Annotated in this window: 50 protein-coding genes and 4 tRNA genes (1 of these 54 running past the window's edge); 37 read left to right on the plus strand and 17 right to left on the minus strand. The window is 60.4% G+C overall.

From position 1 onward, the window contains the following. Window positions 1-64 precede the first annotated feature (64 nt). From murJ to ispH, 6 genes are all read left to right on the plus strand, one after another. A complete protein-coding gene (gene murJ, locus E8E75_RS15335; RefSeq protein WP_153921564.1) occupies window positions 65-1,600 on the plus strand; it encodes a murein biosynthesis integral membrane protein MurJ in 1,536 nt (511 codons plus the stop codon). A gap of 110 nt (window positions 1,601-1,710) precedes the next feature. Beyond that, complete coding sequence (ribF, locus tag E8E75_RS15340) at window positions 1,711-2,649, plus strand: bifunctional riboflavin kinase/FAD synthetase (protein ID WP_120652996.1); 939 nt, start codon at window positions 1,711-1,713, stop codon at window positions 2,647-2,649. A gap of 15 nt (window positions 2,650-2,664) precedes the next feature. Then, window positions 2,665-5,499, plus strand: a complete 2,835-nt coding sequence (gene ileS, locus E8E75_RS15345; protein WP_120652995.1) for an isoleucine--tRNA ligase — start codon at window positions 2,665-2,667, stop codon at window positions 5,497-5,499. Beyond that, window positions 5,492-5,995 (plus strand): signal peptidase II, encoded by a 504-nt coding sequence (lspA, locus tag E8E75_RS15350; protein WP_044872181.1) that lies wholly within the window; start codon window positions 5,492-5,494, stop codon window positions 5,993-5,995. Before ileS ends, lspA begins: the two co-directional genes overlap by 8 nt. Then, window positions 5,988-6,425, plus strand: a complete 438-nt coding sequence (gene fkpB / locus E8E75_RS15355) for an FKBP-type peptidyl-prolyl cis-trans isomerase (protein ID WP_120652994.1) — start codon at window positions 5,988-5,990, stop codon at window positions 6,423-6,425. Before lspA ends, fkpB begins: the two co-directional genes overlap by 8 nt. Window positions 6,426-6,453: 28 nt before the next feature. Beyond that, complete coding sequence (gene ispH / locus E8E75_RS15360) at window positions 6,454-7,401, plus strand: 4-hydroxy-3-methylbut-2-enyl diphosphate reductase (protein ID WP_120652993.1); 948 nt, start codon at window positions 6,454-6,456, stop codon at window positions 7,399-7,401. A gap of 72 nt (window positions 7,402-7,473) precedes the next feature. Here ispH and E8E75_RS15365 read toward each other — a convergent pair whose 3' ends face one another. Beyond that, window positions 7,474-7,989, minus strand: a complete 516-nt coding sequence (locus E8E75_RS15365) for a GspH/FimT family pseudopilin (protein ID WP_153921626.1) — start codon at window positions 7,987-7,989, stop codon at window positions 7,474-7,476. Window positions 7,990-8,411: 422 nt separating this feature from the next. Between E8E75_RS15365 and E8E75_RS15370 the strand changes: the two genes are divergently transcribed. From E8E75_RS15370 to E8E75_RS15430, 13 genes are all read left to right on the plus strand, one after another. After that, window positions 8,412-8,807 carry a type IV pilin protein gene (locus E8E75_RS15370; protein WP_280359367.1) on the plus strand — a complete coding sequence of 132 codons (396 nt, stop codon included), beginning with the start codon at window positions 8,412-8,414 and terminating at the stop codon, window positions 8,805-8,807. Beyond that, window positions 8,804-9,334, plus strand: coding sequence for a GspH/FimT family pseudopilin (locus tag E8E75_RS15375; protein ID WP_178123577.1), 531 nt, complete (start codon window positions 8,804-8,806; stop codon window positions 9,332-9,334). Before E8E75_RS15370 ends, E8E75_RS15375 begins: the two co-directional genes overlap by 4 nt. A 1-nt stretch (window position 9,335) precedes the next feature. After that, the gene (gene pilV, locus E8E75_RS15380; RefSeq protein WP_178123575.1) at window positions 9,336-9,899 is read left to right on the plus strand and encodes a type IV pilus modification protein PilV; all 564 of its coding nucleotides are present in this window, start codon (window positions 9,336-9,338) and stop codon (window positions 9,897-9,899) included. 2 nt (window positions 9,900-9,901) lie between these two features. Continuing rightward, window positions 9,902-10,843: a PilW family protein gene (locus E8E75_RS15385; protein ID WP_153921555.1), complete on the plus strand. Its 942-nt coding sequence runs from the start codon at window positions 9,902-9,904 to the stop codon at window positions 10,841-10,843. Further along, window positions 10,840-11,385 (plus strand): hypothetical protein, encoded by a 546-nt coding sequence (locus tag E8E75_RS15390; RefSeq protein ID WP_153921553.1) that lies wholly within the window; start codon window positions 10,840-10,842, stop codon window positions 11,383-11,385. The genes E8E75_RS15385 and E8E75_RS15390 overlap by 4 nt, the downstream gene beginning before the upstream one ends. Window positions 11,386-11,397: 12 nt before the next feature. Further along, a complete protein-coding gene (locus tag E8E75_RS15395) occupies window positions 11,398-14,754 on the plus strand; it encodes a PilC/PilY family type IV pilus protein (RefSeq protein WP_153921551.1) in 3,357 nt (1,118 codons plus the stop codon). A gap of 268 nt (window positions 14,755-15,022) precedes the next feature. Beyond that, on the plus strand, window positions 15,023-16,114 hold the full coding sequence (gene thiO / locus E8E75_RS15400) for a glycine oxidase ThiO (RefSeq protein WP_153921549.1): 1,092 nt from the start codon (window positions 15,023-15,025) through the stop codon (window positions 16,112-16,114). Window positions 16,115-16,374: 260 nt separating this feature from the next. Continuing rightward, window positions 16,375-16,842 carry a GspH/FimT family pseudopilin gene (locus E8E75_RS15405; RefSeq protein ID WP_256673257.1) on the plus strand — a complete coding sequence of 156 codons (468 nt, stop codon included), beginning with the start codon at window positions 16,375-16,377 and terminating at the stop codon, window positions 16,840-16,842. Beyond that, on the plus strand, window positions 16,839-17,276 hold the full coding sequence (gene pilV, locus E8E75_RS15410) for a type IV pilus modification protein PilV (RefSeq protein ID WP_153921546.1): 438 nt from the start codon (window positions 16,839-16,841) through the stop codon (window positions 17,274-17,276). The genes E8E75_RS15405 and pilV (E8E75_RS15410) overlap by 4 nt, the downstream gene beginning before the upstream one ends. A gap of 10 nt (window positions 17,277-17,286) precedes the next feature. Beyond that, complete coding sequence (locus E8E75_RS15415) at window positions 17,287-18,318, plus strand: PilW family protein (RefSeq protein WP_153921544.1); 1,032 nt, start codon at window positions 17,287-17,289, stop codon at window positions 18,316-18,318. A 16-nt stretch (window positions 18,319-18,334) separates the two neighbouring features. After that, window positions 18,335-18,847 carry a PilX N-terminal domain-containing pilus assembly protein gene (locus tag E8E75_RS15420; protein WP_280359372.1) on the plus strand — a complete coding sequence of 171 codons (513 nt, stop codon included), beginning with the start codon at window positions 18,335-18,337 and terminating at the stop codon, window positions 18,845-18,847. Window positions 18,848-18,863: 16 nt separating this feature from the next. Further along, window positions 18,864-22,316, plus strand: coding sequence for a PilC/PilY family type IV pilus protein (locus E8E75_RS15425; RefSeq protein ID WP_178123572.1), 3,453 nt, complete (start codon window positions 18,864-18,866; stop codon window positions 22,314-22,316). Further along, on the plus strand, window positions 22,313-22,729 hold the full coding sequence (locus E8E75_RS15430) for a type IV pilin protein (protein ID WP_153921538.1): 417 nt from the start codon (window positions 22,313-22,315) through the stop codon (window positions 22,727-22,729). Before E8E75_RS15425 ends, E8E75_RS15430 begins: the two co-directional genes overlap by 4 nt. Before the next feature lie 106 nt (window positions 22,730-22,835). On the opposite strand, the gene E8E75_RS15435 is transcribed toward E8E75_RS15430, so the two are convergent. From E8E75_RS15435 to E8E75_RS15445, 3 genes are read right to left on the minus strand one after another with little or no spacing between them, the layout of a single operon-like run. Beyond that, the gene (locus E8E75_RS15435; protein WP_153921535.1) at window positions 22,836-24,173 is read right to left on the minus strand and encodes a sigma-54 dependent transcriptional regulator; all 1,338 of its coding nucleotides are present in this window, start codon (window positions 24,171-24,173) and stop codon (window positions 22,836-22,838) included. Window positions 24,174-24,175: 2 nt separating this feature from the next. Then, window positions 24,176-25,777, minus strand: a complete 1,602-nt coding sequence (locus E8E75_RS15440; protein ID WP_280359374.1) for an ATP-binding protein — start codon at window positions 25,775-25,777, stop codon at window positions 24,176-24,178. After that, on the minus strand, window positions 25,767-26,003 hold the full coding sequence (locus E8E75_RS15445) for a PP0621 family protein (RefSeq protein WP_153921621.1): 237 nt from the start codon (window positions 26,001-26,003) through the stop codon (window positions 25,767-25,769). Before E8E75_RS15445 ends, E8E75_RS15440 begins: the two co-directional genes overlap by 11 nt. Before the next feature lie 172 nt (window positions 26,004-26,175). On the opposite strand from E8E75_RS15445, the gene E8E75_RS15450 reads away from it, so the two are divergent. After that, the gene (locus E8E75_RS15450; protein WP_120652977.1) at window positions 26,176-27,807 is read left to right on the plus strand and encodes an NAD+ synthase; all 1,632 of its coding nucleotides are present in this window, start codon (window positions 26,176-26,178) and stop codon (window positions 27,805-27,807) included. A gap of 61 nt (window positions 27,808-27,868) precedes the next feature. On the opposite strand, the gene E8E75_RS15455 is transcribed toward E8E75_RS15450, so the two are convergent. Then, window positions 27,869-28,888 carry an outer membrane protein assembly factor BamD gene (locus E8E75_RS15455; protein ID WP_153921531.1) on the minus strand — a complete coding sequence of 340 codons (1,020 nt, stop codon included), beginning with the start codon at window positions 28,886-28,888 and terminating at the stop codon, window positions 27,869-27,871. A 147-nt stretch (window positions 28,889-29,035) separates the two neighbouring features. Here E8E75_RS15455 and rluD point away from each other — a divergent pair, with 147 nt between their 5' ends. From rluD to clpB, 3 genes are all read left to right on the plus strand, one after another. Next, window positions 29,036-30,010 (plus strand): 23S rRNA pseudouridine(1911/1915/1917) synthase RluD, encoded by a 975-nt coding sequence (gene rluD, locus E8E75_RS15460; RefSeq protein ID WP_120652975.1) that lies wholly within the window; start codon window positions 29,036-29,038, stop codon window positions 30,008-30,010. Continuing rightward, the gene (gene pgeF / locus E8E75_RS15465; protein ID WP_153921529.1) at window positions 30,007-30,732 is read left to right on the plus strand and encodes a peptidoglycan editing factor PgeF; all 726 of its coding nucleotides are present in this window, start codon (window positions 30,007-30,009) and stop codon (window positions 30,730-30,732) included. The genes rluD and pgeF overlap by 4 nt, the downstream gene beginning before the upstream one ends. A gap of 203 nt (window positions 30,733-30,935) precedes the next feature. Beyond that, a complete protein-coding gene (gene clpB / locus E8E75_RS15470; RefSeq protein WP_153921526.1) occupies window positions 30,936-33,500 on the plus strand; it encodes an ATP-dependent chaperone ClpB in 2,565 nt (854 codons plus the stop codon). 57 nt (window positions 33,501-33,557) lie between these two features. On the opposite strand, the gene E8E75_RS15475 is transcribed toward clpB, so the two are convergent. Both E8E75_RS15475 and E8E75_RS15480 read right to left on the minus strand, forming a co-directional pair. Continuing rightward, the gene (locus tag E8E75_RS15475) at window positions 33,558-33,899 is read right to left on the minus strand and encodes a PilZ domain-containing protein (protein WP_120652972.1); all 342 of its coding nucleotides are present in this window, start codon (window positions 33,897-33,899) and stop codon (window positions 33,558-33,560) included. 19 nt (window positions 33,900-33,918) lie between these two features. Next, window positions 33,919-36,234, minus strand: a complete 2,316-nt coding sequence (locus E8E75_RS15480) for a DUF1631 domain-containing protein (RefSeq protein WP_153921524.1) — start codon at window positions 36,232-36,234, stop codon at window positions 33,919-33,921. Between the two features lie 205 nt (window positions 36,235-36,439). Here E8E75_RS15480 and E8E75_RS15485 point away from each other — a divergent pair. The 3 genes from E8E75_RS15485 to E8E75_RS15495 all read left to right on the plus strand — a co-directional run bounded on the left by E8E75_RS15485 (window position 36,440) and on the right by E8E75_RS15495 (window position 36,686). Continuing rightward, window positions 36,440-36,515 (plus strand) — tRNA-Asn (locus tag E8E75_RS15485). A gap of 8 nt (window positions 36,516-36,523) precedes the next feature. Continuing rightward, window positions 36,524-36,600 (plus strand) — tRNA-Pro (locus tag E8E75_RS15490). Between the two features lie 10 nt (window positions 36,601-36,610). Beyond that, window positions 36,611-36,686, plus strand: a tRNA-Lys gene (locus tag E8E75_RS15495). Window positions 36,687-36,840: 154 nt separating this feature from the next. Here E8E75_RS15495 and E8E75_RS15500 read toward each other — a convergent pair. The 3 genes from E8E75_RS15500 to E8E75_RS15510 form a co-directional block, all read right to left on the minus strand. Further along, a complete protein-coding gene (locus E8E75_RS15500; RefSeq protein ID WP_153921522.1) occupies window positions 36,841-38,139 on the minus strand; it encodes an NAD(P)/FAD-dependent oxidoreductase in 1,299 nt (432 codons plus the stop codon). Window positions 38,140-38,199: 60 nt separating this feature from the next. Then, entirely contained in the window at window positions 38,200-38,373 is a 174-nt protein-coding gene (locus E8E75_RS15505; RefSeq protein WP_120652969.1) for a DUF3094 family protein, read from the minus strand. An 88-nt stretch (window positions 38,374-38,461) separates the two neighbouring features. Beyond that, the gene (locus tag E8E75_RS15510; RefSeq protein WP_120652968.1) at window positions 38,462-39,088 is read right to left on the minus strand and encodes a DUF1780 domain-containing protein; all 627 of its coding nucleotides are present in this window, start codon (window positions 39,086-39,088) and stop codon (window positions 38,462-38,464) included. Between the two features lie 135 nt (window positions 39,089-39,223). On the opposite strand from E8E75_RS15510, the gene E8E75_RS15515 reads away from it, so the two are divergent. The 4 genes from E8E75_RS15515 (at window position 39,224) to E8E75_RS15530 (ending at window position 41,298) form a co-directional block, all read left to right on the plus strand. Then, window positions 39,224-39,646, plus strand: a complete 423-nt coding sequence (locus tag E8E75_RS15515; protein ID WP_120652967.1) for a GNAT family N-acetyltransferase — start codon at window positions 39,224-39,226, stop codon at window positions 39,644-39,646. Window positions 39,647-39,650: 4 nt separating this feature from the next. Further along, a complete protein-coding gene (locus E8E75_RS15520) occupies window positions 39,651-40,118 on the plus strand; it encodes an FAD/FMN-containing dehydrogenase (protein ID WP_153921520.1) in 468 nt (155 codons plus the stop codon). Next, on the plus strand, window positions 40,115-40,804 hold the full coding sequence (locus E8E75_RS15525; protein WP_280359378.1) for an energy-coupling factor ABC transporter permease: 690 nt from the start codon (window positions 40,115-40,117) through the stop codon (window positions 40,802-40,804). The genes E8E75_RS15520 and E8E75_RS15525 overlap by 4 nt, the downstream gene beginning before the upstream one ends. A gap of 278 nt (window positions 40,805-41,082) precedes the next feature. Further along, the gene (locus tag E8E75_RS15530) at window positions 41,083-41,298 is read left to right on the plus strand and encodes a hypothetical protein (protein WP_120652964.1); all 216 of its coding nucleotides are present in this window, start codon (window positions 41,083-41,085) and stop codon (window positions 41,296-41,298) included. Window positions 41,299-41,418: 120 nt separating this feature from the next. On the opposite strand, the gene yacG is transcribed toward E8E75_RS15530, so the two are convergent. From yacG to pilB, 5 genes are read right to left on the minus strand one after another with little or no spacing between them, the layout of a single operon-like run. Continuing rightward, entirely contained in the window at window positions 41,419-41,619 is a 201-nt protein-coding gene (gene yacG, locus E8E75_RS15535; protein WP_120652963.1) for a DNA gyrase inhibitor YacG, read from the minus strand. Next, window positions 41,616-42,227, minus strand: a complete 612-nt coding sequence (gene coaE / locus E8E75_RS15540; protein WP_120652962.1) for a dephospho-CoA kinase — start codon at window positions 42,225-42,227, stop codon at window positions 41,616-41,618. The genes yacG and coaE overlap by 4 nt, the downstream gene beginning before the upstream one ends. After that, entirely contained in the window at window positions 42,224-43,096 is an 873-nt protein-coding gene (locus E8E75_RS15545; protein WP_120652961.1) for an A24 family peptidase, read from the minus strand. Before E8E75_RS15545 ends, coaE begins: the two co-directional genes overlap by 4 nt. 3 nt (window positions 43,097-43,099) lie before the next feature. Further along, window positions 43,100-44,317, minus strand: coding sequence for a type II secretion system F family protein (locus E8E75_RS15550; protein ID WP_120652960.1), 1,218 nt, complete (start codon window positions 44,315-44,317; stop codon window positions 43,100-43,102). A 2-nt stretch (window positions 44,318-44,319) separates the two neighbouring features. Beyond that, entirely contained in the window at window positions 44,320-46,026 is a 1,707-nt protein-coding gene (gene pilB, locus E8E75_RS15555) for a type IV-A pilus assembly ATPase PilB (protein ID WP_120652959.1), read from the minus strand. Window positions 46,027-46,287: 261 nt separating this feature from the next. On the opposite strand from pilB, the gene E8E75_RS15560 reads away from it, so the two are divergent. The 3 genes from E8E75_RS15560 to E8E75_RS15570 all read left to right on the plus strand — a co-directional run bounded on the left by E8E75_RS15560 (window position 46,288) and on the right by E8E75_RS15570 (window position 48,614). Then, complete coding sequence (locus E8E75_RS15560; protein WP_120652958.1) at window positions 46,288-46,764, plus strand: pilin; 477 nt, start codon at window positions 46,288-46,290, stop codon at window positions 46,762-46,764. A 66-nt stretch (window positions 46,765-46,830) separates the two neighbouring features. Then, window positions 46,831-48,504, plus strand: coding sequence for an O-antigen ligase family protein (locus E8E75_RS15565; protein WP_120652957.1), 1,674 nt, complete (start codon window positions 46,831-46,833; stop codon window positions 48,502-48,504). A 34-nt stretch (window positions 48,505-48,538) separates the two neighbouring features. Beyond that, window positions 48,539-48,614 (plus strand) — tRNA-Thr (locus E8E75_RS15570). Window positions 48,615-48,701: 87 nt separating this feature from the next. Here E8E75_RS15570 and E8E75_RS15575 read toward each other — a convergent pair. Then, window positions 48,702-48,929, minus strand: coding sequence for a hypothetical protein (locus E8E75_RS15575; protein WP_120652956.1), 228 nt, complete (start codon window positions 48,927-48,929; stop codon window positions 48,702-48,704). A gap of 381 nt (window positions 48,930-49,310) precedes the next feature. After that, window positions 49,311-50,159, minus strand: coding sequence for a carboxylating nicotinate-nucleotide diphosphorylase (gene nadC, locus E8E75_RS15580; protein ID WP_120652954.1), 849 nt, complete (start codon window positions 50,157-50,159; stop codon window positions 49,311-49,313). Between the two features lie 316 nt (window positions 50,160-50,475). Here nadC and E8E75_RS15585 point away from each other — a divergent pair, with 316 nt between their 5' ends. From E8E75_RS15585 to E8E75_RS15600, 4 genes are all read left to right on the plus strand, one after another. Beyond that, window positions 50,476-52,752 carry a DUF1631 domain-containing protein gene (locus E8E75_RS15585; RefSeq protein ID WP_153921518.1) on the plus strand — a complete coding sequence of 759 codons (2,277 nt, stop codon included), beginning with the start codon at window positions 50,476-50,478 and terminating at the stop codon, window positions 52,750-52,752. Window positions 52,753-53,081: 329 nt separating this feature from the next. After that, entirely contained in the window at window positions 53,082-53,630 is a 549-nt protein-coding gene (gene ampD, locus E8E75_RS15590; protein WP_120652952.1) for a 1,6-anhydro-N-acetylmuramyl-L-alanine amidase AmpD, read from the plus strand. Window positions 53,631-53,645: 15 nt separating this feature from the next. Further along, window positions 53,646-54,482, plus strand: a complete 837-nt coding sequence (gene ampE / locus E8E75_RS15595; protein ID WP_120652951.1) for a regulatory signaling modulator protein AmpE — start codon at window positions 53,646-53,648, stop codon at window positions 54,480-54,482. A 250-nt stretch (window positions 54,483-54,732) separates the two neighbouring features. After that, window positions 54,733-56,761, plus strand: the 5' portion of a protein-coding gene (locus tag E8E75_RS15600; protein ID WP_280359385.1) for a methyl-accepting chemotaxis protein. The gene runs 2 nt beyond the window's last position; 2,029 of the gene's 2,031 nt are visible here — the first part of the coding sequence; its start codon is at window positions 54,733-54,735; only part of the stop codon is in view: it crosses the right edge, with 1 base visible at window position 56,761.

The following is a 56,761-nucleotide window of genomic DNA, read 5'->3' on the forward strand; positions in this document are numbered from 1 at the left end:
GCAGCCTTGACCGTCCCCTGGCAGCACTGCCTAAGGGCTGTGCAACACCTGTCCGGACCCCTGAATGAACCTGCTCAAGTCGCTGGCGGCCGTCAGCTCCATCACCATGCTTTCCCGCGTACTGGGTTTCGTCCGCGATACCATCGTCGCGCGCTATTTCGGCGCGGGAATGGCCACTGACGCGTTCTTCGTCGCCTTCAAGTTGCCCAACCTGCTGCGTCGCATCTTTGCCGAAGGGGCGTTCTCCCAGGCATTCGTCCCGATCCTGGCGGAGTACAAGACCCAGCAGGGCGAGGAGGCGACCCGTACGTTCATCGCCTACATCTCCGGTCTGCTGACGCTGGTGCTGGCGCTGGTGACCCTGCTGGGCATACTCGCGGCGCCGTGGGTGATCTGGGTGACCGCGCCGGGCTTCGCCGACACCCCCGAGAAGTTCGCGCTGACCACCGATCTGCTGCGGGTGACCTTTCCGTACATTTTCCTGATTTCGTTGTCTTCCCTGGCGGGGGCCATCCTCAACACCTGGAACCGGTATGCGGTTCCGGCTTTCGTGCCGACCCTGTTGAACGTCAGCATGATTGTCTTCGCGCTGTTCCTGACTCCCTATTTCGACCCGCCGATCATGGCTCTTGGCTGGGCGACGCTCGTAGGCGGCCTGGCACAACTGCTCTACCAGCTGCCGGCGCTCAAGCGCATCGGTATGCTCGTGTTGCCGCGCCTGAATCTGCGAGATACCGGCGTCTGGCGCGTACTCAAACAGATGGGGCCGGCGATCTTCGGGGTTTCCGTAGGACAGATCTCGCTGATCATCAACACCATCTTCGCCTCGTTCCTGGCGGCGGGGTCGGTGTCGTGGATGTACTACGCGGACCGTCTGATGGAGCTGCCGTCAGGCGTGCTTGGCGTGGCTTTGGGGACGATCCTGCTGCCTTCCCTGGCCAAGACGTACGCCAGCGACGACCGCCATGCCTACTCGCAGTTGCTCGACTGGGGCCTGCGTCTCTGCTTCCTGCTGGTATTGCCATGCACCCTGGCCTTGGCGTTGCTGGCCGAGCCGCTGACCGTGGCGCTGTTCCAGTATGGGAAATTCACCGCCATCGATGCGCTGATGACCCAGCGCGCGCTGATCGCCTATGCCGTGGGTCTGCTCGGGATCATCCTGGTCAAGGTTCTGGCACCCGGTTTCTATGCGCGCCAGAACATCCGTACGCCGGTGAAGATCGCCATCTTCACCCTGGTGGCGACCCAGTTGATGAACCTCGCCTTCGTCTTCCCCCTGAAACATGCCGGCCTGGCACTGGCCATCAGTCTCGCCGCCTGCATGAACGCCGGATTGCTCTACTGGCAGTTGCGCAAGCAGCAGCTGTTCCAGCCGCAGCCGGGCTGGGGGAAGTTCCTCGCAAAACTGTTGCTCGCGGTGCTGGCAATGTGTGCTGTTCTGCTCGGGGTGATGTACCTGCTGCCCGCCTGGGAGCAGGGGGGGATGGCCGAGCGCCTGCTGCGCCTGGCTGCCCTTGTGGGTGCGGGTGTGATCACTTATTTCGGCATGCTGGCACTGCTGGGCTTCCGTCTTCGGGACTTCGCACGACGGGCCGTGTGACTCTTCGGGTTGCGACTCGTCGCCGCTTGTCGCGGTGACGGGCCTGTAGCGCCTGTTGTCCAGCCTCGGCTGTGCGTATAATCGACCACTTTGTGAACAAGACTTGTGCTATGCAGCTGGTTCGAGGTTTACACAACCTGCGGCCCCATCATCGGGGCTGTGTCGCCACCATCGGCAATTTCGACGGCGTGCACCGCGGCCATCAGGCCATTCTCAAGCGGTTGCGCGAGCGTGCGGCTGAGCTGGGTTTACCCACTTGCGTGGTGATTTTCGAGCCGCAGCCACGCGAATACTTCGGCCCTGACACAGCTCCTGTCCGCCTCACACGATTGCGTGACAAGCTCGAGCTGCTTGCTCGTGAAGGGGTGGATCGGGTGCTCTGCCTGGCGTTCAACCACCGCCTGCGTGAGCTCAGTGCCGCCGAATTCGTGCATGCAGTACTGGTCGAGGGGCTGGGCGCCAAGCACTTGGAGATCGGCGACGATTTCCGTTTCGGCTGCGACCGCGCCGGTGATTTCGATTTCCTGCTGCAAGCCGGCGAAGCGGAAGGTTTCAGTGTCGAAGCCGCTGCAACTGTCGAGCTGGACGACTTGCGGGTCAGCAGCACCCGCGTGCGCCAAGCCTTGGCCGAGGGCGACTTCGTGCTTGCCGAGCGGCTGCTGGGGCGTCCATTCACCATTACCGGCCGTGTGCTGCACGGGCAGAAGCTCGGCCGCCAGCTGGGTACCCCGACTGCCAATGTGCAGCTCAAGCGCCGCCGCGTCCCGCTCAATGGTGTGTACCTGGTCAGTGTGGAGCTGGAAGGCAGGCAACTGCCTGGCGTTGCGAACATCGGCGTGCGCCCCAGCGTGAAGGGCGACGGACGCGCCCACCTAGAGGTCCATCTGCTGGACTATTCCGCCGACCTCTACGACCGGCGGATCAGCGTGACCTTCCACCACAAGCTGCGTGATGAGCAGCGTTTTGCCTCCCTGGAGGCGTTGAAGTCGGCGATCGATGCGGATGTCGCTGCCGCCCGTGCCTATTGGCAGGGTACTCAATCAAATTGAAGAGCCTGGACTGAAATGACCGATTACAAAGCGACCCTGAACCTGCCAGAGACGGCATTCCCGATGAAGGCCGGTCTGCCCCAGCGCGAACCGGAACTGCTGCAGCGCTGGAACAGCATCGACCTGTACGGAAAGCTGCGGCAGATCGGCGAAGGTCGCCCGAGGTTCGTCCTGCACGATGGCCCGCCTTACGCCAACGGCAGCATTCACATCGGTCACGCGGTCAACAAGATCCTCAAGGACATCATCGTCCGCTCCAAGACCCTGGCGGGCTATGACGCCCCTTATGTCCCGGGCTGGGACTGCCACGGTCTGCCCATCGAGCACAAGGTCGAAACCACCCACGGCAAGAACATGGCCGCGGACAAGACCCGTGAGCTGTGCCGTACCTACGCCGCCGAGCAGATCGAAGGTCAAAAGGCCGACTTCATCCGCCTCGGCGTGCTGGGCGACTGGAGCAATCCCTACAAGACCATGGCTTTCAGCAACGAGGCGGGCGAAATCCGCGCGCTGGCTGAAATGGTCAAGCAGGGCTTCGTGTTCAAGGGCCTGAAACCGGTGAACTGGTGCTTCGACTGCGGCTCGGCATTGGCCGAGGCGGAAGTCGAGTATGCCGACAAGAAGTCCGATGCGATCGACGTCGCCTTCCCCATCGAAGATGCCGATAAGCTGGCCGCCGCCTTTGGCCTGTCCAGCCTCGCCAAGCCTGCTGCCATCGTCATCTGGACCACCACCCCCTGGACCATTCCGGCCAACCAGGCGCTGAACGTCCACCCCGAGTTCGACTACGCGCTGGTCGATACCGGCGCGCGCCTGCTGGTGCTGGCCGAAGAACTGGTTGAATCCTGCCTGCAGCGCTACGGCCTGGAAGGTCAGGTCATCGCCACCACCAAGGGCGAGTCGCTGGACCAGGTCCGTTTCCGTCATCCGTTCTACGAGCGCCTGTCCCCCGTATACCTGGCCGAATACGTCGAGCTGGGTGCCGGCACTGGCATCGTTCACTCCGCGCCGGCCTACGGTGAGGATGACTTCCGTACCTGCAAGCAGTACGGCATGAGCAACGATGACATTCTCAGCCCTGTACAGAGCAATGGCGTCTATGTCCAGGACCTGCCGTTCTTCGGCGGCCAGTTCATCTGGAAAGCCAATCCGGCTATCGTCGCCAAACTGGAAGAAGTGGGTGCGTTGCTCAAGCACGAATCCATCAGCCACAGCTACATGCACTGCTGGCGCCACAAGACCCCGCTGATCTACCGCGCCACTGCACAGTGGTTCGTCGGCATGGACAAGCAGCCGGAGCAGGGCGCGACTCTGCGCGAGCGTGCGCTGACCGCCATCGAGCAGACCGAGTTCGTCCCCGGCTGGGGGCAGGCCCGCCTGCACGGCATGATCGCCGGCCGTCCGGACTGGTGCATCTCCCGTCAGCGCAACTGGGGCGTGCCGATCCCGTTCTTCCTGCACAAGGCCACCGGCGACCTGCATCCGCGCACCGTCGAGCTGATGGAGCAGGTTGCTCAACGCGTCGAGCAGGAAGGTATCGAAGCCTGGTTCAAGCTGGACGCTGCCGAGCTGCTCGGTGACGAGGCTGGCCAGTACGACAAGATCAGCGACACCCTGGACGTCTGGTTCGACTCGGGTACCACGCACTGGCACGTCCTGCGCGGATCCCACGCCGAACTGGGCCACGCCAGCGGCCCGGCTGCCGACCTCTACCTGGAAGGTTCCGACCAGCACCGTGGCTGGTTCCACTCGTCCTTGCTGACCGGCTGCGCCATCGACGGCCATGCCCCTTACCGCCAGCTTCTGACCCACGGCTTCACCGTGGACGAGAGCGGCCGCAAGATGTCCAAATCCCTCGGCAACGTCATCGCCCCGCAGCAGGTTACCGACAGCCTGGGTGCCGACATCCTGCGCCTGTGGGTATCGGCCACCGACTATTCCGGCGAGATGGCCGTTTCCCAGCAGATCCTCCAGCGCAGCGCCGATGCCTATCGCCGCATCCGTAACACCGCGCGCTTCCTGCTGGCCAACCTGAACGGCTTCGACCCGGTCAAGGACCTGCTGCCTGCCAAAGACATGCTGGCCCTCGACCGCTGGGCCGTGGACCGCGCCCTGCTGCTGCAGCGCGAGCTGGAAGAAGCCTACGGCGAGTACCGTTTCTGGAACGTCTACTCGAAAGTGCACAACTTCTGCGTGCAAGAGCTGGGCGGCTTCTACCTCGACATCATCAAGGACCGTCAGTACACCACAGCCTCTGACAGCATACCGCGCCGCTCCTGCCAGACTGCGCTGTTCCACATCGCCGAGGCGCTCGTGCGCTGGATTGCGCCGATCCTGGCCTTCACCGCCGAGGAAATCTGGCAGTTCCTGCCGGGCGAGCGTAACGAGTCCGTCATGCTCAATACCTGGTACCAGGGCCTGTCCGAACTGCCCGAAGGCACTGAGCTGGACCGCGAGTTCTGGGAGCAGGTCATGGCCGTCAAGGCCTCGGTCAACAAGGAGCTGGAAAACCTGCGTAGCAACAAGGCGATTGGCGGCAACCTGCAGGCCGAAGTCACCCTGTTCGCCGAGGACGCCCTGGTGGCGAGCCTGGCCAAGCTGGGCAATGAACTGCGCTTCGTGCTGATAACCTCGGCTGCTGACGTCCAGCCCCTGGCCAGCGCGCCGGCCGATGCCGTGGAGACCGAAGTTGCCGGTCTCAAGCTGAAGATCCACAAGTCAGCCCACACCAAGTGCGGTCGTTGCTGGCACCACCGAGCCGATGTCGGCCAGTTCGTGAAGCATCCGGATCTGTGCGGTCGTTGCGTCGAGAATATCGATGGAGCCGGCGAGGTTCGTCACTATGCCTAAGGCATACGGCCGACTCGGCTGGCTCTGGCTGACTGCCCTGGTATTCGTGCTGGACCAGGCGAGCAAATGGTTCTTCGAAACCGAACTCAACCTCTACCAGCAGATCGTGGTCATTCCGGACTACTTCAGCTGGACTCTGGCCTACAACACTGGTGCGGCCTTCAGTTTCCTCGCCGACAGCTCCGGCTGGCAGCGCTGGCTGTTCGCCGTGATCGCACTGGTGGTCAGCGGTGTGCTGGTGGTCTGGTTGAAGCGCCTGAAACCCGAGGAAACCTGGCTGGCTGTCGCGCTGGCCCTGGTCCTTGGCGGCGCGCTAGGCAACCTATATGACCGCGTAGTGCTTGGCCACGTGGTCGATTTCATCCTGGTGCATTGGCAGAACCGCTGGTATTTCCCAGCGTTCAATCTCGCCGATAGCGCCATCACCGTCGGCGCCGTGATGTTGGCGCTGGACATGTTCAAAGCGAAGAAGTCCGGAGAGCCTGCCCATGACTGAACATCGCATAGGGCCGGACATGGAAGTCACCCTGCATTTCGCCATCAAGCTGGATAACGGCGACGTGGTGGACAGCACCTTCGAGAAGAAACCAGCCACCTTCAAAGTGGGCGATGGCAATCTGCTGCCAGGTTTCGAGAGCGTGCTTTTCGGCCTCAAGAGCGGCGACAAACGCGTCCTGGCCATCGAGCCCGAGCAGGGATTCGGTCAACCTAATCCGCAGAACGTGCAAGTGATGCCCCGAGGCAACTTCCAGGACATGGAGCTTTCCGAAGGCCTGCTGATCATCTTCAATGACGCGGCCAATGCCGAGTTGCCTGGGGTGGTCAAGCTGATCGACGACACGCATGTGACCATCGATTTCAATCACCCATTGGCCGGCAAGCCACTCGCATTTGAGGTAGAGATCCTGTCGGTCAAGCCGGCCTGATCTCCTGCGGCCGGACGAGGTAACTGCCATGCAAATCAAACTCGCCAATCCGCGCGGCTTCTGCGCCGGCGTCGATCGCGCCATCGAGATCGTCAACCGCGCCCTGGAAGTCTTCGGCCCGCCGATTTACGTGCGCCATGAAGTGGTGCACAACAAGTTCGTGGTCGAGGACCTGCGCGCCCGTGGTGCCGTATTCGTCGAAGAACTGGACCAGGTGCCAGACAACGTCATCGTCATCTTCAGCGCCCACGGCGTTTCCCAGGCCGTGCGCCAGGAAGCCACCCGCCGTGGCCTGAGGGTGTTCGACGCCACTTGTCCGCTGGTGACCAAAGTGCACATGGAAGTCGCGCGCTATAGTCGCGACGGCCGCGAATGCATCCTGATCGGCCACGCCGGCCACCCCGAAGTGGAAGGCACCATGGGGCAGTACGATGCCAGCAATGGCGGCGCAATCTACCTCGTTGAAGACGAGGCCGACGTGGAGCGCTTGCAGGTCCGCAATCCGGAAGCATTGTCCTTCGTAACCCAGACCACCCTGTCCATGGATGACACCAGTCGCGTCATCGACGCGTTGCGCGCGAAGTTCCCCAGCATCGGTGGGCCGCGCAAGGACGACATCTGCTACGCCACCCAGAACCGCCAGGATGCGGTCAAGCAACTGGCCAACGAGAGCGACATCGTCCTGGTGGTCGGTAGCCCCAACAGCTCCAACTCAAACCGCTTGCGCGAGCTGGCTGAGCGCATGGACACCCCCGCCTACCTGATCGACGGCGCCGAGGACCTCAAACGCGAATGGTTCGACAAGGCACAGCGTGTCGGCATCACCGCCGGCGCTTCCGCGCCGGAAGTGCTGGTGCAAGGCGTGATTGACCAGCTCCGGGAGTGGGGCGCCGAGGTTGCGGTTGAGTTGGACGGTCGGCCAGAGAACGTGACCTTCTCCATGCCGAAGGAGTTGCGGGTGGTCAACGTCGGGTAGGGCCCGCGCTCAAGGTCTGGCCAAAAATGCTTGCGAGTGTCATGCGATTTATTTCGCAGGCATGTTGGCGTTTCAGCAAGGGCCCGGCGGTTGCTTGGCCCTGCGCACCCTTCCCGCTGCGTTGATCACCAACTTCCTGACATGGGACTTGCCTTCGCTATGGCAGAGCGTGAGCGTCCCGGCCTGAAAAGCGCCTCCCAGCATGGTTGCCCGGCCAGTCGGTGTGTAACGGATGTAGCGCCTGACGGGCGAGTTACCCTTGATGATGACTCCCGCCGGCTGCGGACCGATTTGTCTGATCAAAGGGTCGCTCTTGTCCCACCGCCCATTTCCATTCTGATCGGCATAGACCCACCAGCCGGTCGACCAGTCTCCGTCCTGGTTGTCCACCAGGACCGCAATGCCTCTCATGACTGATTCATGCCTTGCTAAGACGAGGCTCATTGTCAGTTCTTGGCTGGCGGAGTGTAGTTGCTGGGAGCGGACAAGCTCCGAAAACGCGGGTAATCCGAAACTGAAGCAGATCCCGATGATGGCCAGGGTAAACAGCGTCTCAATGAGCGTGAAAGCGCGAGAGGTGGAGGTCATGGCGTCCTTGCCTTTTTGCCCGAACTGAAGGGGCCAACCTGTCGTCCGCGGTCTTGGTCCGCTTGTCGCCGACAAAAGGACTATGACCGGCCCGCTCTATACGCTCCGGTAAACGAAGGATTTTCTCCACGGCCCTAAGTTGATGTTGTAGGGGGGAATTCTCGGGAATTTGGCTGCAGATCACTTTGTCCGTTGTAGGAAAGGTGCATGCTTTCTGTAAGAGTCCGCTGGAGCTGTAGGTTGAGCAACGAGGGGCCGGCGATGGCGCATCCGCGTTTTGATCTACGACGCTATGCCAGAACGCATGGCTTTGACATGAAGTGGGGGATGGATAATGGACGGGCGCTCTCCTGCGTGAAGGCACCAGAAGACATTAGTCCGAGCCAGGTTTCCTCCTGTCATTCGACTGAGAAGGTATTTCAGTGAAAACAAAGAACGTGAGCGGTTTTACTCTTATAGAGTTGATGATCACGGTTGCGATAGTTGGGATTCTGGCTGCTGTGGCATATCCCTCCTATACCAGTTATGTAAAACGTTCCAATCGCGGGGAAGCGCAAGCCTATCTCATGGCTCTTGCGCAGAAGCAGCAGCAACTTCTCATGGACTCCAGAGCCTACACATCCATCGTTACTAATCTTGAAGTTGATGAGCCTTCCAGCGTTTCTCGTAACTATACCGTGACTGTCAGCTCCATCGGTACTACGCCTCCAACCTTTACTATTACTGCAGCGCCAAAAGCAGGTACTGTTCAAGCTGGAGATGGTAATCTTTCGATCGACCAGAGCGGCGATAAAGTATGGGCGGGTGGCTCTTGGTGAGTACTGTAAAATCAGAATCTTCTGCACATTGTCTCTCTTCGGGACCTGTCCAGAGAGTACTTTGTGAGGCTCGTGCTGAGAAAGGATTTACTCTTGTTGAGTTAATGCTCGCGCTAGTGGTTCTGGCTATTCTTATCGGTATTGCAGTGCCCTCTTATCAGAACATAATTGCCTCGCAGCGTCTCCGTGCAGCTGTTAGCGATCTGCACAGTGCACTGGTCTTTGCTCGCTCGGAGGCTATTAAACGCAACCGCTCCATTACTCTAAGTCCTTCAGAAGATGACTGGGGGGCGGGTTGGAGGATTCCCAGTCCGGTAACTGGGCAGGATGATATTCTTGTTCGTGGGAAAATATCTGGAGTTTCAATCGATAGCTCACAAGATGAGGTTGAGTTTAGTGCTTCCGGGCGCGTTACCAATGCGGTCGAATTTGAAATTACCGTTTCAGTCAACGCTGATGAAGACAAAACCAGTTGTCTGAAACTGGGATTGGATGGACGCGCATCTTCCACCAGCGGAGAATGCTGATATGGAATTCAAGTACAGCGGGCGCCAGTCGGGATTCACCCTTATAGAGATTCTTGTGACGCTTTTGATCCTCGCGGTAGGCCTGTTAGGAATGGCTGGACTGAATGCGCGAGTTATCAATGGGCAGTTTGAAGCGTATCAGCGGTCCCAAGCTCTTAGGCTGGTCGAGGATATGGCCAGTCGTATTCGTAATAATCCAAAGGCTGCGCGAAATGGAGAGTATGGCGGAACTACGATATACGGAGTTACCGCCCAGGATTGTGGGGCGGGGTATTCTGTTGATTATGACCGTTGTACCTGGAGTGAGGCATTGCGAGGTATCGGTGTCAGTTCAGAGGGCGGTACCCAACAATTGGGCAGCATAATCGGCGCCCGGGGATGCATTGAGAATATTTCTGGTGCGGTAACGAATAAGCAAGCTGTTGTCCGGGTAACGGTTGCGTGGCAAGGAGTGAGTCCATCTGTGGCACCGTCATCAAGTTGTGGCGCTGGGGCATATGGTGCTGATGATAGTTTTCGTCGAACCGTAAGTGTCGATGTAGTACTGGCGTTTTTGGGAGATTGAAAATGTTGTCCAAAATCCTGGAGTCAGGTCGGCAGCGCGGCTTTTCCCTAGTTGAGATGATGATTGCCATGGTACTTGGCCTCGTGATTCTCCTAGCGGTATCCAACATCTTTCTCAAGGACAGTCGAGTCCGGGGCGAAATCGAGAAAACCAGTCGTCAGATTGAAAATGGAAATTATGCGTTGCGGTTGCTCGAAAGCGAGTTTGAAAATGCCGGATATTGGGGGGAGGCGGGTGCACAAGATATTGCCGGTACGCCTCCACCCTTATGCCCAACAAGCAAGGCGGACATAATCGTCAGCCTGGGTTACCCGGTTCAAGGCGAACTTGTTTCAGGTGTAAGTTGCGCTGACGAGAAATCGGGGACCGACTTCATAGCCATTCGCAGGGCTAGTACATGTGCAGTTGGAGATGATGGCTGTGCTGCTGCAAGTTCGAATTATCATCTTCAAGTTTCAGCTTGTCAGACTTCATCGGCTGGTGTGGTGGGCTTGAGTACGAATGTTGAAGAGTTGACGGCGACGCAGCGTGACTGTGCTACTTTGGCTCCGCGATATCGGTTTTTAAGCAGAGTCTACTATGTTAGTGATGCGGATATATTGATGCGAGCGGAGTTGTCGGGCGGGAATTACTCCGCGGTGACATCGCTGGTGGACGGAATTGAGAGTATCCACTACGAGTACGGATTGGACGATTCCGGAGATGGAATCATAGATGAATTCAAGAGCAATCCGTCTGGCGTTGAGTGGTCAGATGTCATAGCGGTAAAGGTTTACCTGATTGCAAGGAACTCCGAACCAACTGCCGGTTTTGTTGATGGCAACTCATATATCCTTGGCGATGTTGAGTATGACGTCCCTGATGCACTGAAGGGCTACAAGCGGCAGCTTTATTCTACAACTGTCAATTTGCGCAATGTTGCCGGAAGAAGAGAGCTGCCATGACGCGGATTAATATGAAAGGTAGCCAGCGAGGAGCCGTTTTGCTTGTTGCGCTTATCATGCTGTTGCTGGTGACTTTGCTGGCTGTTAGCGGCTTCAATATTACGCAGACAAACCTCAAGGTAGTGCAGAATATGGAGAGCCGGAATCTTGCGAAGTATGCGGCGAATGCTGCAATAGAAGAGGCAATAAGCTCTGTCCAGTTTTTGAGTTCGCCTGGTTCTATGTTTCAGGAGAGCTGCGAAGAGAGCAATAGAAAGTGTTACGACTTTGATGGAGATGGAAGGAAGGATGTCGCTGTAAAAATGGATACTCCATCTTGCGTCATCGTGCTGCCAATAAAAAATTCGGAATTGGATGCGGATAATGCGTCAGATGCTAGCTGCTTCATACAAGGGCAGTTGAACTCAATGTGCGTCAATACTGTGTGGGAAATGCGTGCCACGGCTACGGATGCTGTGACCGGTGCCGAGGTAACTGTACTACAAGGCGTTGCTGTCCGGGCAACCAGCAATAATGTTGCGACTGCTTGTCCTGACGAATGAGAGGTTGCGTCAATGAAAAGAATAGTCAAATGGATTGATCTAGCGCTGCTTTCACTCTTATTCGTAGCGGGCTCCGCGGCCGCCGAGGATATCGATTTATTCGTCGGTAGCGCCGGCTCAGACTCTGCTCTGCCAAATGTCATTTTTGTCTTGGACAATACATCCAACTGGTCAAGGCAGGCTCAGAAGTGGCCGGGTGGATTGACGCAGGGGCAGTCGGAGGTGCGAGCCATCAAGAACACCCTGCCCAATCTTGTGGATAAAGTGAACATTGGGGTGATTGAGTATACTACTCAGGGTAATGCGAATCAGGATGGTGGCTACGTAAGGTTCAATTTGCAGAAATTGACTGAAGAAAGTAAGACTCAACTGAGTAATACCCTGACGACCATTGAGAATAATATTGAAAATCCCACGGAGAAGAGGAACTCGAATACTCCGTACGGCGATTTGATGTATGACACCTACAATTACCTCGCCGGCCTTCAGCAAAGTGACAGTGGTGCAGGTACCCCGAGCCTGGCGGACGCCAACGCTTATACGACTGCCTATTCGCAGTTCAAGTCGCCTATTACCACGAGCAATCTGTGCACCAACACCTACCTGATATTCATTGGGAACCCGGACCAGAGCGGGCCGGTGACGGATACCAGCAGTAATACCAATGCGCTGAAGGCCCTATACGATGCCGTAGGCGGGGTTCCTGACGGCCTGGCGGGTACCTCGACACCGGCACCACTGCCAATTCCGGGTTTTTCCGTTACGACTGTTACCGAGCCAAGCACCTCGTTGGGTTTTTCCACGCAGTGCTACAAGGACTCCGAAGTCGCTAGCTGTACGGCTGCACAGGCGCTTACGGGGGGGTTGTGTGCAGGCAAGACGGAGTGCGCTTGCAGCACTTCGTCAAAAAGCTCCAACACGACTGGCTGCGTGACCAGCGGTAATCAGGCGAACCGTACGGCGCGCCTCGCTGTTATTCAGGGAGGAGGTACAAGCACCAAAGTAACCCCCAATGGCACTTCGAATACGACGTCTGGTCGTGCTTGGAACTTTGACGATTGGGCAAAGTTTTTGAGTGATTATGGCGTGCCGGTTGGTGAGCCGGATGAGAATGGTAAAAAGCAGCGGATATCCGTTACCACATACGCTATCGATGTTTTCAATAAACAGCAGAATGCCGACCAGACAGGGCTAATGTTAAGTGCCTCCGAAGGGGTTGGCGGTGGTCGATATTTTGCGGCAAAAAATGAGGATGATATTTCAGGTGCTATCAACAGCATCATGTCGGATATTATCTCTGTAAGTTCTACTTTTGCGGCGGTCACGCTTCCGCTCAGTGCTACCAACCGCGCCCAGCAAGAGAATCAGGTCTACATCGGCATGTTCCGCCCCGACAAGCAGGCGGCGCCTCGCTGGTTCGGTAACCTCAAGCGATACCAGATTGTTCTTTTCGATGGTGTCCCGCAGTTGGCGGATGCCACTCGGGATGTCGCTATCAACTCCAACACTGGTTTTGCCACGGAATGCGCTGAGAGTTTCTGGAGTACGGACTCCGGAGATTATTGGTCCGGCCTTGGCATTACTCCTCCACCTCGGAGCCAGTGCACGGAGGCAGGAAACACGCATAGTGTGTGGTCTGACCTCCCGGATGGTCCATTTGTGGAGAAGGGTGGAGTTGCCCAGGTCACTCGCGAAAGCAATTTGAGCAACCGGAATATCCTGACCACCTCCTCGGCAGCTGACAGCCTAGTGGCTATGAACAAGGCTACGGAGGTCGGGGGGCAGACGATCCTTGATTATCTGTTTGGCAAAGCAGCTGGAGTGGACGAGACGGCTGATAGCCAAGGTGTGCGGCCAAGCCTTCATGGGGATGTTATCCACTCCCGACCTTTGACCATCAACTATGGCAACAGCAATGGCGTATACGTCTATTACGGTTCCAACGATGGTCTGCTGCGCTCCGTAAGGGCAACGGATGGGGCAGAGGAGTGGTCGTTCATTGCGCCTGAGCATTACGACAAGATAAAGCGCTTGTACGATAACTCCCCGGTGATCGCATTCCCCAATCAGGACTTCACGGAGACGCCCGCACCGCAGCCCAAGGGGTATTTCTTTGATGGGTCCATCGGGCAGATAGTTCGCTACAACGCTGAGAGTCAGGTTGATCTCGCCTATATATTCCCCACGATGCGGCGTGGCGGTCGAATGGTTTATGGGTTCAATGTGACCGATCCGACTGACCCTGAACTGCTCTGGCGTTTCGGATGTCCGAGCCTGACCAGTGATGGTTCCTGCATTGGTGGGAGCAGTGAAATTGGCCAGACCTGGTCTGCACCGCAAGGCGGTTATGTGGCAGGTTATGCGGCGGAGACAGGCGAAATGAAACCTGTCGTCATGTTCGGTGGTGGATACGATAATTGCCTGGATAGCGACGTGGCGAACTACCCCTGCACGTCTAGTGCAAAAGGGAAGCGAATTTTCGTCCTCGATGCGGAAACCGGCACATCACTGGGCGACGCCGCGAAGCTTTCAACTGATGCACCGATTGTCGCGGACTTGTCGACGGTGGATATCGACTTCAATGGTTCAATTGACTTCGCTTATGCAGCTGATGCCGACGGTGGGCTCTGGCGAGTGAACTTTGCCACTGTCGACTCCAATGGGAATGTAACTTCTCTGGCTCCAGCGAACTGGTCAGTCACGAAGATTGCCAATACGCTCGATCCAACTCGACGCTTTCTGAACCAGCCAAGTGTCGCAGTATTCAAGAATTCGGTTTACGTGGCAATTGGTTCAGGGAATCGTGAGCGCCCGTTGGTAAGCAACTACCCCTACGTTAGTAGCGTACAGGACCGCTTCTATACCTTTGTGGACTTCCCGGCCGTGGCTTCGACTACCGCGGTGGACCTCGACGGTAGCCTGCTCGGAAACGTCACGCAGGTTACTGGCACGACCGGTGGCGCATGTACCGGAAAAGGTCAGCGTGGTTGGTACATCAATCTGGCTGACAGAGGTGAGCAGGTGGTAAACCCGGCATCTATCGCGGGTGGCCAGGTTCTGTTCAATACTTATCGCCCATCAGTCGAGAACGCCAATGCGTGTTCGCTGCGGCTGGGAGCTGCTACGGGGTATCACATGAGCTTGTTCAACCCGACCTCTTGCGACGTCGACAGAACCACGGATATCAAGGGTGAAGGCATGCCGATTCCACCGATCATCACGGTGGTTCCGGTTACCGATAAGGATGGCAACAACGGGAAAACCGTTACTGTCTGCATCGGTTGTGAAGGGCTGGACCCCAATGAAATCGTGCCTGATACCGACCAATCCAGGCGCAGGGTTTACTGGAAGAGCGATGTAGATCGCTGATCCCTATGAAGTCATGAGGTAAAGGGCCGGTCCAGCGACCGGCCTTTTTTTACCAATCGTTGACTGTGTGTCGCCCTGATTGCGCCTTCCGATGACCTCCATGTTGAATTTCTCTGCACGAATGCGCGACGGCGTCTTTCCGATTGCCATCGGTATCCTGAGCATGCCGGATTAGTCTTGTCTTAAAATCCGCATCCCTGATGCCTGGCGCTGACTCCGCATCGGGGTAGGGCGAGATTCCGGTTGATTGCATTGTTCTGGAGGTTCCATGCGCGTGTTGCTGGTCGGAGGAGGGGCTATCGGGTTGCTGTCTGCATACTCGCTGGCGCAGGCGGGGCTCGAAGTCTGCTTGCTGGACAAAGGCGAGTGTGGACGCGAGTCCTCCTGGGCGGGCGGTGGCATCGTTTCCCCTCTCTATCCCTGGCGTTATTCCCCAGCTGTAACGGCCTTGGCGCATTGGTCCCAGGACTACTACCCCGGTCTGGGCCAGCGTCTGTTCGCTGAAACCGGGATAGACCCCGAAGTCCATGAGACGGGCCTGTACTGGCTGGACCTGGATGATGAGGAAGAGGCGTTGGCCTGGGCCGCGCGGGAGGGGCGGCCGTTGGCGCCGGTTGCGATGGACCGGGTGCACGCTGCTGTATCGCCGTTGGGGCCGGGGTATGCGCGGGCCATCTATATGGCTGGCGTGGCCAACGTGCGTAATCCACGTCTGACTCGAGCCTTGCGCGCCGCCTTGCTGCAAATGCCCAATGTATCGCTGCGCGAGGGTTGCGAAGTGCAGGGATTTATCCGGCAGGGGGAGCGTGTGGTTGGCGTGAATACCGCCGAGGGTGATGTCCTGGCCGATCGCGTGGTCTTGGCGGTCGGCGCCTGGAGCGGTGAGTTGCTGGCCAGCCTCGGGCTGGTGCTGCCAGTGGAGCCGGTCAAGGGGCAGATGATTCTTTTCAAATGCGCGCCAGATTTCCTCCCCGCCATTGTGCTGGCAAAGGGGCGTTACGCGATTCCGCGTCGGGATGGCCATATTCTCGTGGGCAGCACTCTGGAACACGCCGGCTTCGACAAGACACCCACGGACGAAGCCCTGGAAAGCTTGAAGGCTTCTGCTTTCGAGCTGCTGCCGCAACTGGCGGACGCCGAGTTGGTAGGGCACTGGGCAGGGCTGCGTCCTGGGTCACCGGAGGGGATTCCCTTCATCGGGCCGGTGCCCGGAGTGGACGGTCTCTGGCTCAACTGCGGCCACTACCGCAACGGGTTGGTGCTGGCGCCTGCCTCCTGCCAATTGCTGGCGGACCTTATTCTTGGCCGGGAGCCCGTCATCGACCCGCAGCCCTATGCTCCCAAGGGCCGCTTGGGCTGACCACCGCCTTTTGCCCAGGGGCTGGGCATCGAATGCTTTGTGCCCCATCTGAGCTTGCCCATTCTTGTGGGCAAGCTCGCAGTTCACAAAACCCAATTTAAAACGAACGTCCCACTCAGCTACTATTCGCCCACAATTTGCCACTGGTCGTTAAATTCGACCGCTTGTCATGGATGTCTGGCAAAGCCGGAGCAGGAAGCTTCGTTGCGCGGGCACTCGCCCGCTCGAGTTCGCACCGTTCAGTTGGGGAGGGGCAGGGAATGTCGCAACGAGGTTTTACGTTGATCGAACTGCTGGTCACGCTAGCCGTGCTCGTGGTTCTGATCGGCCTGGCAGCACCGAATCTCTCCCAATTGCTTCTCAACAGTCGTGCCTCAGCGGAATTGAGCGCGTTTTCCGACATGCTCAACTATGCGCGGCGCGAAGCTGTGCAAGGAGCGCAGACGATCAGGGTGAGCGGGCCGCTGGCCGCCGATGGCGCATGGCAGGTGCTGCGTGAGCGTGATAGTCAGGAATTGCGTCGGTTCGCGCCGCTGTCTTTGTTCGCAGTCGAGCCCGAAGGGTTGCAGAGTGTCCTCTTCGACTCTCAGGGACGCCTGTTGAGTGCCTCCAGGGTGAGTCTCGATCTGGCAGTGAAGGACTCCAGCCTCGATTGCGCTGCCTTTAATCGCACGATCTCTATCGAACTGTCCGGGTCGATCTCCCAGCAGAAGGGGGATTGCCAATGAAGTTCGAATTTCAGCGTGGGGCCTCTCTGATAGAGGTCCTGGTCGCGCTAGTGCTTTTCTCAATAGGTGTTCTGGGGCTCGCGGCCATGCAACTCACCGCGCTGAAGGCCAATCAGACGGCATCCGTGCGCACTCATGCAATCTTCCTGGCCTATGAGATGGCAGACCGGATGCGTGCAGCGCGGGGGGACGCGCAGGCCGGGTTTTACAACTTGGCAATCGATGCCGAGTTGCCTTGTGACCCAGCGAATGAGACTTGCCTGCCGTTCCAGCGAGACCTGGCGGAGTGGCGGGCCAACCTGGCGCAGCAACTGCCCGACGGGAATGGCGGAGTCGTGCAGAACGGTGACCGCTTCACGGTCGTCGTGCAATGGAACGAGGAGCGGGTAGGTGGAAGCAACGCCCAGCAATTCTCCTTCGTCACGCAGATTTGACGGGGTGCGCATGCGCAAGCAACACGGTTTGAGTCTGGTGGAGCTGATGGTGGCCATGGCACTTGGCCTGGTTATCAGCCTGGCAGTGCTCCAAGTATTCATCAGCAACAAGAATACCTTTCTGCTCCAAGGGGCTGTCGGCCACTTGCAGGAGAATGGTCGTTTCGCTCTTCAGTACCTGGCTGCTGAGCTGCGTCCCGCAGGCGTGGGGGTGGGAACCCGGTTGGATGAAGAGGACATCTGCGTGGTGGCCAGTAACGGAACAGCAGCGGAATGGAGTTCGATGAATCGCCCGATCTGGGGCAAGCGTAACGTCGCGGCTGGCGTATTGGGTGCGCTAGGTACCGACGAGCTGTCTATCTTCGCCAACGACGGCTGCGAGTCCTTCCTCACTGCCGGCGAGCTTCTCAAGCCCGCGCAGAACGCAAATCTCAAGGTCACGGCCTATTGCCCGAGCATGCAGAAAGATCATGCGGTGATGGTGTTGGACATGGAAAAGGCGGTGGTCGTCCGCATAACCAACAAGCCGAATTCATCCGGCTCCGGTCAAGTGACCCTCACCCATGCCGCTGGCAACAATGACAAGAACGCCAATTGCGGTGGCTTCAAGTTCTCCGATATCCAGTTCACCAGTCCGGCGCGGGTTGTGGGATTCGCTCATAAAACCTTCTATGTCGCGGATACTGGCCGCACCTCGGTGACCGGGCAACCGGTCCGTGCCCTGTTCGTCCGCGACACGGCGCAGGTCCCAGTGCAGACCAATGAGATCATCGAAGGCGTGGAGTCCCTGCGCACCAGCTTTGGTGTCGCAGCGGGCAACAATGTGGGCGTTCAGGCCTACCTGAGTGCTGCAGAGATTGAGGCGGCCAACCGCTGGCGCGACGTCCGTACGGTGAAGATCGATCTGCTGCTGGTGAGCGAGGAACGGGTTACGGGGGCGCAGGACCAGGCCATTCAATTCGGTGGCGCGACAGTGGCGGCCGATGGGCGACTGCGCCAGGTATTCAGCACCGTAGTCGCCCTGCGCAATCGGATTGACTGACAAGACAAGGATGAATATGCAAGAGCAAAAAGGGGCGGTGCTGCTGGTCTGCCTGATTGCAATCCTGGCCTTGACCGTGCTCGGGGTGACGGCGATGTCCAGTAGCACCCTGCAAGAACGCATGGCCGGTGGTGCCCGGGATTACAACGTGGCGTTCCAGGCGGCGGAAAGTGCATTGCGGGTCGGCGAAGCCCACGTGAGGAAGCAGGTGGAGGCTAGTGTCGACCCGACCCAATTGTTCCTGGCAAGCACTGATTGTCCGGCCGTGACAGAGGCACAGTGGTCGCCTCCCGCCGAACTCAATGCCAAGCCTCGGCAGCCGGTCTGCCGGGTGCGCAGTTTCTACGGCGCCTCGGGTGGAGCGAACTCCTTCATTTGCGAAACCGATGGTTCGATCGCCGAGAACCGCGCCTTCGACTGCCTGAGCCGGACGTATCTGTTCAACGTCGAAGCCACCGGATACGGCAGTGGGGATGCTGAAGTACACCTGCGCTCCACCGTGGCCATTGCCATTCGCAGCCAGAACTGATCGAAGGGAGACGCAAATGATCAGGTCGAGAATCCTATTTGCGGTACGGGTAATGGTCGCCGGTCTGCTAACTGCTGGCATTAGCCATAGCGCCCTGGCGGCCTTCGTACCGTCGCAGGTTCCTTTGAACCTGGGCGGGCAGGTCGAGCCAAACCTCATGTTTATCCTGGACGATTCCGGGTCGATGCGCTGGGGCTTTCTGCCGGACGATCTGAAGCCTTCCTACCTCGAGCGCACAGGCGATTGGTACGAGCGCAAGGAATGCACGGGGCGGGGTCTGTACGCCGGCAACAATCTGCATTTCTGCCCCAAGAGCGGTCATCGCTACCTGGCCTCCAGCCACCTGAACAAGTCCTACTACAACCCGTCCGTGCAGTACCTGCCGCCAATCAAGAACGACGGGCAGCGCTATGCCAATGCGAGCTTCTCGGCCGCATACGTGGATGGTTATGCAGGAGGACAGACGGTCAACCTCGGCAGCGACTACATGGCGATCATGGACGATTATTTTTCGCCCAGCAGCTATGAGTGCCTCAACAGACGCTGCAGCAACGTGGAGTACTACAACGGTTTCGCCGTAGGGGCGGCAACTGGCGGGGTTGCTGCGTTCTATTACGACTACGTTGGCGGGGGCTCCTGCTCCAGCAATCCGCGTCAGGACGCCTGCTACACCGAGCGCAGTGTGGGGGCGGCCGAGCAGCAGAACTTTGCCAACTGGTTCTCCTATTACCGCAGCCGCATGATGTCGGCCAAGGCCGGTGTAAGCCAGGCGTTTTCGGGGCTGTCCGGCGACGTCCGGGTAGGCTACGGCGCGATCAACGTGACAGGTCAGCGTGTCGACGCGGGCTCCACCGACACCTTGGTGCGAGGTGTAAGGCGTTTCGAGGGTAGCGGTCGCTCCGAGTTCTACAACTGGCTGTTCGCTGCCTCGGCTTCTGGGGGCACGCCATTGCGCCGGGCCCTGGGGGATGCCGGTGAGTACTTCTCCCGCACTGATGCCTCCGGACCTTGGAGTTCGACTCCCGGCCAGTCGGGAGGCAAGGAGTATTCCTGCCGCCAGAGCTACACGATTCTGACCACCGACGGCTACTGGAACAACGATGCCGCCTCCAAAAACGCTGCGCGTGCCAACGTGGACAACAGCAACGGCCCGGTGATCAGTGGGCCGGATGGGGAGTCCTACCGTTACGTGCCAAAGTCACCATTCAGCGACAGTCAGAAAGATACCCTGGCTGACGTGGCCATGTATTACTGGAGCCGCGACCTGCATTCCAGCTTGGACAACCGGGTGCCGACCGATCCGTCCGATCCCGCTTTCTGGCAGCACATGGTGACCTTTGGCGTGGGTCTGGGGATGAGTGGGACCATCGATCCGAAAACAGCTTTCGCTGCAATTGGCACCGGCGCTTCTGTGACCTGGCCCGACCCGGCCAGTAGCGAGCCGGCCAAGCTGGATGATCTGTTGCACGCAGCAGTGAACGGCCGGGGTGGTTTTTTCAGTGCCCAGGACCCGCAGCAGTTCGCCACAGCGCTGGGCGATACCCTGGCGTCGATTGCCGACCGCACCGGGTCGAATACCTCGGCAGTACCCAACGCTCGTCGCCTGGACAGCAATACCCTAGTCTATGAGGCGTTCTATAGCAGCGCAGACTGGTCCGGCAAGTTGCTGGCCAAACGACCGACGCAGACCAGTGCCGGGGTGGTATTCAAGGAAGTATGGGAGGCAGGGCAGAAGTTGGGCATAGGTACACGTAGCCTGTTCACCCATGACGGCGCCACAGGTAGGGACCATGGCGTAGCCCTGCGCTGGGGTGACCTTTCGAGTGACCTCAAGGCTCGCTTCGACAACAATGAGGCGCTGTTCAACTACCTGATGGGCAGCCGCGCCAACGAGGCGCCGGCCGGGCTGAAGTACCGCAAGCGCTCGACCTTGCTCGGCGATATCGTCAACTCCACCTTGGTGCTTGCCAACAAGCAGGACTGGGGCTTCCATGGCCGCGTGCCAGTGCCGAGCGATGGGCAGAGCTATGCGCAGTTCGTTGCTGCCAAGGCAAGCAAGGCGCCGGTGCTGTTCGTCGGCGCCAACGACGGATTCCTGCATGCTTTCAACGCCAACAACGGCAACGAGCTCTTCGGCTATATGCCCAGTGGCGTGCTGGATAACGTCAAGCTCCTGGCTAACAGCGATTACAAGCACCGCTACTTTGTGGATGGCAAGCTGCATATCCGTGATGCCCGTCTGAACGACGAGTGGCGAACCGTGCTGCTCGGCAGCCTGGGAGCAGGTGGGAAGACTGTCTTCGCCCTCGACGTTACCGATGTCTCCACCAGTGGTTTTGGAGCCAGCAAGGTGCTCTGGGAGATCAAGGACGACGCTGACCTGGGCTATAACTTCGGCGAACCGCTGGTTGGGCGCATGAAGGATGGCAGCTGGGCGGCCATCTTCGGCAATGGCTACGGCAGTACCATTGATGACTCCGTACTGTTCATCGTCGATCTTGCTACTGGCGCGGTGAACAAGGTCCGAGCAGGAACCTCCACCGGCGGTCTTTCCAGCCCGTCGTTCGTGTACGCCACAGACGACGCCGGCAATATCTATGTGCAGGACGTTTATGCCGGTGACCTCAACGGTAACCTTTGGAAATTCAACCTGAAGAGCAATGGTTCCGGCGTTGGCGATTTCGAGGTCAACCTGAAGTCAGGCAACAAGCCGCAGCCGCTCTATGTGGCGGCCAATGCCCAAGGCGCGCGCCAACCTATCACCGTCAAGCCGGAGATCGCCTACCATCCGGACGGCGAGGCCAAAGGTGCGGTGGTCTACTTCGGAACCGGGCGCCTGTATAGCTCGGGGGATGTCGTGGATCTGGGCACGCATACCATCTATGGAATCTGGGACAAGAAGGCCAGCAATGGTTCCTCCATCGCCTTCACTGGTCGCTCGGCGCTCGAATCGCGATCAATCCTTCTTGAGGGTAAAGCGTTCTCGCGTGATGTCAGGGTCGTGGATGCGCCAGTCAATGGCCTGGATTGGACCACCAAGCGGGGCTGGTACCTCGACTTGACGTCACCATCTCTGGGGGCCCAGGGCGAGCGGATGATCTTCTCCCCGCGCATTCTGCTCAATCGTCTGGTCGTCGAGACTGCCATCCCGTCCTCCGATCCCTGCCAGGCCGGCGGCTCCGGCTGGACCATGGTGCTCGACATGGCATCCGGCGGGCGGCTCAACTACGTCTTGCTGGATCTGAACAAGGACGGCAAGTTCACCGAAGCAGATATGGTCGACGTCGATGGGCAGAAGCTCCCGCCGTCTGGTATCGGCTCCACAGGCAGCATACCCACCGGTTCGTTCGACTTGATCGACCCGCAGAAATATTGGCTTTGCCGCGGTACCGGGGTGGACGATTGCATTCCTGCAGCCAATACCTTGAATGTGCTGGAAGGCCGCCAGTCCTGGAACCAGATTCGATGAAGAGCAGCAAGGCGTTCACTCTGATTGAACTGATGATCGTGGTGGCTGTGATCGGCATACTCGCCGCAATTGCCTATCCCAGCTACACGGAGCACGTGCGACGCGGGAAGCGGGCCGAAGCCAAGGCCGCCCTGATGGAGGGTGCGCAGGCATTGGAGCGCTATTACTCCACCCACAGCTCCTACCTGGATACCAACGGGAATTTCGCTGCCGTTTTCGCCACACAGACGCCCGCTTCGGGCGCGGCCAACTTCACCCTTGCTGCTCAAGGGGCGGCGACCGCAACCACCTTCCAGCTGCGGGCCACCCGAACCGGCAGCATGGCGGGTGACCCGTGCGGCGACTTCCAGATCAGCCACACCGGTGCGCGCACGCTGGCCAATGCGACGCGCACCGTGGCCGAGTGCTGGTAGGCAGTAGCAGGTAAGTTCGTTGTGGGTTCGCCATCCAGCGCCTGCTGCACTCCGGAGGCATTTGTAGGAGCCAGCTCGTTGGTGAGCTGGCTCTTGAGGGCCGGTGTCAGTCGATGCCCAGCTTCTTCAGGCGATAGCGCATGGAGCGGAACGTCAGGCCCAGGCGTTGCGCCGCCGCCGTGCGGTTCCAGCGGGTTTCTTCGAGTGCCTGCATGATCAGCTTGCGCTCGATGTCTTCCAGGTAGTCTTCCAGGTTGTCGATCTGTGCCAGGCTGGCCTCGCCCCCCTCGGCTGGGCCGGTGGCGTCGGCCAGGCGCAGGTCGCGTGCCTGGATCTGGTCGTCTTCGCAGAGCGTGTAGGCACGCTCGAGCATGTTCTCCAATTCGCGGACGTTACCGGGAAAGCGATAGCACTTGAGCTTGTCCAGGGCCTCCGGAGCGAGGCTCGCGGCGGGTAGGCCGCTCTGCTGGGCCAGGCGCTTGAGCATGGTTTCCGCCAGTAGCGGAATGTCCTCGCGGCGCTCACGCAGCGGCGGCACGCTGAGCTCGATGACGTTCAGACGGTAATAGAGGTCCTGGCGGAAACGGCCCGCAGCCACTTCTGCGGCGAGGTCCTTGTGGGTGGCGCTGAGGATGCGCACGTCCACGACTACTTCCTGCTGCCCCCCCACGGCGCGTACGGCCTTTTCCTGGATGGCCCGTAGAAGCTTGACCTGCATGGCCAGCGGCAGGTCGGCTACTTCGTCCAGGAACAGGGTGCCACCATTGGCTGCCTGGAACAGGCCCTGCTTGTCTTCCACCGCACCGGTGAAGCTGCCCTTCTTATGGCCGAAGAATTCGCTTTCCATCAGCTCGGATGGAATGGCGCCGCAGTTGACCGGCACGAAGGGACGCTCGGTACGCGGACCCTGTTCGTGGATCAGTCGCGCGACCAACTCCTTGCCGCTACCCGATTCGCCGCTGATGTACACGGGGGCCTGGCTGCGGGCGAGCTTCTGGATCTGTTTGCGCAGGGAATTCATGGGTGGCGACGTGCCCAGCAGGCGGCCATCCACGGGGGCTTCGCAGTCATCCGGGGTGCTCAGGCGCAGAGCGGTGTTGACCAGTTCGCGCAGGCGGCCGAGGTCCACCGGCTTGGTGACGAAATCGAACGCGCCGGCCTTCAGGGCATTCACCGCAGTGTCGAGGCTGCCGTAGGCGGTGATCATCGCCACCGGAACCATGGGGTGGCGCTGCTGGATGTACTGCACCAGTTCCAGGCCGGTGCCGTCGGGCAGGCGCATGTCGGTGAGACACAGGTCGAAAGGTTCGCGTGCCAGCCAATCGCGGGCTTCCTTGAGGTTGCGGGCGCTACGCGTGTCGAGCTTCATCCGCCCGAGGGTGATCTCCAGCAATTCGCGGATATCGGGCTCGTCGTCGACGATCAGGGCTCTCTGTCGGGTCATGGTCAGCTCAGTTTGCGCGGGTGGGCGAAGGTGATGCGGAAGCAGCTGCCACCGTGTTCGCGCGGTTTGTAGTCGAGGCGGGCCTGGTTGCTCTCGCAGAGTTCACGGGAGATGTACAGGCCGAGTCCGGTGCCCTTGCTTTCAGTGGTGAAGAAGGGCTCGAAGATATTGTGCACCTGCTCGGGCGGGACGCCGTCCCCGTCGTCTTCTACTTCCAGTACAGGCAGGTCGCTTTCGGGGTCGCGGAAGAGTTTGAGCCAGACCTGGCCCCGGGCGTTCTTCTGGGTGCTGTAGCGCAGGCCGTTCTGGACCAGGTTGGTCAGTACCTGGGTTAGCTGGTGCGGGTCCATGCGGGTCTGCAAGGTGCTGCCGAGGGTTGCCAGGTGCAGGGTCTGGTCGGGGCCGCAAGATGTGCGGAACTCGCTGGCGAAACGGGTCAGCCAGTACTTGAGGTCCAGCAGCTGTGGCTCGGACTTGCGGCGGCGGGACAGCTGCAACACGTTCTCGATCACCAGGTTCATGCGCCGCGAATGATCCTGGATGATGTGAGCCAGTCGCCGATCAGGTCCCTGGAGCTCTTCCGACTCCTGCAGGAGCTGGGCTGCATGGCTGATGGCGCCCAGGGGATTGCGGATCTCGTGGGCAATGCCAGCGGTCAGACGGCCGAGGGAGGCAAGCTTCAGCTGCTGGGCCTGCTGGGTGATTTGCGAGATGTCTTCGAGGAAGACCAGAACGTTCTGCTGATTGCCGCGCTGCAGGTTGACGAAGCTGGGTTGCAACATTGGGCCGTTGACGAACGCCTGGAGGCTCTGTGGGCGTAACGTGGGGTTGGCCAACCACTGTTGCAGGCTTTCCAGCAACACCGGGCACTCGGCGTCCAGGGGGCGTCCGGCCAGCGACTCCTTGCCCAGGAAAGACTGCGCGCCATTGTTGGCAAGAAGAATCATGTTCTGCGGGTCGAGCACCAGGATGCCAGTGCGCATGCGCTCGAGAATCTGCGCGTTCAGGGCCTCCAGGTTGGCTACGTCCGCCGCGCGCTGCTCCGCGAGGGTTTCGCTGAGTTGCAGGCGTCGGCTTAGTCCCTGGATGAACAGCGCCGCGGCGAAGCACAGGGCGCCAAAGCCACCGGCCTGGACGAACTGGCTGGCGGCCTGCGGATGGCTGATGCTCAGATAGAAGGTCAGGTAGATCAGCCCTATCGTCGCCACCGCCGCCACCAGCAGGCCAATGCGTCCGCGCAGGAGGATATTGGAGATGGCCACCGAAACCACTATGAGGTTGGCGATACCGCTGGGTGTGCCGCCCGCCGCAAGGAACAGGCAGCACAGCAGCAACACGTCCACCACTGCCAGGCTGAAGACCTGCACCATGCTCCGTGGCCGAGGCACCAGAGCGGCGATCAAGGCATTGAGGATCAGGTAGAACCAGCTGGCATTGCGGAACAGCTCCGGTCGCGTCAGATCCAGGAGGTTGTCGTCCAGCTCGCTGGAGATCAGGAGGACCAGCGCAAGGCCGATCAGCAGTCGATACAGGCTGTACAGGCGGAAGATGCGCCGCCCCTGGGCGCTGAGTACGGCGGGGGCGGGGAGGGTATCAGTGCTCACCAGTACTCTGGTCCTGTTCCAGGTGGGCCCGGCTGCAGTACCAGCGATTGTCCTGGGACAGGGCGTGGCTACGGGGGACGTGCACGCCGCATTGTGCGCAGCGGACCATGGGCTTGTTGTCGTCCTGCTGGCGCGGCTCGGGGCGGGGCTTCGAAGGGGTCTTGAAGCGGCGCCACAGCCAGATGGCGGCGAAGATCACGACTATCCAGAACAGCAGGCGAAACATGCCGAAGGTGCTCTCTTCTTGATGGAAAGCTGGCAGTTTAGCCAAGCCGGTTGTCCGCGCACAGAGACCGGTCGCACGCTGTCGCGACTTGCGTGGTTTTCGCTACAGGCGCTGCGGAGTATGTTGGCGTTGATACGTATTCGGTGTCTTGATCAACGCCCGGGAGGCGGCCATGCGCCAGAGCCTGCGAATCGTGATGGCCCAGCTCAATCTCCGAGTCGGTGATGTCCAGGGCAATGTCGAGCGGATGATCGAGGAAGCGAACGCGGCGCGTGGGGCCTGGGAAGCGGATGTCATCGTCTTCCCCGAGTTGTCCCTGTGCGGATATCCGCCGGAAGACCTTTTGCTGCGCTCCAGCATGCAGCGGCGTATCGAGCAGGGGCTTCGGCAGTTGCGCGACGAGGTTCGTGGCATCTACCTGGTTGTGGGGTATCCCTGGTTGGAAGAAGAGCTGCGCTACAACGCTTGCGCGGTGATTGCCGATGGCCAGCTGCTGGCTAGCTACTACAAGCAATGTCTGCCCAACTACCGAGTGTTTGACGAGAAGCGCTATTTCGAGCCCGGGCAACAGCCTTGCATAGTGGATATCAAGGGTGTGCCGGTGGCGCTGTCGATCTGCGAGGACATCTGGTTCCCCGAGCCCATGGCCCAGGCCCGCACTGCCGGGGCGAAGCTGATGCTCAGCTTGAACGCTTCGCCCTTCCACCTGGACAAGCAACTGGAGCGTGAGGAAGTACTGGCCGAACGGGTTGCCGAGGGCGAGATGCCGGTGATCTACGTGAACCAGGTCGGCGGCCAGGATGAGCTGGTGTTCGACGGTGGAAGCTGTGTCATGGACGCCAGCGGGATGATTTGCCAACGCGCGCCGGCCTTCGTCGAAGGCCTGTATCCGGTGGATCTGCAGCTGCTGGAAGGGCGCTGGCTGCCGCGCCTGACCCACTGCGCCGAGCTGCCCGACGTGGAAGCGAGCGTTTACCAGGCGCTGGTGGTGGGGGTTCGCGACTATGTGCAAAAAAATGGCTTCAAGGGCGTGGTGCTGGGGCTTTCCGGTGGTATCGACTCGGCTCTGACCCTCGCGGTGGCCGTGGATGCCTTGGGCGCCGAACGAGTGGAAGCGGTGATGATGCCCTACCACTACACGTCGCAGATCAGTCTGGAGGATGCCGAGACCGAGGCGCGTCTACTCGGCGTGGCCTATCGCGTACTCCCCATCGCCCCGGCCCTGGATGCTTTCCAGCAGATTCTCGCGCCGGTGTTCGATGGTCATTCGCGCGATGCCAGCGAGGAAAACCTGCAGGCACGCTGTCGCGGCTCGATCCTGATGGCAATTTCCAACAAGAAGGGCAGCCTGGTTCTGACCACTGGCAACAAGAGCGAACTGGCCGTGGGCTACGCGACTTTGTATGGCGACATGGCTGGCGGCTTCGATGTGCTAAAGGATGTGCCCAAGACCTTGGTGTTCCGTCTTGCCGAGTACCGCAATAGTCTTGGGCCGGTGATTCCGCCGCGGGTGATCGAAAGGCCGCCGTCTGCGGAACTGGCACCTGGGCAGCAGGATGAGGATTCGCTACCGCCCTACCCAGTGCTGGACGAGATTCTCAAGCTCTACATTGAGCACGACCTGTCAGCCAACGCCATCATTGCCGAGGGATTCGACGAGGATACGGTGAATCGGGTGCTGGGTATGGTGGATCGTAACGAGCACAAGCGGCGCCAGGCAGCGATCGGCATCCGGGTGACCCAGCGGGGATTCGGCAGGGATCGGCGTTATCCGGTTACTTCCGGATGGCGGCTGGGAGACTGATGCAGACTAAAACGAAGAAGGGAGGCCATTGGCCTCCCTTCTTTATTGCATATGGCGTTGCTCAATCGAACAAGCCGAAAGTCATGTAGCTGAACCAGGAACGGTCGTTCTGGTTGGCTTCGGACTCGTGCTCTTCTTCCTGCACTTCATCCTGATTCTCCGGCAGCAGTTCTGCCGGAATTTCTTCCTTGGCGTTTTCGTACTGCTTGATCACGTCCTGGGCAGCGCGGGTTTCGCCCGGGGGCAGCGGCGCGTCGCTCTCGATCAGGCCCAAGGTAGCCTTGGCCAGCCAGGAGCGGTTGTCGGCTTCTTCTTCGCGAGCCACGAACTGCCCGTCTACCAGTTGCGGGTGCTCCGGGTAGTTCAGTTTCAGGGTTTCCAGGCTGGAAGCAGCCAGGTCGTTCAGGCCCAGGCGTTGGTAAGACTCAACCATCACAGCCAGACCGTCGCCGACAGCGGGGGTTTCCTGGAAGTTTTCCACTACGTAGCGGCCGCGGTTGGCAGCGGCGACATAGGCCTGACGGGTCAGGTAGTAGTCGGCAACGTGGATTTCGTAGGCGGCCAGCAGGTTGCGCAGGTAGATCATGCGCTGCTTGGCATCCGGGGCATAACGGCTGTTCGGGTAGCGGCTGGTGAGTTGCGCGAACTCGTTGTAGGAGTCGCGGGCGGCACCCGGGTCACGCTTGGTCATGTCCAGCGGGAGGAAGCGCGCCAGCAGGCCGCGGTCTTGCTCGAAGGACGCCAGACCTTTCAGGTAGTAGGCGTAGTCGGCGTTCGGATGTTGCGGGTGCAGGCGGATGAAACGCTCCGCAGCGGACTTGGCGGCCTCCGGCTCGACGTTCTTGTAATAGGCGTAGATCAGCTCGAGCTGGGCCTGTTCGGCATAGCGGCCGAACGGATAGCGGGATTCGAGGGCCTTGAGCTTGGCGATGGCGGGGGTGTAGCTGCTGTTGTCCAGATCGGCCTGGGCCTGCTGATACAGCTCGGCTTCGCTCAGGTTCTCGTCCACCACTTCTTTGTTGGAGGAACAGGCGGCGGTGAGGGCGAGAGTGGCGATCAGCAGCAGGTGTTTCACTTGCATGGCGGCTTGCGTCCCTGTGACGGCTGGCTGTCTTGGCTGGAGCCGTCCTGTTATGATGGGCGCCCCGGAACCCCCGGGACAAAGACGCAGTATTTAACCACAAGCGCGCAACTGAAACCAAAGGCTGCGCCCCCTCCGTTCCCGAGCATGCCTTCCAATACCAAGCACGTCATTCAACTCAGCGCCGAAGTGCCTTCCGAACTGGGCGGGCAACGTCTCGACCAGATCGCTGCGCAACTCTTTTCCGAGCACTCCCGCTCCCGCCTTTCCGGCTGGATCAAGGACGGGCTCCTCACCGTTGACGGCAGCGTGCTGCGTCCGCGCGACATCGTGCACGGCGGCGCTCTGCTGGAGCTGAATGCCGAGCAGGAGTCGCAGGGCGAGTGGATAGCCCAGGACATCGAGCTGGATATCGTCTTCGAGGACGATCACCTGCTGGTGCTGGACAAGCCCGCCGGACTGGTGGTGCATCCAGCTGCTGGGCATGCCGATGGCACACTGCTCAACGCCCTGCTGCACCATGTGCCGGGGCTCGAGAACGTGCCGCGTGCCGGTATCGTCCATCGCCTGGACAAGGACACCACCGGTCTGATGGTGGTCGCCAAGACCCTCGAGGCTCATACCAGCCTGGTCGCACAGCTGCAGGCGCGTAGCGTGAGTCGCGTGTACGAGGCTGTAGTGGTCGGGGTGATCACGTCCGGTGGCAAGGTAGATGCGCCTATCGGCCGTCATGGCCAGCAGCGTCAGCGCATGGCCGTCGTCGCCGGGGGCAAGCCCGCCGTCAGCCATTACCGGGTGCTGGAGCGCTTCCGTTCCCATACGCACACACGCGTGAAGCTGGAAACCGGCCGTACCCACCAGATTCGTGTGCACATGGCTTATGTGAACTTCCCGCTGGTGGGTGATCCGGTCTACGGCGGTCGCTTCCGCATTCCTCCGGCCGCGAGTCCGACGCTGGTCCAGACCCTCAAGGAGTTTCCGCGCCAGGCTCTGCATGCGCGGTTCCTCGAACTGGACCACCCTGTGAGCGGCGTGCGCATGAAGTGGGAGTCCCCGTTGCCTGACGACTTCGTCTGGCTGCTGAGCCTCCTGCGCCAGGATCGCGAGTCCTTCGAGCAATGAACACCTGGCTGACGCCTGACTGGCCCGCCTCGGCGCGGGTGAACGCGTGCGTCACCACTCGCGAGGGCGGATTCAGCCAGTCGCCGTATGAAGGCCTGAACCTCGGCAGCCATGTCGGCGATGATCCGCAGGCCGTGGAACAGAACCGTCTTCTATTGATGTCCAGCCTGGGCTGCCGTCCTGCATGGCTTAGCCAGGTGCATGGCGTTCAGGTTTCCAGGGCCGACCCGGCCCGAGTGGACGAAGCGGATGCCAGTTGGACCGACGAGCCGGGCGTTGCCAGCGCTGTTTTGACCGCAGACTGCCTGCCCGCGCTGTTTTGCGATCGCGCCGGTACCAGGGTTGCCGCTGCCCATGCCGGCTGGCGTGGACTGGCCAACGGTGTGCTGGAGGCCACCCTGGATGCGCTGGCCTTGCCGCCTGAAGAGGTGCTGGTCTGGCTAGGCCCGGCCATTGGCCCCGCTGCATTCGAAGTCGGCCCCGAAGTGCGTGAAGCTTTCGTGGCTAACCATCAGGAGGCTGGACAGGCCTTCCGGCCCAGTGCCAATGCTGGCAAGTTCATGGCCGATATCTACCAACTTGCGCGCATTCGCTTGGCCGCGCGGGGCGTGCATGCCGTTTATGGCGGAGGCTTTTGCACCGTCAGTGATCCCCGCTTCTATTCCTATCGTCGCGCCTCTCGCACCGGCCGTTTCGCCAGCCTGGTCTGGCTGACCGACTGACAGATTTCGCGCCCTGGCCGGAGCGAATCGAATTACGGGCGATTTCCCTCCAGTCTGGAAGCCCGCCGCAACGTCTCTTGATTCCGGTCAATCGCACAAAGGTTGAATCACACAGAATCGTCCCTATCTAAGCTTCATCCCGGCGGGTTTTCGTATCTGGCGCCTTCATCGTGCCGCCCGCTATCTGAAGGAAGGACGAACCCATGCGAATTGACCGTTTGACCAGCAAGCTGCAACTGGCGCTTTCTGATGCGCAGTCCCTGGCGGTTGGCCACGACCACCCCGCTATAGAACCCGTACACCTGGTACTGGCCCTGCTCGATCAGCAGGGCGGTTCCATCAGGCCTCTGCTGATGCAGGTGGGCTTCGACGTGGCGGCCCTGCGCCAGGGCCTGACCCGTGAGCTTGACCATCTGCCGAAGATCCAGAACCCCACTGGCGATGTGAACCTGTCCCAGGACCTGGCGCGCCTGCTCAACCAGGCCGATCGGCTGTCCCAGCAAAAGGGCGACCAGTTCATCTCCAGTGAGCTGGTGCTGCTCGCTTCCATGGACGAGAACACCCGTCTCGGCAAGCTCCTGCTCGGCCAGAGCGTGACCCGCAAGGCGCTGGAGAATGCCATCGCCAACCTGCGTGGTGGCCAGGCCGTGAATGATCCCAATGTCGAGGAGTCCCGCCAGGCGCTGGACAAGTTCACCGTCGATCTGACCAAGCGCGCCGAAGAAGGCAAGCTGGACCCGGTTATAGGTCGTGATGACGAAATCCGCCGCACTATCCAGGTCCTGCAGCGCCGCACCAAGAACAACCCCGTGCTGATTGGCGAGCCCGGCGTCGGCAAAACGGCCATCGCCGAAGGCCTGGCCCAGCGCATCGTTAATGGCGAGGTGCCGGATGGACTCAAGGACAAGCGCCTGCTGGCCCTGGACATGGGGTCGCTGATCGCCGGCGCCAAGTTCCGCGGCGAGTTCGAGGAGCGCCTGAAGGGCGTACTCAACGAGCTCTCCAAGCAGGAAGGTCGGGTCATTCTCTTCATCGACGAACTGCACACCATGGTTGGTGCCGGCAAGGCTGAGGGCGCCATGGATGCAGGCAACATGCTCAAGCCGGCTCTTGCCAGAGGCGAGCTGCATTGCGTTGGCGCGACCACCCTGGACGAGTACCGCCAGTACATCGAGAAGGATGCGGCGCTGGAACGTCGTTTCCAGAAAGTACTGGTGGACGAGCCGAGCGAGGAGGACACCATCGCCATCCTGCGGGGCCTGAAGGAGCGCTATGAGGTGCACCACGGTGTGACCATCACCGATGGCGCCATCATCGCCGCCGCCAAGCTGTCGCACCGCTATATCACTGACCGCCAATTGCCGGACAAGGCCATCGACCTGATCGACGAAGCCGCCAGCCGCATCCGCATGGAAATCGACTCCAAGCCGGAAGCCCTTGATCGGCTCGATCGCCGCCTGATCCAGCTGAAAATCGAGCGCGAGGCCCTGAAGAAGGAAGAGGACGAAGCCACCAGGAAGCGTCTGGCCAAGCTGGAAGAGGACATCCAGAAGCTCGAGCGCGAATACGCCGATCTGGAGGAAATCTGGAAGTCCGAGAAGGCCGAGGTGCAAGGTTCGGCGCAGATCCAGCAGAAGATCGAGCAGGCTCGCCAGGATATGGACGCCGCGCGGCGCAAGGGCGATCTGCAGCGCATGGCTGAGTTGCAGTACGGCGTGATCCCGGACCTGGAACGCAGCCTGCAAATGGTTGATCAGCACGGTAAGACCGAGAACCAGCTGCTGCGCAACAAGGTCACTGACGAAGAAATCGCCGAGGTCGTCTCCAAATGGACCGGTATCCCGGTTGCCAAGATGATGGAGGGCGAGCGCGAGAAGCTGCTGCATATGGAAGAAGGGCTGCACAAGCGCGTCATCGGCCAGCACGAGGCGGTCGTCGCCGTGGCCAACGCCGTGCGCCGCTCCCGCGCCGGCCTGGCCGATCCGAATCGCCCCAGCGGTTCCTTCCTGTTCCTGGGGCCGACCGGGGTGGGCAAGACCGAACTGTGCAAGGCCCTCGCTGAGTTCCTCTTCGATACCGAAGAGGCGATGGTGCGCATCGATATGTCCGAGTTCATGGAGAAACATTCCGTGGCTCGCCTGATCGGTGCGCCGCCGGGCTATGTCGGCTACGAGGAAGGCGGCTACCTGACCGAAGCCGTTCGCCGCAAACCGTACTCTGTCGTGCTGATGGACGAAGTGGAAAAGGCTCACCCAGACGTGTTCAACGTGTTGCTCCAGGTGCTGGAGGATGGCCGTCTGACTGACAGTCACGGTCGCACCGTGGATTTCCGCAATACGGTGGTGGTGATGACCTCCAACCTGGGCTCCTCGCAGATTCAGGAGCTGGTGGGGGATCGGGAAGCTCAGCGTGCGGCGGTGATGGACGCGGTGAGTGCGCACTTCCGTCCCGAGTTCATCAACCGTATCGACGAAGTGGTGGTGTTTGAGCCCCTGGGCCGTGACCAGATCGGTGGTATCGCCGAGATCCAGCTGCAGCGACTGCGCAAACGCCTGGCCGAGCGCGAGCTGAGCCTGGAGCTGAGTCCAGAGTCCTTGGACAAGCTGATTGCCGTGGGTTACGACCCGGTCTACGGCGCCCGCCCGCTGAAGCGGGCAATCCAGCGCTGGATCGAGAACCCGCTGGCCCAGCAGATCCTTGCCGGCCAGTTCGCGCCTGGCAGCAGCATCTCCGCCAAGGTGGAAGGCGACGAGATCGTTTTCAGCTAATCTCCGGCGACACAAAAAAGCCCCGCTATGCGGGGCTTTTTTGTGGTTCTTGTGTAGTCAGGGCGTGCGAATGGACTGCAGCAGGTCTTCAAGAACGGTTGCCTGGTCTTCTGCCAGGTCGATGATATGGAAGCCTGCCCAGCAGTTGTGCTGATCTTCGCCCTTGCGCGTCCACAGGCAATCGGCGCCCAGTCGGATTTCCTCCAGGCCTTCCACCCAAGTCAGTGGGACGAGCCTGCACTCCCACACCGAGTCGGCGACCAGTGGCAGCTCGCTCAGCAGCATGAAGCCATCCATCGACAAGTCGACGATGCGTCCCAGGCGCTGTCCCGAATGCAGATCGAATACTTCCAGCTGTAGCTCTGTGGCATGACGACTGTGCTGGCGACGTTCTTCCATGGCGAACTCCTACGGCGGGCTAGGTGGTGCGGCCGGTAAAGCGCTGCAGTACCCGGTAGATAGCGCCCAGGGCGCGGTCCACCAGTGGGGCGCTGCGTTCCGGCGGAACCAGGCGGGCCAGCCCTTGCTCCATGTCCATGGCCAGCTGGGTAATGGGCACGATCGCCACTCGCTGGCCGCTGTGGTCGACGAACATATAGTTGCGCGTGGTAGGGCTGTACCAGGACAGCTTGAGAGCTCGGGTGTCGGGGCCGTCGATGAATTCGAACCAGGTACCGAACTCCAGGCGCGAGAGTTCCCGGATCAAGTTTTGGGCACGATTGGATAGGCTGACAGGGCTCGGTGTGTTGGCCAGCTCCGAGTCCTCGCCGAGCATCTCGCCCAGCTTGCTTTCCGGCAGCGGGCTGTCGATACGTGCAGCCACCTGCGGCTGCTGCGACTGAACGGCATGCTGGCAAGCGACGAGATCCTGAAGTAGGCGGCGAATACCGTCTTCGTGATAGCCACCCAGCAATTCCAGGCCTTTGCGTAGGTCTTCCAGCATTGGAACACGCAGTTGTTGAAGGCGGGCACGGCCGTTGGCGTCCAGCGGGGTTCCGCTCCACGCCAACTGCTCGGCGACCTCCACCGAGCGCTGCCACTCGTTGCTGCGGTCGCCATGGCGGAGCAGGACGAAGACCAGTACGTCGGTCCAGGTGAGTTCGAGGAAGTGCTGGATGATGCCGGGCAGTTCGCGACCGGCCAGGAACCGGCCCACTGTGTCGACTGCATGCTGACGGGCACCGAGCAGCTTGTCGCGGCCCTTGGCGGCTTCCACGGCGCGCTGTTCGCGCAGTTCCACCTTATGCCTCAATGTGCCGACGTACTCGTTGAACTCATCCAGCAGGCTGTCGAACAGCAGCAGGTCTCCGCTGAAGCCATGCACGACACGCTCGACGACCCAGTGCATCTTCGCCAGCAGCCCGCGTTCCTCACCTTCACCGGCGTAGAGCACACCGGCTTGTGCCATGCAGTTGAGTAGTCGGCGGGCCGGGTGGTGATGCTGGGTGAAGAGTGCCTTGTCCTGCAGGGCGACCTTTAAATAGGGCGTGTGCAGGTGGGAGAGGGCGGTCTTGTAGACATCGGCCAGGTTGTCGTCGTCGAGGATGAAATCGAAGAGCATGCCCACCAGGTCGATCACGTCCGCTTCGTAATCGGACAGTTTCTGTTGTCCGGGCAGGTTGCTGTGGCTTTCCAGTTGTTGTTGCAGGTCGGCTTTCAGACCTTCAACGCGCTGCGGCTGGCGTAGCTTGCTGGCAAGGTCCTGGGCGGACTGTTGTTGCAGGCGGTTCAGAGCTTCGAGCAGTTCCGCCGCGCTATAGGTGCGGGTTGCGCCTCGCGGGGCAAAGCTCGAGATGCTCGGGGTTCCGCCGGGGAGCGGGGCGTCGCTGTGGTGCATGCGGCGCTCGCCCAGCAGGGCGGCCAGTCCGCTGAACAACTGGCCGGGGTCGCTGGGTGGTGCGCCGGTCAGGTCCAGTGGGCCGCTTGCCTGGGGAGCGGGCGGCGATTGAGTTGGCGGTTGCGCCGCTTGGTCCTCGGGTGGTGTCTTACCCGCTGCCGATGAGGGCGGATGGGGCACACTGGTGGAGCGCTGCACGCTGTACTTGAGGTTGGGCAGCACGCCGGCCTGGATCAAACGTTGGTTGAGGGCCTCATAGACGCTGTCCAGGCCGTGCATTACATGCTGGTCGAAAAGCATGTAGAGAATGGTCTTTATTCGCAGCGGGAAGGGGCAAGGTTCCAGTGCTTCACGGAAGGCCAATGCCACAGCTTGCGGACCGAACGGGTTCTCATCGTCACCCAGCTTGCGCCCGCCGTTGAGCACAGCCAGACGCTGGTCCAGAGCGAACAGGGACTGCGCACAGCGCGCCTTGACCCGGCTGACCATATTGGTGACGAGCAGGCTTTCTTCGTATTCGTCGTTTCCCATCAACTGAAGATGGTCGGCATCCAGCTCACTGGCCTTCAGCTCGGGTTTGAGTTTTCCGCTGAGAAAGTCTTCGAAGGTCTTGGCAATGCGTTGGTGGTAAGCGCGCTCTATCTGTGGGCGCTGCTTGCGGATATCCCGCATGCTGTCGAAGAACAGGGTCTGGACCTGATTGTTCTCGGCCTTCTCGGCGCACTCGAAGAGGGTATCGTCGACCTGGCCGAAAACGCCGGTCAGACGTTCCGCCAGCCGGTTCATCACCAGCTTGCGGCAGCTTTGTACCAATTCACCGAAGCGCGGCTGTATGCCGCGGCTGGCCAGGGTCGTCACGGGGCCGGAAGGGGGTGGGGGGCGATCCTGATTGCTCATAGCTGTCCTGTAGGGAGACAGGCCGCGACCACGACCTGTAACGATCTCTCCACGGCTCAGGTATAGCACTCGGGCGGCTATCTGCAAATCATTGTAGGAATTCGTTTTTTTAGGGGTTGACAGGCTGTTCGCTATCCGTAAAATGGCGCGCCTCTGAAGCGCTAAACCAAAGCGGTGAAGCGAAGAAGAGTTGGAAGACCGAAGTTCCGCGATAGCTCAGTCGGTAGAGCAAATGACTGTTAATCATTGGGTCCCTGGTTCGAGTCCAGGTCGCGGAGCCAACTTCCTACGGGGTATAGCGCAGTCCGGTAGCGCGCCTGCTTTGGGAGCAGGATGTCGGGAGTTCGAATCTCTCTACCCCGACCACCTCACATTTGGGTCGTTAGCTCAGTCGGTAGAGCAGTTGGCTTTTAACCAATTGGTCGTAGGTTCGAATCCTACACGACCCACCATACAAGACCTCTCGGGAGGTCCGAAGAAGCGGTAAGGCGAAAGCCTTACCGCTTTTTTGTTTGCATCGATTCTTTGCGTCGCTGCTGGGCTGGATCGCGATGAGTTAGGCAAGGCGGACTCCGGTACTCGAAATCCCACCTTGCCTTGAGTGCGTCAGTGAAGCTTCAGGCGCGGGTCCGTGCTGCGGCCGATGCGATCGCTCAGCATCAGCAGGCCAGTGCGGAAGGCGCCATAAAGTGCCATCTGGTGCATGCGGTAGAGCGAGATGTAGAACATCCGTGCCAGCCAGCCTTCCAGCTTCACGCTACCCATCAGATTGCCCATCAGGTTGCCGACGGCACTGAAGCTCGAGAGCGAAATCAGCGAACCGTAGTCCTTGTACTGATAGTCGTGCAGTGGCTGGCCTTGCAGGCGTGACTTGAACGACTTCACCAGAAGCGACGCCTGCTGGTGCGCCGCTTGCGCGCGAGGCGGCACGTTGCGTTCAGTGCCGTCCCCCATAGGACAGGCCGCGCAGTCGCCGAAGGCGAAAATATCGTCATCTCGGGTCGTTTGCAGGGTCGGGCGCACAACGAGCTGGTTGATACGGTTGCTCTCCAGCCCATCCAGGTCCTTGAGGAACGCCGGGGCGCGAATGCCGGCGGCCCAGACTTTGAGGCTGGCGGGAATCGTTTCACCTTGTGCCGTCAATAGGCCCTCGGCTGTCACTTCCTTCACTGCCGCACCGGTCATCACGGTGACTCCCAGCTTCTCCAGGGTGCAATGCACCGGCGCGCTGATGCGCTCCGGCAGTGCGGGAAGAACGCGCGGGCCGGCTTCGATCAGGGTAATGCGCATGTTTTCCGGCTGAATGCGATCCAGGCCGTAGGCGGCCAGTTCATGGGCCGCGTGATGCAGCTCAGCGGCCAGTTCGACGCCAGTGGCACCGGCTCCGACGATGGCGACACTGATCTGATCGTGGGCGTTCTGCTGGGCGTGGGCGCGCAGGTAGTGGCTGAGCAGCTTCCGGTGGAAGCGTTCGGCTTGTTCGCGGGTGTCGAGGAAAATGCAGTGCTGCGCCGCGCCTTCGGTTCCGAAGTCGTTCGTGGTACTGCCGACGGCAAGGACGAGGCTGTCATAGGCCAGCTCGCGGGCCGGCACCAACTCGCGCCCGTCCTCGTCATGGGTCGCGGCCAGTTGGATGACCTTGCGCTTGCGGTCCAGCCCGCTCATGCGGCCGAGCTGGAACTCGAAGTGGTTCCACTTGGCCTGGGCGACATAGTTCAGCTCGTTCTCGGTGGAGTTCAGCGAGCCGGCCGCCACTTCATGAAGCAGGGGTTTCCAGATATGGGTGAGGTTGGCATCGGCCAGGACGATCTTGGCCAGGCCATTCTTGCCGAGGGTTCTACCCAGACGGGTAGCGAGCTCCAGGCCGCCGGCGCCGCCGCCGACGATCACGATACGATGGGACATGGGAAGGTCTCGCAAGGCTATAGGAATTCTTTGTCGCCGAGGGCGAGCGCAGGAGGCAGCTCATAGCACCAGTCGGCTCAGGAGGCGGCTGAGGAGGCCCAGCACGACGACGATGGCCAGTACGATCCACAGCAGACGCCATGGGCGGAACGGTTGGCGTTCCACCTGGTGCTGGGGAAGGTTCAGGTACTGGTCGACCTTTTGCTGGTCTTCGGGCGTCAGGCGGCTGGGCATGGGGGCCTCGACTTTGTAGTGGTGGGCATTCTAGCCGGCGAATTCACAGGCGCTCAACGCGCGGCGGGGGAAATTTGCACGAAGCCGGTCAAAGTCCGACTCCTACGTCGAAAAGAATGGTTCGGCCGAGGTTGCTGCGCAGGAAGTCCGGTGCGTCGCCATGGGCGAAGAGCACCCGGGCGAAATTCGACCCCACCAGCGACAGCGAGCGCCAGCCTTGGCGCAAGTATTCGGTGGGAGGTGGAAACGGGCTGTTGAAGTCGGGTGTGGCGCGCTTGAGGTTGACGAAGGCCAGCAGGTCGAGCTCGCCCAGGTCGAGGCCCCGCTCATTATAATTGCGGGCCTTCTTGCGCAGGGTTGGCGCCAGGCGTGCCTGGAGCTCGGCGGCGGCGATGCGCTTTGGGCGACTTTCCCGGCGCACCAGTTGTGCCAGGGAAAAGGCGCTGCGCCGCCGTTCCAGTTCGGCGCGCCATTCCTCGTTGAGGCGGCGCCCTTCGTCCAATACGAAGAACACCTCGAAGTTGGCTTCGCGGAACTGCACGTCCGGCGGTTCCTGACTGGTAGTGAACTCGTCGAGTCGATAGGGCAGGTTGAGCGCCTGCAGGAGCCGCTGGCAGACCCAGCGCTCGCGTTCCCACTTGCGCGCATTCGACAGAAAGTCGTTGGCTTGCTCGGCCTGCCGCGTCAGCAGGCGCAGGTAGTCGGACTCGTTCATGATCCGCAGCTTAGCCTTCCAGTCGGGCCCCTGGGTACCCCCTGACGCGCCAGCGGAGAGGCTATCGCGACAAATGCGCACAGCTTGACCGGCGCCGGTGCGGTGTAAACTTCCAGCAATTGCCTGGAGTTCACCATGCACATTCGTCCCGTCACTGCCGCCGACCACGCCTCCCTGCTCGAGCTCTGGCGTCGCACGCCCGGAGTTCGCGTACGCGCAGAAGATGAGCTGGAACCGTTCTGCACCTACTTGCAGCGCAACCCAGCCCTCTCCCTGCTGCTCGAAGATGACCACGGACATCTGGTTGGAAGCCTGCTCGTAGGGCATGACGGTCGCCGCGGTTACCTGCAGCACCTGGTGGTAGACCGGCCATTTCGGGGCAAGGGTTGGGCGCGCGCCTTGTTGCAGGAAGCATTACGTCGGCTGACTGCACTGGGTATCCGCAAGTCCCATGTGTTCGTGCTGGAAGATGCGCCTGAGGCGCTGGCGTTCTGGCAGATGCAACGGGGCTGGTCGGAGCGCGAAGACATTCGGGTCTACTCGACCACTGGAGATTGAATCGATGCGGATCTACGTTGGCCTGTTGCTTTGCCTGCTCACCACTTTCAGTCAAGCGCTGGAAGTCGGGGAGCGACTCGCCCCATGGACACTTCTGGACCAGTTCGATCAGCCCTATAGCCTTGACGACGGGCTGAAGGTGCTGCTGGTGGCGCGTGGCATGGACGGCGGTAAGCTGGTGAAGTCAGCACTGGACGGTAAGCCCAAGGGGTATCTGGAAGCGCGTCATGCGGTGTTCGTGGCAGACATCAGTCGTATGCCATCGCTTGTTTCCTCGCTCTTTGCGGTGCCCGCCATGCAGGAGTACAACTATCGCGTCCTGTTGGATCGCGAGTCCCGCGTTGCCAGCCGTTATCCGGGCGACGAGTCGCACGTGCTCTGGCTGCAGCTGGACCACGGTACGCTGACGGAGCGCAAGGCGTTCAGTGACGCTGCGGTACTTCGCGCCGCGCTGGAGTCGCTGGTGCCGTGATTGCCGCAGAACTTCTCTCCCCCGAAACCCTGACGCTTGGCTGGACGATCTACCTCCCAGTGATTGCCTGGGCGATCTGGCGAGCGCCTTGGCTCGAACTGTTCAGTGACTCCCGCCGTCAGCACCTGGTGTTCGGCACTGTGATGGTGCTCTTCCTGCTCTGGCTGATGCGACGGGATTTCGAGTCGGGCTTGTCTTATCACTTCATCGGACTAACCGCGGTTACCCTGTTGCTGGATTGGCCTTTGGCAGTGCTGGGTGGATTGGTCGCACAACTCGGCCTGTTGGCGTTGGGCAAGCAGGATCTGGCAGCCGTGGGCATCAACGGCGCCCTGCTGGTGCTGCTGCCGGTCCTGGTTACCGAGCTTTGCGCCAAGTGGGTTGAGCACTACCAGCCACGCAATCTGTTCGTATACATCTTCTGCTGTGGATTCTTTCCGGCAGCCCTGGCAGCACTGTTTTGCGTGCTGATCGGGCTGGGGTTGTTGTGGATGGATGGCGTATTCCCGATGCCGCCCTGGCTGGAAGACTTCATTGGCTACCTCTGGCTGGTGATGTTCCCTGAAGCCTTTATCAACGGCACGGCCGTGACTGCCCTGGTGGTGTTCTGCCCGGATTGGCTGGAGACCTTCAACCGCACCCGTTACCTCCAGGCACCTTGGAAGGATGACGACACGCCGCGTTGATCTCCCAGGATTCGCTCGCCTTATTCCCGGCTGACACCTGATTTGCGTCAAGGAACTCATGCCGCTCGGTTTCGTAGCGTGGATGGTGCTTTTCCATCGGCTATGTCCGCAGGACGTGTTGTAGGCAGCTGCATTGCCCGTAGGAGCTGGCTTGCCAGCGAATGGCGGCGTTTCGCTGGCAAGCCAGCTCCTACAAGGCTCTTGGCCCGATGGTCAATCTCTCGCAACAGCTAACGCAGACGTAGCGTTTCCATCCACCAACATAAGGGGCAGACGACATGGGGATTCACGACTGGGCAAGAACCGCCCTGGAACAGAGCCTGGAGGCAGCCAAACGCGAGGGCTTCAGCGACGAGTTGGCACTACGCGCCCTGCTGAGTGCAGTCGTCGAGCGCAGTGCAATGCTGCGCCCGGCAGATGATCTGGCTCAGGAGCTGACCTTCCTGGCCGACAACCTCGACCCGGAGCGGGACTACAGCTTCATGCGGCCTTGAGTGGGCTTGGCGCCCGCGTTGCGTAGGTTGGCGCAGCGCGTAGCGAAGCCCAACGAGCGAGTTCTTGGTCTGCAATCGATGGGTTTCGCTTCGCTCAACGCCATCCTACGCACTGCCGCTTCAGTGCTCCCGCGGCGGCAGGTCGCCGGAGAAGAGCTCGTCTTCTGTATTGTCGCCGGGAATCGCATGTTCTTCGGCGGCCCAGGCCCCTAGGTCGATCAGCTTGCAGCGTTCGGAACAGAAAGGACGGGACGGGCTTTGCGGGCCCCATTCCACCGGGGCGCCGCAAGTGGGGCACTCCACAGTGACGGGTTGACTCATGGCTGGCCTCCTCGCAGGGTCAGGTAGAAGTTGTGCAAGCGCTCCACTTCGGCACGCAGCCAATCCAGGCCGCGGTCGTTGAGCAGCACGTCGTGGGCATGCTTGAGGCGATGCTCGCGACTGGCCTGCACTTTCAATATGGCTTGGACCTGCTCTTCGGGCACTTTGTCCCGTTGCATGGTGCGCTGAACCTGCATGGCTTCCGGCGCGTCCACCAGCAGCACGCGCTGGGTGAGGCGATGCTGGCCGGATTCAATGAGCAGTGGCGAGACCAGAATGGCGTAGGGGGATTCGGCGCGCGCCAGGTACTGGCTAATTTCCTGACCAATCAGTGGATGCAGCAGCGTTTCCAGCCAGCGGCGTTCGTCCGCGTTCTCGAAAATGCGTTGCCGCAATGCAGCGCGGTCCAGTTGGCCATCCGCTTGCAGCACATCGCTACCGAAATGCTCGGCGATCTTCGCCAGGGCAGGGCGGCCGGGCTCGACTACCCAGCGTGCAGCATGGTCGGCATCCACCAGGTGCACACCAAGCTCGCTGAAGTGGGCAGCGACAGCGCTCTTGCCACTTCCGATACCGCCCGTGAGGCCAAGAATCCAGGGTTTGTTCATTTGAAACCGGCGAATTGCAGATAGGTCGCCGTTATTTGATCACCCCAGAGCAATGCAATCCAGCCGGCAATCGCCAGGTACGGACCGAAGGGGATGGGGGTTGCCGTGTCCTGGTTGCGCAGACGCAGCATGATCACACCCAGCACCGCACCCACGAGGGATGACAGCAGGATAGTCAGCGGTAGCACCTGCCAGCCACCCCAGGCGCCGAGCATCGCCAGCAACTTGAAGTCGCCGTGGCCCATACCTTCCTTGCCAGTCACCAGCTTGAACACCCAGTAAACCGACCACAGGCTCATGTAGCCGGCAACCGCTCCCCAGAGCGCGTCTTCCAGGCTGGCGAACAGGCCCTGGCTGTTGAGGATGAGGCCAAGCCAGAGCAGAGGCAGGACCAGCACGTCCGGCAGCAACTGGTGGTCGACGTCGATCATGCTCATCGCCAGCAGGCCCCAGGTCAGCACCAGGAAAGTTCCGGTCTGCCAGCTGAATCCGAAATGCCATGCCACATAGGCAGATAGCGCGCCGCAAAACAGCTCAACCAAGGGATAGCGCTTGCTGATGGGGGCCTTGCAGGACGAGCACTTGCCGCCCAGCGCCAGGTAGCTCACCACCGGGATGTTCTCCCAGGCGCGAATCTCATGGCTGCAATGGGGGCAGCGGGAGTTCGGCAGGATCAGGTTGAACACCGGTCCCTTGGGTTCCGCCGGCAGGCTCAATGCTTCACGGGCCTGCTCCTGCCAATCGCTAACCATCATCTTCGGCAGGCGGTGAATCACCACATTGAGGAAGCTGCCCACCAGCAGGCCAAGCAGCAGCGCGCAGAAAACAAAGGCCAGCGCGTGGCTGGCCAGAAAGTCGATCAATTGCATGGTTTAGACGACGTTGCCGAGCTGGAAGATGGGGAGGTACATCGCAATGATCAAACCGCCGACCAGCACGCCGAGCACGGCCATGATCATGGGCTCCATGAGAGCGGTAAGGCCATCGACGGCGTTGTCCACTTCGGCTTCATAGAAGCTGGCGACCTTGTCGAGCATGTCATCCAGTGCGCCGGATTCTTCGCCGATGGCGGTCATTTGCACGGCCATGGCGGGGAAGACTCCCGTGGTGCGCATGGAGAAGTTCAGCTGCATACCGGTGGACACGTCCTGCTTGACCTTGAGTACGGCGTTCTTGAAAACGACGTTACCGCTGGCGCCTGCTACTGAATCCAATGCGTCCACAAGAGGAACGCCAGCGGCGAAGGTGGTGGCCAGCGTGCGGGCAAAGCGAGCTACTGCAGACTTGTAGAGGATATCGCCGACGATCGGGAGCTTGAGCACGGTGTGATCAACCCAGTCGCGGAATTTTTCAGACTTCTTGTGGGTCTGTTGAATTAGAAAGCCAGCCGCGAAGAAGCCAAGCAACACAATGAACCACCATTCCTGAAGGAGTTCGGAAAGGTTAATGACCATTAGGGTGAAGGCCGGAAGCTCAGCACCAAAATTCGCGAACACCGACTGGAACTGAGGCACCACCTTGATCAGCAGAATCGCGGAAACAATGATCGCGACCACGACCACCGCAATCGGATAGTTCATCGCCTTCTTGATCTTGGCCTTCAGGGCCTCGGTCTTTTCCTTGTAGGTGGCAATCCGGTCAAGCAGCGTTTCCAGGGCACCTGCCTGTTCGCCTGAGTCCACCAGGTTGCAATACAACTCGTCGAAGTATTCCGGTTTCTTGCGCAGGGAGTTGGCCAGGCTGTTGCCCGAGGAAACCTCCTGCTTGACCTCGTTCACCAGCGTACGCATCGCCGGCTTCTCGAAGCCCTCGCCAATGATGTCGAAGGACTGCATCAGGGGCACGCCGGCCTTCATCATGGTGGCTAGCTGGCGGGTGAACAGGGCGATGTCCAAGGGCTTGATCTTCTTCCCTGCGCTCAGCAGAGAAGTGGATTTCTTGCGTACCTTGGTGGGGTTGATGCCCTGTTTGCGCAGTTGCGCCTTCACCAGCGCCGGGTTCTGGCCACTAAGTTCGCCCCTGACCTTGCTGCCTTTCTTGTCCGTACCTTCCCAGGCGAAGGTACTTGTTTTCAGCGCTTTTTCCGCCATGGTTAATCCTTGGTCACGCGGTTGACTTCCTCAAGGCTGGTAATGCCGTTCATGGCTTTAACCAGGCCTGAGGTTCGCAGGTCATTGAAGCCATCTCGGCGCGCCTGCTGGGCGATCTGGATGGAGTTGCCTTCTTCCATAATAAGCTGCTGCATGGCCGGCGTGATTTTAACCACTTCATAAATACCCACACGGCCCTTGTAGCCCTGGTTGCAGTTCTCGCAGCCGACCGGGCCATACAGCTTGAAGCTGCCGATCCTGGCCTCCGGAAAGCCTTCCTTGACCAGCACCTCACGCGGCACGTCCACTTCCTTCTTGCAATGGCTACACAATTTGCGTGCCAGGCGCTGGGCGATGATCAGGTTGACCGAGGTGGCGATGTTAAAGGCCGGCACGCCCATATTGCGCAGGCGGGTCAAGGTTTCCGCCGCACTGTTGGTGTGCAGGGTAGACAACACCATGTGACCAGTCTGGGCGGCCTTGATGGCGATCTCGGCGGTTTCCAGGTCACGAACTTCACCCACCATGATCACGTCCGGGTCCTGACGCAGGAAGGCGCGCAGGGCCTGGGCAAAGTCCATGCCCTGCTTCGGGTTGACATTGACCTGGTTGATGCCTTCCAGGTTGATCTCCACCGGGTCTTCGGCGGTGGAGATGTTGATGTCCACGGTATTGAGGATATTGATGCCGGTGTAGAGCGATACCGTCTTGCCCGAACCGGTGGGGCCGGTGACCAGGATCATCCCCTGGGGCTGCTTCAGGGCGGCCAGGTACAGCTCCTTTTGCTCCTCTTCGTACCCCAGGGCGTCGATACCCATCTGTGCGCTGGTGGGGTCGAGAATCCGCATCACGATCTTCTCGCCCCACAGCGTCGGTAGGGTGTTGACGCGGAAGTCGATGGATTTCGACTTGGAAATCTTCATCTTGATCCGACCGTCCTGGGGCTTGCGGCGCTCGGAAATATCCAGCGCGGCCATTACCTTCAGGCGCGCGGCAATGCGGCTGGCCAGCTGGATCGGCGGCTTGGCCACTTCATGCAACATGCCGTCGGTACGGAAGCGCACCCGGTAGGAGCGCTCATAGGGCTCGAAGTGCAGGTCCGAGGAGCCGCCGCGGATCGCATCCAGCAGCATCTTGTTGACGAAGCGCACCACCGGCGCGTCGTCGGCGTCCACGCCACCGGGGCTGTCCTTTTTGTCGTCTTCGACTGCCTCGACATCCACGCCATCCAGGTCGACGTCACCGAGGTCCTCCATGCCGCTGTTGGCGGAGTCGAAGAACTTCTCGATGGCATCGCCCAGCTTGTCATCCTCAACCAAGATGGCCTCGGTATTGAGGCCGGTACTGAACTGGATGTCGGTCACGGCTTGGTGATTGGTGGGGTCGGAAATTCCCACGAATAGCTTGTTGCCACGGCGCCAGAGTGGCAGGGCGCGGTGCTGGCGCACCAGCTTTTCGCTCACTAGGTCTTTCGGCTGGGATTCCTTGTCGACGCTGGAAAGGTCGAGAAACGCCACGCCAAACTGCTCAGCCGCCATTTCCGCCAGATCCCGACTCTTCAGCAGCTTGTTCTGTACCAGGTAGGTGATAAGCGGAATCTTGTTGCGCTGCGCCTGCGTATGGGCCTGCAGCGCACTCCGTTCATCTAGCAGATTGGTGATGACCAGTTGCTTGGCCAGGCCGGAAAGTGTAGGGGCGGAGTCGGTCATGGGGCGGTGCCAAAGAAGAATGTTCACAGCCTTATAACGTAGATGGTCTATAGCGCCAAATCTGCAGCTGTTGGGTGACAAATTTGGTCGGTATGTGGCCGGCTATGGCGTTTATACGTGCTTGTTGAGGTGATAGCCGTCTCACGGATGGGGTATGTGGTCGCCTATTGAAGGACGCGCTTCAGGGCATTTAAAGAAGTTGGCACGGCCCCTGCTTGAGTCTGCGTAGGCAAACGGCCTACAACATTTGAGGATGACTAGATGAAAGCCCAGAAAGGTTTTACGTTGATCGAGCTGATGATTGTGGTAGCGATTATCGGCATTCTCGCTGCAGTCGCCCTGCCGGCCTATCAGGACTACACCAAGCGAGCCAAAATGTCGGAGGTTGTTCTGGCGGCTTCCGCATGCCGTACCACCGTGACTGAAGTTGTGCAGTCTTCTAGTACTTCACTGCCTGCCGCTGATGCGTGGGGCTGTGAGTCCGCTTCCCAGACCTCCCGCTACGTCAAGGCAGTTTCTACTACTGCTGCAGGTGTGATTAGCGTGCAGGCAACTGGCTTCAACGATACTGCTATTGATGACAAGTACATCACCTTGACTCCTTACACTGATGGTGCTGCTACCGCTGCTCTGACTGCCAGCGATGCCGGTAAGACTGTTGCTGCGTGGAAGTGCGGGCCTGCTAGCTCCAACGGCGTACCGGCTAAGTTCCTGCCAGGCTCCTGCCGCGGCAACTAACTAGTTAATTTGTATAAGGGGGGATGCATTGCATCCCCCCTTTTTGTTTGTGATTCGGGAGGGGGGATGGAAAGGGTTCCTATAGTTCCGGTGCTGGCCAGCGGCATCATGTTGGTATTGTCTTGGGTGCTACCTAATCACTATTATCCATGGGTCGCGTTCTACAGCGACTATCTGGCATTTCTGGCATTGGGAACTCTGGGTGTGTGCTTCGTTTTCCACCGAAGGCTGTCACTCTCGGCGTGTTCGATATTGCTGCTATTGCTCGCGCTGGTTCCTTGGGGGCAGTGGCTAGCAGGTCAAGTGGTCTTTTTGGGGGATGCGTCGATCTCCAGCCTTTATCTCGCGGGGCTGGCATATGCTGTAATTCTTGGGAGAATGGCATTCACATCTTGGGGGCGGGATTCTTTCGAGATATTGTCATGGGTCTTTTTGGTCGGAGCAATACTGTCCTGTTGGGTTGTTCTGGTCCAATGGCTGAGACTTGATGGAGGAATCTGGGTCGTCGACATGCGTCTTGACGGGCGCCCATACGCGAATCTAGCTCAGCCTAACAACCTGGCAACTCTGCTCCTCATGGCCGTTGCGTCACTCTTGTATCTGAGGGAAAAGCGGCGATTGCAGTGGTGGTCGGCAAGCATGATTGCCTTGACCCTCATATTTTGTCTGGTTCTGACGCAGTCCCGAACGCCTTGGTTGGGAGTCTTGTGTCTCTTCGGTTGGCATTTCTACTGTTATAGAGCATTTGGTTTGAGGCTTTCGCCTATCAGGTTATTGCCTTGGATCGCTGTATATGCGCTGTTGGTGTTGGCGCTCCCTGTCATCGCGGATGCCATGCACTTGACAGCCTACAGTGTTGCTGAACGCGCTCAGGCGCTTCATCGTTTGGCGCTATGGAAGCAGATGTTGGTCGCCGTCTATCACGGCGGTTGGTGGGGATATGGGTGGAACCAAGTCAGCACAGCGCAAGTCGCTGTCTCGTTGATCGAACCGGTCTCCATTATGACAGAACATGCACACAATATTGTGTTGGACATGCTGATCTGGAATGGCCCCTTGTTAGGTTTGGCAGCTGTTGCTCTTATCTCTTTCCATTTCTTGCGGCTAGCCAGTAGATCAGATAGTTCGGAAGGCTTTTATGCGTGGCTAGTAATTGGGCTGGTTTTTTTACACGGAATGTTGGAGCTTCCGCTTGAGTATGCATATTTCCTGATCCCCGTTGGCTTTTTGATTGGCTTGATTGAGGCGGAGCAGGGGGCTCCAGATTTGGTGTCTCTACCCCGTTTCCTGGGGGGGGGCATCTGGATGGTCGGTGTGCTGGTATTGGGACTGGTCTGGGTGGAGTACAGGAAACTGGAAGATGATTATCGGTTGATGCGTTTTGAGACCGCTCGAATCGGTGACCACAGGGCCGGGCAATCTGCGCCTGATGTATGGCTTTTGAGCAATTTGAGGGAGTTTGTGCGATTCGCAAGAACTGAGGCTCGTCCAGATATGCCTGTCGGCGAACTTGAATGGATGAGGCGAGTGGCGCATCGGTACCCTTATCCGCCCAGTCTGTTTCGGTACTCCTTGGCTCTTGGCCTAAATGGCCATTCGCAGGCTGCAAGGTTGGAAATGATGCGCCTGCAAGCGCTACATGGCGACGAAACGTATGCCGAGGCCCAGCGAGGATTGGTCATTCTTTCCAAGCGTTATCCGCAATTGGCAGGAATGCTCTCGGCTGAGTCGACCGATTGAAATTCGACTAGTTGGTTGCTAACTTACGCCCCGCGCCGGTGTAGCTCAGTCGGTAGAGCAGCTCATTCGTAATGAGAAGGTCGGGGGTTCGATTCCTCTTACCGGCACCATGATCCAAGCAAAAAGCCCCGCAGGTTCTGCGGGGCTTTTTGTTTTTCGGGGTTCGGCTTGCTTCGTGGCGGCGGGGCGCTCGCTTCTCAGTCTTTTCTGTCCACCTTTTCCGCAACGTTGTACAGGTCCATGGCCGAGCACTTCATCAGGTCCGAGATGGTCTTGACGGCGTGGTGCAGGCCTTTCAGGTCGTTGTCGCTCAGGTGGTGTTCGAGGCCGTCGCAGCCCAGCAAGTCGGCGATGGTGTTGAGGGCGTAGCTGGCCGTCAGGAGGCGGTCGCCCTGGAGGTCGGCAATGCGGGCGACGTTGTTCATAGCCCACCTCCGGCGCTTCTCAGGTCCGGGGTAATGCTGGCTGCCTGGGGGGCCTGCATTCCTTGCAGGTATGCGGTTGTGCATGGTCAAAGCTCCTTCTGCTTGGGAGCTGCCACGAATCGTCGCCAAACGAATGGGTGGCAGCTGTGCGCAGGTTGGCGAACCGGTGCAAAAGGAACCTGGCAGACCTTTCGGTCTCCCGCGCACAGCCGCCGTGACGCGACGTTGCCGGCACAAAAAAGCGCCGGCAATCGGATGGTCAGCGCTTGTGCGCCTTTTGCGTTTCGGGTCGCCAAACCCGGTCCTGGAATTTGCCAGGACGGCCGCACCACAGCTTTGCCCGGGGCGCATGGCAACACCCGGGGCTCGGCGAGGTGGGATTTAGAGGCTTAGCCGCATCGACAGGTCGATGGCCTTGATGTCTTTGGTCAGCGTGCCGATGGAGATGTAGTCGACGCCCGTTTCGGCAATGGTGCGCAGGGTGGTTTCGTTGACGCCGCCAGAGGCTTCGAGCTTGGCGCGGCCGGCGGTGAGGGTGACGGCGGTGCGCATGTCGTCGAGGCTGAGTTCGTCGAGCATGATGATGTCGGCACCAGCATCCAATGCCTGCTGGAGTTCTTCCAGGCTTTCCACTTCGACTTCCACGGGCTTGCCGGGGGCGATGCGGTGGGCTGCTTCGATGGCCTGGGCGATGCCGCCGGAGGCTGCGATGTGGTTTTCCTTGATGAGGAAGGCGTCGTACAGGCCGATGCGGTGGTTGTGGCCGCCGCCGCAGGTCACGGCGTACTTCTGCGCCAGGCGCAGGCCGGGCAGTGTCTTGCGGGTGTCGAGGAGCTTCACCTGGGTGTCTTTCACCAGCTCCACATAGTGGCCAACGCGGGTGGCGACAGCTGACAGGCACTGGAGGAAGTTGAGGGCGCTGCGCTCGCCGCTGAGCAGGGCGCGGGCCGGGCCTTCCAGATGGAAGAGCGCCTGGTTGGCTTCGGCGCGTTGGCCGTCCTGCACCCGCCATTCGACTTTCACGCGCGGGTCGATCTGGCGGAACACTTCGTCTACCCAGGCGGTGCCGCTGATGATGGCGGTTTCGCGGGTGATTACGGTGGCGCGGGCCTGGCGCTCCTCAGGGATGAGCTGGGCGGTAATGTCGCCGCTGCCGATGTCTTCCTTGAGGGCCGTGCGTACGTTGGCCTCGATTTCAGCGGTGAGGTCAGCGAGTAGAAGGTTGGGCATGGTGGGCTCCGCAGGCAGGATGGCGGCGATTATAAAGGCTGCCGACGACCGGCGCAGTGCTGATCAACAACCGGCTCGCGCTTTCTGCTAGACAGTCAGGAGGACATGCTGTGCGCTTGTCGGTCGGTGTTCCTGCATCTGTGACTTGATTCATGTCTGTAGGAAATCTCCGCTTGGTTGTCACAGCATCATCCATATAATGACATCGGAAATTTCTATTTTTGACGCCAGTTGCTTGACGTTATGGATGACTCCCCATGTTCGAATCGTGGTCCGATAGGCCCTGTGGATGGGCTCGGCCTGCGGGAGGCTTGTGATGCAGACCGACGCTAAGGTGGTGCCGCTGAACAAGGGGGCCACCCAGCAATCGCCAACCTCGCCGGTAGGAAGGCTGCCCGTGGCCTTGATCCAGGTGCGCGACAAAGTGGCATTGCAGCTGAAGCAGGCGCTTCAGGTGCTGTTCGACAATGCGGACGACACCCTCTTCGAGATGGCGGACCGTGCCACCAGCAACGCCGAGCAAAATGCCTTCTTCGAGGCGATGCGCGACCTGCGGCTCAAGCGCAAGAGCATCGAGCGGACCTTCCTAGAGAAGGTCTTCGAGTCATTCTCGTCCCTCAGCCAGTACGAAATAGGCAAGGCAGCGCAACTGGGCGCGGTGTCTTTCGACAGCCTGTCGCTGGTGCAGAACGATGAACTCGAGGAGGCCGTGGCGCTGGATGCCATGGTCGCCAAGGTGATGGCCCGCGATGGCATTGCCCTGGGCCATCTCACTACCCGTCTCAACACGCTCGTCAGCAAGAAGGTCGAGGACAAGTCCAACCCATTGGGCCCGCGCCTGCTGTGCGAGGTTTTCCTCGACGCATGCCGCAGTCTTGGCGTCGAGATCAAGGTCAAGCTGATCATCCTCAAGCTGTTCGAGAAATACGTACTCACCGAGCTGGACCAGATCTATGCCGAAGCCAACCAGCAGTTGGTGGCGGCCGGTGTGCTGCCGGACCTGCGTTCGGCTCCAGCGCGGCGTCAGCCGGAGCGTTCTGCGACCGGCGCACCGTCGGCCCAGCCTGGCGCTGCGACCGGGGGCGCTGGCCAGGTGCATGAGGAGAGTGTTCAAGAAGTCTTCAGTGTTCTCCAGGACCTGCTGTCCCAGGTTCGCGGTACTGCGCTGCCTGTCCGCCAGCATCCTGCCGATGCAGTGCCGGTCAGTAGTGTCGACCTGATGCGACTGCTGTCCCACCTGCAGCAGCACCTGCCACAGCAGCACAGCGATGAGTACGACCTGCGCGTGAGCCTCGACCAGTTGCTGACCCGCGCCAGCGCCCGCAGTGGCCGTGCACGGGTAGTGGGGCAGGTGGACGATGACGTCATCAACCTGGTTTCCATGCTCTTCGAGTTCATTCTCGACGACCGCACCCTGCCGGATTCGCTCAAGGCCCTTATCGGCCGGATGCAGATTCCCATGCTCAAGGTCGCCCTGCTGGACAAGACCTTCTTCAGCCGTGGCAGCCATCCCGCGCGTCGCCTGCTCAACGAAATCGCCTCTGCTGCCCTGGGTTGGGTGGACCAGGACGATGCCCAGCGCGACAACCTCTACCAGCGTATCGAGCAGGTGGTGCAACGCCTGCTGAATGACTTCGTCGATGATCCGGCGATCTTCTCCGAGCTGCTGGCCGAATTCCTTTCCTACACCGGTGACGAGCGCCGTCGCAGCGAACTGCTGGAGCAGCGCACCCGCGACGCCGAAGAAGGTCGCGCCAAGGCGGAGCTGGCTCGTCGGCGAGTTGAGGAGGCACTCAATCAGCGCCTTCTGGGTCGCACCTTGCCGGAAGTGGTCGTGCGCCTGCTGCAGGAAGCCTGGAGCAAGGTCATGCTGTTGAGCTGCCTCAAGCACGGCGTGGAGTCGTCTGAATGGCAGGCCAGCCAGCAGACCATGGACGACCTGATCTGGAGCGTGGAGCCCCACGAGGCGCCCGAGGCGCGTGCCCGCCTGCTGGAACTGGTGCCGGGTCTGCTCAAGGCCCTGCGCGAAGGACTGGCCAGCGCTGCGTTCGATCCCTTCTCCACCAGTGAATTCTTCAGCCAGTTGGAGGCCTTGCACGTCCAGGCCTTCCAGCGTTTCCGCAAGCCCGAGCCGGTGGAAGTGGTTGCCGACGACGGATTGGAGTCGCCGCCCCTGCTGCTCGACCTGCCGGATGAGGATGAAGCGGAAGATGAGTCTGCGCCGGCCATGGTCGCCGTTGTCGAGGAAATCGTCCTGGCCGCACCTGGTGAAACCCCAGTTCAGGAGCCCGAGGTCAGCCTGGCGGATGACGACGAGGCCCTTGGTTTCGTCGACAACCTGCGGGTCGGCAGTTGGGTCGAATTCCAGGAAGACGAAGAGCACAAGCTGCGTTGCAAGCTGGCAGCGCTGATCAAGCCCACCGGTAAGTACATCTTCGTCAACCGCACTGGCATGAAGGTGCTGGAGAAGACCCGCATGGGACTCGCCGTGGAGTTCCGCCGCCAGGCGATCCGCCTGCTGGACGATGCTCTGCTGTTCGACCGCGCGCTGGAATCGGTGATCGGCAACCTCCGGCGGCTCAAGGGCGCCTAGGGTGCGCAGTGCGCACCAGGCTGATCCGGGTGGGCGCTGTTCTGTGGGGGGCGATTTCAATCGCTATGTCTGCGTCAGCTGTCGCGAGCGATTTACCCTCCGGCCAAGCGCCTTGTAGGAGCTGGCTTGCCAGCGAAACGGGGCCATTCGCTGGCAAGCCAGCTCCTACGGGCAATACAACTGCCTGCAACACCTAATGCAGACATAAGGTGCCGCATCGTCAGGCGCAACCAGGGGGAGGCCCTGAGCCGAGTAGCACGCCGCGGTTTCCGCCTCTCGCTAAAATGGCTCCGCTGCGCCTAAAGTGGGCAGAAGACCAAGGAGCCGACATGCAGCTGGACCTCGCTTCCGGTTGGTGCCAGGGCATCAGCCACTGCCCATCACCCAACTTCAACTGTCGCCCGCAGCGGGAGGTGTCCCTGCTGGTGATTCACAACATCAGCCTGCCACCCGCGCAGTTCGGCACGGGGAAGGTGCAGGAGTTCTTCCAGAATCGCCTTGATCCCGCCGAGCATCCCTATTTCGAGGGCATTCGCGATCTCAAGGTGTCCGCGCATTTCCTGATCGAGCGGGATGGCGCCGTCACCCAGTTCGTTTCCTGCAATGAGCGTGCGTGGCACGCAGGCATTTCCCTGTTCGATGGGCGGGACAACTGCAACGATTTCTCCCTGGGAATAGAACTGGAAGGCACCGATGATCTGCCGTTCACGGAACCTCAGTACGCTGCGCTGATCGCATTGGTGGAGCAGTTACGGCTGGCATTCCCGGCCATCACGCCGGAGCGGATCTGCGGCCACAGCGATATCGCCCCGGGGCGCAAGACCGATCCGGGGCCGGCATTCGATTGGGATCGCCTGCGGGCTGCCTTGAAACCTTAGGAAGAGGAGGAACCCATGTATTTTCTGGTGTTGTTGCTGGTGCTCTGGATCGAGAAGTTCTCCGCCTGGCGTCGGCATATCCAGCAAGACGGCTTCTGGCTGCGCGAACTGGCCAAGGCAGAGACCAATCCGCGTCTGAGCGAGCGCCCTTGGGCGATTCTGGCGCTACTGGTATTGCCTCCCTTGGTGTTGCTGGCACTCCTGCTTCTGGTCTTGGAGCCAGTAGCCTACGGCTGGCTGGCGTTGCCGGTGCACCTGCTGGTGATCATCTACAGCCTTGGGCGCGGAGACGTCCTGGCCGACCTCGGCCCCTTCCGCGATGCCTGGCGGCGTGGTGATACCCAGGCTGCCTATCACGTCGCCGAACGCGACCTCGGCCTGGAGGCGGAGGAGGGCGGCGATCTGTTGCAACAGGTGCAGGGTTACCAGCTCTGGCAAGCCTATGAGGGCTTCTTTGCTGTGATCTTCTGGTATGCGCTGTTGGGTCCCGTGGCGGCCCTGGCCTACCGGCTGTTCGCGCTGGCGGCCGAGAATGCCGCTGCACCCGCACTGCAAGAGCGCGCGGAATCGATCCGCCATGCCTTCGACTGGTTGCCCGTGCGGGTGCTGGCAGCGAGTTTCTCGCTGGTCGGCAATTTCGTCGGAGTCAGCAGGGTGCTGCTGCATGAGTTGCTGAACTGGGACATTTCGGCGCGCCAGTACATCGATCTGGCCGGTCGCGCTGCCGCCGAACTGCCGGAGCCCGTCAGTGGCGATGCCGGTGTGGCAACCCTGGACGCACTCTGGCAACTGCTGGTTCGTGCCGCTGTGCTCTGGTACGCCGGCTTCGCTGTGTGGGCTCTGTTGTTCTGATCCCAGCTCCATCGCCTGCCCGACGCAACCGTCGGGCAGGTCCCGCCCTGCTTAACCTTTAGTTACAGAAACTCCTGCCGATATCGGGTACACAGATGAGCGCGCCAGAATTTTCTGACACAGCTCACAGAAGCGGCTGATTGATATCCGACGGCCGCCTTGCGGAGGGGAGAAGCTGCAAGGCTCTGGCCGAGCGCTGTCAGGTATTCGGAACGCGCCCATAACAATAAATGAGAACAGGAGACGTCTCGTGAAGACCCTGTTGTATCCTGCCATCGCCCTGATGAACCGACTCAGCTTCGGCATGAAGTTCAGTCTGATCAGTGTTCTGTTCTTCCTGCCGATGTTGATCACCAATTTCTATCTGGTGCGCGACTCCTACCGCCAGTTCGTCAGTACCCGCTCTGAGCTGCAGAGCCTGGACCTGCTGGGTGCCAGCCTGAGCGTACGGCGCAATCTCGAAAGCCTCAACGACCTGGTCATGATCAACTCGATGATCGGCCAGTCGGGTCAGGCCGGTGACCTGGAAAAGCGCATTTCCAGTCTCGAACAGGAGGTGCTCGCGACCCTGCAAGGACTCGCGCCGGTGGCTTCCGAGCCTGAGCAGGTAGAGGCCTTCAATACCAAGCGCGACGAGTTGATTGCCGCCCTGCAGGCCGCCAAGGGCGAGACGTCGCTGCAGAGCAAGAGCGCGATGATCGAGAAGCTGCTGGGCAACTCCCAGGTCTTCATGAAATTCGTCTCCGGCCAGGCCGGGCTCAGCCAGGACGACCAGGCTGACGTTCGCCAGATCACCGAACTGATTACCACCACCACGCCGCAAGTCACCATGGCGCTTGGCAAAGGGCGCGCCATTGGCGCCTATTCCCTTGGCCAGGGCTTCCTCAACTCCGCAGCCAGCACGAAGCTGGACGACCTGCTGCTGGACCTGGACAAGCTCAACGCCGAGTATGGCCTGAAGATCGTCGACGCCCTCGACGGCAGCCCGCGCGCGCACCAGGCGCTGGACGCCCTGACCGCCGCGAGCCGCGACACCATCAAGCAGAACGCCACATTGTTCGAGGACAAGGTCATCATGGCCGATACCCTCGACACGCCGTGGCAGCAGTTCTACGACCAGGTCAGTGCCTCACTGGAGAAGACTTACCAGCTCAACGACGGCTCCCTGGGCTTCCTCAAGGCTGAGCTGGAAAGCCGGCTGGCCGGCAAGCGCGTGCAGACCGTGCTGCTGGTGGTGGCGCTGTTGGTGGTGTTCCTCGCCATCGTTTACCTCTACAGCGGCTTCTACGTGTCAACGCGCACAACGCTGAAGAGCTTGGGCAAGGTGATGGATCAGGTTGCCGGCGGCGATATGACCGTGAGCTTCCGGGCTGAAAGCCGTGATGAATTAGGTGAGCTGGGCCAGGTATTTAACGGCACCGTGGCGAAGATCCATGACCTGATCGAACTGGTTGGCCACACCGTGTCTGAAGTGGAGCGCCAGGCTGGCCGCGTGGAGCAGGTTTCGGGTGAAAGCAACATCGCCGTTGCCGGGCAGCGCAGCCAGATCGAACAGGTGGCCACGGCCATGAATCAGATGTCCGCCACCGCACAGGAAGTGGCACGCAGCGCCGCCGCGGCAGTGGACAGCGCCCAGAGCGTCAACCAGGAAACCGTCAGTGGCCGCGCCCTGGTGGAGTCCCAGCTGGGCAGCATCGAGAAACTGGCCAGCGAGATCGACCAGTCGGTGAATGTGATCAACCAGCTGGCTGCGGACAGCGCCTCAATCAGCCGCGTGCTGGAGGTGATCAAGGGCATTGCCGAGCAGACCAACCTGCTGGCCCTGAACGCTGCCATCGAAGCGGCGCGTGCCGGTGAGCAGGGGCGCGGCTTCGCCGTGGTGGCGGACGAGGTACGTACGCTGGCCAAGCGTACCCAGCAGTCCACCGAAGAAATCGAGCAGATGATCGTCAAGCTGCAAGGCGGTGTCGGCGCCGCAGTCAAGGCGATGAATGTCAGCCATCAGATGGCCGACGGCACCGTCAACCAGTCCGGCAAGGTGCAGGCGGCCCTGGAGAACATCCTCGGTGCTGTAGGCATGATCGTCGACCAGAACCAGCAGATCGCCGCTGCCGCTGAACAGCAGACCGCGGTGGCCCACGATATCGACCAGAACATCGTGGAGATCAATCACGCTGGCGAGCGCACCGCCGAAGGGGCGAACCAGACCGAGAAGGCTAGCCGCGAGCTGTCCGGGCAGGTTGCGCAGCTCAAGCAGCTGATTGGTGCGTTCCGGGTCT

Origin of the sequence: Pseudomonas sp. BN606 (assembly GCF_029873115.1) — a bacterium.
Lineage (GTDB): Bacteria > Pseudomonadota > Gammaproteobacteria > Pseudomonadales > Pseudomonadaceae > Metapseudomonas.

Coding starts and splice junctions, on each gene's coding strand:
- murJ (WP_153921564.1), top strand. CDS start 65: ATGAACCTGCTCAAGTCGCTGGCGGCCGTCAGCTCCATCACCATGCTT.
- ribF (WP_120652996.1), top strand. CDS start 1,711: ATGCAGCTGGTTCGAGGTTTACACAACCTGCGGCCCCATCATCGGGGC.
- ileS (WP_120652995.1), top strand. CDS start 2,665: ATGACCGATTACAAAGCGACCCTGAACCTGCCAGAGACGGCATTCCCG.
- lspA (WP_044872181.1), top strand. CDS start 5,492: ATGCCTAAGGCATACGGCCGACTCGGCTGGCTCTGGCTGACTGCCCTG.
- fkpB (WP_120652994.1), top strand. CDS start 5,988: ATGACTGAACATCGCATAGGGCCGGACATGGAAGTCACCCTGCATTTC.
- ispH (WP_120652993.1), top strand. CDS start 6,454: ATGCAAATCAAACTCGCCAATCCGCGCGGCTTCTGCGCCGGCGTCGAT.
- E8E75_RS15365 (WP_153921626.1), bottom strand. CDS start 7,989: ATGACCTCCACCTCTCGCGCTTTCACGCTCATTGAGACGCTGTTTACC.
- pilV (WP_178123575.1), top strand. CDS start 9,336: ATGGAATTCAAGTACAGCGGGCGCCAGTCGGGATTCACCCTTATAGAG.
- E8E75_RS15385 (WP_153921555.1), top strand. CDS start 9,902: ATGTTGTCCAAAATCCTGGAGTCAGGTCGGCAGCGCGGCTTTTCCCTA.
- E8E75_RS15390 (WP_153921553.1), top strand. CDS start 10,840: ATGACGCGGATTAATATGAAAGGTAGCCAGCGAGGAGCCGTTTTGCTT.
- E8E75_RS15395 (WP_153921551.1), top strand. CDS start 11,398: ATGAAAAGAATAGTCAAATGGATTGATCTAGCGCTGCTTTCACTCTTA.
- thiO (WP_153921549.1), top strand. CDS start 15,023: ATGCGCGTGTTGCTGGTCGGAGGAGGGGCTATCGGGTTGCTGTCTGCA.
- E8E75_RS15405 (WP_256673257.1), top strand. CDS start 16,375: ATGTCGCAACGAGGTTTTACGTTGATCGAACTGCTGGTCACGCTAGCC.
- pilV (WP_153921546.1), top strand. CDS start 16,839: ATGAAGTTCGAATTTCAGCGTGGGGCCTCTCTGATAGAGGTCCTGGTC.
- E8E75_RS15415 (WP_153921544.1), top strand. CDS start 17,287: ATGCGCAAGCAACACGGTTTGAGTCTGGTGGAGCTGATGGTGGCCATG.
- E8E75_RS15420 (WP_280359372.1), top strand. CDS start 18,335: ATGCAAGAGCAAAAAGGGGCGGTGCTGCTGGTCTGCCTGATTGCAATC.
- E8E75_RS15425 (WP_178123572.1), top strand. CDS start 18,864: ATGATCAGGTCGAGAATCCTATTTGCGGTACGGGTAATGGTCGCCGGT.
- E8E75_RS15430 (WP_153921538.1), top strand. CDS start 22,313: ATGAAGAGCAGCAAGGCGTTCACTCTGATTGAACTGATGATCGTGGTG.
- E8E75_RS15435 (WP_153921535.1), bottom strand. CDS start 24,173: ATGACCCGACAGAGAGCCCTGATCGTCGACGACGAGCCCGATATCCGC.
- E8E75_RS15445 (WP_153921621.1), bottom strand. CDS start 26,003: ATGTTTCGCCTGCTGTTCTGGATAGTCGTGATCTTCGCCGCCATCTGG.
- E8E75_RS15450 (WP_120652977.1), top strand. CDS start 26,176: ATGCGCCAGAGCCTGCGAATCGTGATGGCCCAGCTCAATCTCCGAGTC.
- E8E75_RS15455 (WP_153921531.1), bottom strand. CDS start 28,888: ATGCAAGTGAAACACCTGCTGCTGATCGCCACTCTCGCCCTCACCGCC.
- rluD (WP_120652975.1), top strand. CDS start 29,036: ATGCCTTCCAATACCAAGCACGTCATTCAACTCAGCGCCGAAGTGCCT.
- pgeF (WP_153921529.1), top strand. CDS start 30,007: ATGAACACCTGGCTGACGCCTGACTGGCCCGCCTCGGCGCGGGTGAAC.
- clpB (WP_153921526.1), top strand. CDS start 30,936: ATGCGAATTGACCGTTTGACCAGCAAGCTGCAACTGGCGCTTTCTGAT.
- E8E75_RS15475 (WP_120652972.1), bottom strand. CDS start 33,899: ATGGAAGAACGTCGCCAGCACAGTCGTCATGCCACAGAGCTACAGCTG.
- E8E75_RS15480 (WP_153921524.1), bottom strand. CDS start 36,234: ATGAGCAATCAGGATCGCCCCCCACCCCCTTCCGGCCCCGTGACGACC.
- E8E75_RS15500 (WP_153921522.1), bottom strand. CDS start 38,139: ATGTCCCATCGTATCGTGATCGTCGGCGGCGGCGCCGGCGGCCTGGAG.
- E8E75_RS15505 (WP_120652969.1), bottom strand. CDS start 38,373: ATGCCCAGCCGCCTGACGCCCGAAGACCAGCAAAAGGTCGACCAGTAC.
- E8E75_RS15510 (WP_120652968.1), bottom strand. CDS start 39,088: ATGAACGAGTCCGACTACCTGCGCCTGCTGACGCGGCAGGCCGAGCAA.
- E8E75_RS15515 (WP_120652967.1), top strand. CDS start 39,224: ATGCACATTCGTCCCGTCACTGCCGCCGACCACGCCTCCCTGCTCGAG.
- E8E75_RS15520 (WP_153921520.1), top strand. CDS start 39,651: ATGCGGATCTACGTTGGCCTGTTGCTTTGCCTGCTCACCACTTTCAGT.
- E8E75_RS15530 (WP_120652964.1), top strand. CDS start 41,083: ATGGGGATTCACGACTGGGCAAGAACCGCCCTGGAACAGAGCCTGGAG.
- yacG (WP_120652963.1), bottom strand. CDS start 41,619: ATGAGTCAACCCGTCACTGTGGAGTGCCCCACTTGCGGCGCCCCGGTG.
- coaE (WP_120652962.1), bottom strand. CDS start 42,227: ATGAACAAACCCTGGATTCTTGGCCTCACGGGCGGTATCGGAAGTGGC.
- E8E75_RS15545 (WP_120652961.1), bottom strand. CDS start 43,096: ATGCAATTGATCGACTTTCTGGCCAGCCACGCGCTGGCCTTTGTTTTC.
- E8E75_RS15550 (WP_120652960.1), bottom strand. CDS start 44,317: ATGGCGGAAAAAGCGCTGAAAACAAGTACCTTCGCCTGGGAAGGTACG.
- pilB (WP_120652959.1), bottom strand. CDS start 46,026: ATGACCGACTCCGCCCCTACACTTTCCGGCCTGGCCAAGCAACTGGTC.
- E8E75_RS15560 (WP_120652958.1), top strand. CDS start 46,288: ATGAAAGCCCAGAAAGGTTTTACGTTGATCGAGCTGATGATTGTGGTA.
- E8E75_RS15565 (WP_120652957.1), top strand. CDS start 46,831: ATGGAAAGGGTTCCTATAGTTCCGGTGCTGGCCAGCGGCATCATGTTG.
- E8E75_RS15575 (WP_120652956.1), bottom strand. CDS start 48,929: ATGAACAACGTCGCCCGCATTGCCGACCTCCAGGGCGACCGCCTCCTG.
- nadC (WP_120652954.1), bottom strand. CDS start 50,159: ATGCCCAACCTTCTACTCGCTGACCTCACCGCTGAAATCGAGGCCAAC.
- E8E75_RS15585 (WP_153921518.1), top strand. CDS start 50,476: ATGCAGACCGACGCTAAGGTGGTGCCGCTGAACAAGGGGGCCACCCAG.
- ampD (WP_120652952.1), top strand. CDS start 53,082: ATGCAGCTGGACCTCGCTTCCGGTTGGTGCCAGGGCATCAGCCACTGC.
- ampE (WP_120652951.1), top strand. CDS start 53,646: ATGTATTTTCTGGTGTTGTTGCTGGTGCTCTGGATCGAGAAGTTCTCC.